The sequence below is a fragment of the Vibrio sp. 10N.261.55.A7 genome (assembly GCF_002877365.1).
Lineage (GTDB): Bacteria > Pseudomonadota > Gammaproteobacteria > Enterobacterales > Vibrionaceae > Vibrio.
The window spans coordinates 1-57,671 of record NZ_MCWZ01000316.1 but is presented as its reverse complement, the minus strand read 5'-3'; the positions used below and the strand labels follow the sequence as shown (position 1 = coordinate 57,671).

General features: G+C 44.9%; 47 protein-coding genes. 29 read left to right on the top strand and 18 right to left on the bottom strand.

What is annotated here, in order from left to right:
• Positions 1-43: 43 nt before the first annotated feature.
• Together phoR and BCU12_RS19485 are read left to right on the top strand one after the other, a co-directional pair.
• Positions 44-1,345 carry a phosphate regulon sensor histidine kinase PhoR gene (gene phoR, locus BCU12_RS19490; RefSeq protein ID WP_102405914.1) on the top strand — a complete coding sequence of 434 codons (1,302 nt, stop codon included), beginning with the start codon at positions 44-46 and terminating at the stop codon, positions 1,343-1,345.
• On the top strand, positions 1,345-2,331 hold the full coding sequence (locus BCU12_RS19485; protein WP_102405913.1) for a phosphate ABC transporter substrate-binding protein: 987 nt from the start codon (positions 1,345-1,347) through the stop codon (positions 2,329-2,331). The genes phoR and BCU12_RS19485 overlap by 1 nt, the downstream gene beginning before the upstream one ends.
• A 73-nt stretch (positions 2,332-2,404) precedes the next feature.
• Here BCU12_RS19485 and ppx read toward each other — a convergent pair whose 3' ends face one another.
• Positions 2,405-3,904, bottom strand: a complete 1,500-nt coding sequence (gene ppx, locus BCU12_RS19480; RefSeq protein ID WP_102405912.1) for an exopolyphosphatase — start codon at positions 3,902-3,904, stop codon at positions 2,405-2,407.
• A complete protein-coding gene (ppk1, locus tag BCU12_RS19475) occupies positions 3,891-5,990 on the bottom strand; it encodes a polyphosphate kinase 1 (protein WP_102405911.1) in 2,100 nt (699 codons plus the stop codon). The genes ppx and ppk1 overlap by 14 nt, the downstream gene beginning before the upstream one ends.
• Positions 5,991-6,280: 290 nt before the next feature.
• On the opposite strand from ppk1, the gene BCU12_RS19470 reads away from it, so the two are divergent.
• The 4 genes from BCU12_RS19470 to phoU are packed head-to-tail and all read left to right on the top strand — an operon-like array spanning position 6,281 to position 11,723.
• Positions 6,281-8,470 carry an ABC transporter permease subunit gene (locus BCU12_RS19470; protein WP_102405910.1) on the top strand — a complete coding sequence of 730 codons (2,190 nt, stop codon included), beginning with the start codon at positions 6,281-6,283 and terminating at the stop codon, positions 8,468-8,470.
• Between the two features lie 54 nt (positions 8,471-8,524).
• Complete coding sequence (gene pstA / locus BCU12_RS19465) at positions 8,525-10,171, top strand: phosphate ABC transporter permease PstA (protein WP_102405909.1); 1,647 nt, start codon at positions 8,525-8,527, stop codon at positions 10,169-10,171.
• 2 nt (positions 10,172-10,173) lie between these two features.
• Positions 10,174-10,992 (top strand): phosphate ABC transporter ATP-binding protein PstB, encoded by an 819-nt coding sequence (gene pstB, locus BCU12_RS19460; RefSeq protein ID WP_102405908.1) that lies wholly within the window; start codon positions 10,174-10,176, stop codon positions 10,990-10,992.
• Positions 10,993-11,024: 32 nt separating this feature from the next.
• Positions 11,025-11,723: a phosphate signaling complex protein PhoU gene (phoU, locus tag BCU12_RS19455; RefSeq protein WP_102405907.1), complete on the top strand. Its 699-nt coding sequence runs from the start codon at positions 11,025-11,027 to the stop codon at positions 11,721-11,723.
• A 72-nt stretch (positions 11,724-11,795) separates the two neighbouring features.
• On the opposite strand, the gene BCU12_RS19450 is transcribed toward phoU, so the two are convergent.
• The 6 genes from BCU12_RS19450 to BCU12_RS19425 form a co-directional block, all read right to left on the bottom strand.
• Positions 11,796-12,317, bottom strand: coding sequence for a hypothetical protein (locus tag BCU12_RS19450; protein WP_102405906.1), 522 nt, complete (start codon positions 12,315-12,317; stop codon positions 11,796-11,798).
• A 118-nt stretch (positions 12,318-12,435) separates the two neighbouring features.
• Entirely contained in the window at positions 12,436-13,368 is a 933-nt protein-coding gene (locus tag BCU12_RS19445; RefSeq protein WP_102405905.1) for a LysR family transcriptional regulator, read from the bottom strand.
• Between the two features lie 63 nt (positions 13,369-13,431).
• On the bottom strand, positions 13,432-14,169 hold the full coding sequence (locus tag BCU12_RS19440) for a copper homeostasis protein CutC (protein WP_102405904.1): 738 nt from the start codon (positions 14,167-14,169) through the stop codon (positions 13,432-13,434).
• A 178-nt stretch (positions 14,170-14,347) separates the two neighbouring features.
• Complete coding sequence (locus BCU12_RS19435) at positions 14,348-14,644, bottom strand: YebG family protein (protein WP_102405903.1); 297 nt, start codon at positions 14,642-14,644, stop codon at positions 14,348-14,350.
• Positions 14,645-14,744: 100 nt separating this feature from the next.
• On the bottom strand, positions 14,745-15,635 hold the full coding sequence (locus tag BCU12_RS19430; protein WP_102405902.1) for a LysR family transcriptional regulator: 891 nt from the start codon (positions 15,633-15,635) through the stop codon (positions 14,745-14,747).
• 89 nt (positions 15,636-15,724) lie between these two features.
• Positions 15,725-17,632: a sigma-54-dependent Fis family transcriptional regulator gene (locus BCU12_RS19425; protein WP_102405901.1), complete on the bottom strand. Its 1,908-nt coding sequence runs from the start codon at positions 17,630-17,632 to the stop codon at positions 15,725-15,727.
• A 365-nt stretch (positions 17,633-17,997) separates the two neighbouring features.
• Between BCU12_RS19425 and BCU12_RS19420 the strand changes: the two genes are divergently transcribed.
• From BCU12_RS19420 to recD, 9 genes are all read left to right on the top strand, one after another.
• Positions 17,998-19,086 carry an ABC transporter ATP-binding protein gene (locus BCU12_RS19420; RefSeq protein WP_102405900.1) on the top strand — a complete coding sequence of 363 codons (1,089 nt, stop codon included), beginning with the start codon at positions 17,998-18,000 and terminating at the stop codon, positions 19,084-19,086.
• A gap of 5 nt (positions 19,087-19,091) precedes the next feature.
• Entirely contained in the window at positions 19,092-20,192 is a 1,101-nt protein-coding gene (locus tag BCU12_RS19415) for an ABC transporter ATP-binding protein (protein WP_102405899.1), read from the top strand.
• Positions 20,192-21,055 (top strand): sugar ABC transporter permease, encoded by an 864-nt coding sequence (locus BCU12_RS19410; protein ID WP_102405898.1) that lies wholly within the window; start codon positions 20,192-20,194, stop codon positions 21,053-21,055. The genes BCU12_RS19415 and BCU12_RS19410 overlap by 1 nt, the downstream gene beginning before the upstream one ends.
• 16 nt (positions 21,056-21,071) lie before the next feature.
• Positions 21,072-21,890 carry a carbohydrate ABC transporter permease gene (locus BCU12_RS19405; RefSeq protein WP_102405921.1) on the top strand — a complete coding sequence of 273 codons (819 nt, stop codon included), beginning with the start codon at positions 21,072-21,074 and terminating at the stop codon, positions 21,888-21,890.
• 12 nt (positions 21,891-21,902) lie between these two features.
• Positions 21,903-22,175: a DUF2160 domain-containing protein gene (locus BCU12_RS19400; protein ID WP_102405897.1), complete on the top strand. Its 273-nt coding sequence runs from the start codon at positions 21,903-21,905 to the stop codon at positions 22,173-22,175.
• A 120-nt stretch (positions 22,176-22,295) separates the two neighbouring features.
• Complete coding sequence (locus BCU12_RS19395; protein WP_102405896.1) at positions 22,296-24,017, top strand: ABC transporter substrate-binding protein; 1,722 nt, start codon at positions 22,296-22,298, stop codon at positions 24,015-24,017.
• A 350-nt stretch (positions 24,018-24,367) separates the two neighbouring features.
• On the top strand, positions 24,368-27,856 hold the full coding sequence (recC, locus tag BCU12_RS19390) for an exodeoxyribonuclease V subunit gamma (protein WP_102405895.1): 3,489 nt from the start codon (positions 24,368-24,370) through the stop codon (positions 27,854-27,856).
• A gap of 379 nt (positions 27,857-28,235) precedes the next feature.
• Positions 28,236-31,847 (top strand): exodeoxyribonuclease V subunit beta, encoded by a 3,612-nt coding sequence (gene recB / locus BCU12_RS19385; RefSeq protein ID WP_102405894.1) that lies wholly within the window; start codon positions 28,236-28,238, stop codon positions 31,845-31,847.
• A complete protein-coding gene (gene recD / locus BCU12_RS19380) occupies positions 31,847-34,063 on the top strand; it encodes an exodeoxyribonuclease V subunit alpha (protein WP_102405893.1) in 2,217 nt (738 codons plus the stop codon). The genes recB and recD overlap by 1 nt, the downstream gene beginning before the upstream one ends.
• Positions 34,064-34,608: 545 nt before the next feature.
• On the opposite strand, the gene argA is transcribed toward recD, so the two are convergent.
• The gene (gene argA / locus BCU12_RS19370; RefSeq protein ID WP_102405891.1) at positions 34,609-35,979 is read right to left on the bottom strand and encodes an amino-acid N-acetyltransferase; all 1,371 of its coding nucleotides are present in this window, start codon (positions 35,977-35,979) and stop codon (positions 34,609-34,611) included.
• Between the two features lie 203 nt (positions 35,980-36,182).
• Here argA and BCU12_RS19365 point away from each other — a divergent pair, with 203 nt between their 5' ends.
• The 4 genes from BCU12_RS19365 (at position 36,183) to csdE (ending at position 39,252) form a co-directional block, all read left to right on the top strand.
• Complete coding sequence (locus tag BCU12_RS19365; protein ID WP_102405890.1) at positions 36,183-36,641, top strand: DUF2850 domain-containing protein; 459 nt, start codon at positions 36,183-36,185, stop codon at positions 36,639-36,641.
• Positions 36,642-36,771: 130 nt separating this feature from the next.
• Positions 36,772-37,887 carry a murein transglycosylase A gene (gene mltA / locus BCU12_RS19360; protein ID WP_198599389.1) on the top strand — a complete coding sequence of 372 codons (1,116 nt, stop codon included), beginning with the start codon at positions 36,772-36,774 and terminating at the stop codon, positions 37,885-37,887.
• A gap of 89 nt (positions 37,888-37,976) precedes the next feature.
• The gene (gene tcdA, locus BCU12_RS19355; RefSeq protein ID WP_102405888.1) at positions 37,977-38,786 is read left to right on the top strand and encodes a tRNA cyclic N6-threonylcarbamoyladenosine(37) synthase TcdA; all 810 of its coding nucleotides are present in this window, start codon (positions 37,977-37,979) and stop codon (positions 38,784-38,786) included.
• Between the two features lie 40 nt (positions 38,787-38,826).
• Positions 38,827-39,252: a cysteine desulfurase sulfur acceptor subunit CsdE gene (gene csdE, locus BCU12_RS19350; RefSeq protein WP_102405887.1), complete on the top strand. Its 426-nt coding sequence runs from the start codon at positions 38,827-38,829 to the stop codon at positions 39,250-39,252.
• A gap of 108 nt (positions 39,253-39,360) precedes the next feature.
• Here the strand turns inward: csdE and csdA are convergent, their stop codons facing one another.
• From csdA to BCU12_RS19310, 8 genes are all read right to left on the bottom strand, one after another.
• Positions 39,361-40,572, bottom strand: coding sequence for a cysteine desulfurase CsdA (gene csdA, locus BCU12_RS19345; protein ID WP_102405886.1), 1,212 nt, complete (start codon positions 40,570-40,572; stop codon positions 39,361-39,363).
• The gene (locus tag BCU12_RS19340) at positions 40,565-41,170 is read right to left on the bottom strand and encodes a DJ-1 family glyoxalase III (protein WP_102405885.1); all 606 of its coding nucleotides are present in this window, start codon (positions 41,168-41,170) and stop codon (positions 40,565-40,567) included. The genes csdA and BCU12_RS19340 overlap by 8 nt, the downstream gene beginning before the upstream one ends.
• Complete coding sequence (panE, locus tag BCU12_RS19335; RefSeq protein WP_102405884.1) at positions 41,163-42,056, bottom strand: 2-dehydropantoate 2-reductase; 894 nt, start codon at positions 42,054-42,056, stop codon at positions 41,163-41,165. Before panE ends, BCU12_RS19340 begins: the two co-directional genes overlap by 8 nt.
• A 129-nt stretch (positions 42,057-42,185) precedes the next feature.
• Positions 42,186-42,932 (bottom strand): outer membrane protein OmpK, encoded by a 747-nt coding sequence (locus BCU12_RS19330; protein ID WP_102405883.1) that lies wholly within the window; start codon positions 42,930-42,932, stop codon positions 42,186-42,188.
• A gap of 412 nt (positions 42,933-43,344) precedes the next feature.
• Positions 43,345-44,700, bottom strand: coding sequence for an MFS transporter (locus BCU12_RS19325; protein WP_102405882.1), 1,356 nt, complete (start codon positions 44,698-44,700; stop codon positions 43,345-43,347).
• 45 nt (positions 44,701-44,745) lie between these two features.
• Positions 44,746-45,291, bottom strand: a complete 546-nt coding sequence (locus BCU12_RS19320) for a peptidylprolyl isomerase (protein ID WP_102405881.1) — start codon at positions 45,289-45,291, stop codon at positions 44,746-44,748.
• Entirely contained in the window at positions 45,291-45,860 is a 570-nt protein-coding gene (locus tag BCU12_RS19315) for a YajG family lipoprotein (RefSeq protein ID WP_102405880.1), read from the bottom strand. Before BCU12_RS19315 ends, BCU12_RS19320 begins: the two co-directional genes overlap by 1 nt.
• A 60-nt stretch (positions 45,861-45,920) precedes the next feature.
• On the bottom strand, positions 45,921-47,051 hold the full coding sequence (locus BCU12_RS19310) for a methyltransferase (RefSeq protein ID WP_198599387.1): 1,131 nt from the start codon (positions 47,049-47,051) through the stop codon (positions 45,921-45,923).
• A gap of 191 nt (positions 47,052-47,242) precedes the next feature.
• On the opposite strand from BCU12_RS19310, the gene BCU12_RS19305 reads away from it, so the two are divergent.
• From BCU12_RS19305 to nqrM, 9 genes are all read left to right on the top strand, one after another.
• Positions 47,243-47,554, top strand: a complete 312-nt coding sequence (locus BCU12_RS19305; protein ID WP_102405878.1) for a BolA/IbaG family iron-sulfur metabolism protein — start codon at positions 47,243-47,245, stop codon at positions 47,552-47,554.
• Between the two features lie 425 nt (positions 47,555-47,979).
• Positions 47,980-49,320, top strand: a complete 1,341-nt coding sequence (locus tag BCU12_RS19300; protein ID WP_102405877.1) for a Na(+)-translocating NADH-quinone reductase subunit A — start codon at positions 47,980-47,982, stop codon at positions 49,318-49,320.
• Between the two features lie 4 nt (positions 49,321-49,324).
• Positions 49,325-50,566, top strand: a complete 1,242-nt coding sequence (locus BCU12_RS19295; RefSeq protein WP_102405876.1) for an NADH:ubiquinone reductase (Na(+)-transporting) subunit B — start codon at positions 49,325-49,327, stop codon at positions 50,564-50,566.
• Entirely contained in the window at positions 50,556-51,323 is a 768-nt protein-coding gene (locus BCU12_RS19290) for a Na(+)-translocating NADH-quinone reductase subunit C (RefSeq protein ID WP_102405875.1), read from the top strand. Before BCU12_RS19295 ends, BCU12_RS19290 begins: the two co-directional genes overlap by 11 nt.
• Positions 51,323-51,955, top strand: coding sequence for an NADH:ubiquinone reductase (Na(+)-transporting) subunit D (locus tag BCU12_RS19285; RefSeq protein WP_102405874.1), 633 nt, complete (start codon positions 51,323-51,325; stop codon positions 51,953-51,955). Before BCU12_RS19290 ends, BCU12_RS19285 begins: the two co-directional genes overlap by 1 nt.
• 7 nt (positions 51,956-51,962) lie before the next feature.
• Positions 51,963-52,559, top strand: a complete 597-nt coding sequence (gene nqrE, locus BCU12_RS19280; protein WP_102405873.1) for an NADH:ubiquinone reductase (Na(+)-transporting) subunit E — start codon at positions 51,963-51,965, stop codon at positions 52,557-52,559.
• A 35-nt stretch (positions 52,560-52,594) separates the two neighbouring features.
• Complete coding sequence (gene nqrF, locus BCU12_RS19275; protein WP_102405872.1) at positions 52,595-53,821, top strand: NADH:ubiquinone reductase (Na(+)-transporting) subunit F; 1,227 nt, start codon at positions 52,595-52,597, stop codon at positions 53,819-53,821.
• Between the two features lie 163 nt (positions 53,822-53,984).
• Positions 53,985-54,986, top strand: coding sequence for an FAD:protein FMN transferase (locus BCU12_RS19270; protein WP_102405871.1), 1,002 nt, complete (start codon positions 53,985-53,987; stop codon positions 54,984-54,986).
• 89 nt (positions 54,987-55,075) lie between these two features.
• The gene (gene nqrM / locus BCU12_RS19265; protein WP_102405870.1) at positions 55,076-55,309 is read left to right on the top strand and encodes a (Na+)-NQR maturation NqrM; all 234 of its coding nucleotides are present in this window, start codon (positions 55,076-55,078) and stop codon (positions 55,307-55,309) included.
• A gap of 102 nt (positions 55,310-55,411) precedes the next feature.
• Here nqrM and BCU12_RS19260 read toward each other — a convergent pair whose 3' ends face one another.
• Positions 55,412-56,623, bottom strand: a complete 1,212-nt coding sequence (locus tag BCU12_RS19260) for a response regulator (protein ID WP_102405920.1) — start codon at positions 56,621-56,623, stop codon at positions 55,412-55,414.
• 138 nt (positions 56,624-56,761) lie between these two features.
• On the opposite strand from BCU12_RS19260, the gene dinB reads away from it, so the two are divergent.
• On the top strand, positions 56,762-57,671 hold a 910-nt coding region (gene dinB, locus BCU12_RS19255; RefSeq protein ID WP_198599386.1), incomplete at its 3' end, for a DNA polymerase IV.

Here is a 57,671-nt window from a genome sequence, read left to right as displayed (position 1 = left end):
GGTAAAAAGATAAGTAGAAAGGACGTTTGTCCGAGGAATTAAATTGGTTGAAAAGTTAACCTGGAAAAAGCTGGCTTGGGAGCTGGCTTTTTTTTACACCCCATGGGTTATTGTTGGGTGGATATTTGGACACATGCCGTGGTTGCTTTTAGCTGCCACGGTTTTGCAGTTGTTATGGCACCTACATAATCAAATGAGGTTGTCGGCTTGGCTGTGGGATGAAAAGCGATTAACGCCACCTTCTGGTAGTGGAAACTGGGAATCGCTGTTTAACGGCATCTATCGCCTGCAACAGAGACAACGAAAAAAACGCAAAGAGCTGACCAATCTGATTCGTCGTTTCCGAAATGGTGCAGAATCTTTGCCAGATGCCGTGGTTGTATTTCGCGGTGAAGGCAACATCGTTTGGTGCAACAAACTGGCGCAACACCTCCTTGGTTTTAAATGGCCCGATGACTCTGGCCAGCCAGTATCGAATTTGATCCGCACGCCAGACTTCATTAAATACCTGAATAAGCAAGACTTCTCTGAACCGTTAGAAATGAGATCGCCGCTTAATGTCGAGAGAATGCTAGAGCTTCGTATTGTGCCGTACACGGAAGGTGAGCACCTGATGGTGGTGCGTGATGTGACTCAGGTGAAAAAGCTAGAAGGCATGCGCCGCAACTTTTTTGCCAATGTATCGCATGAACTAAGAACGCCTATGACGGTACTGCGCGGTTACCTAGAAATGACCGAAGATCCAGATATGCTCGTTGGGCCAATGTGGGGTAAAGCGCACGGTGTGATGACTGAGCAGCTCAATCGAATGAACAGTCTTGTCAGTCAGTTACTTACGCTCTCTAAGATCGAAGCGGCTCCAATGGATGACTTTGAAGACGTCGTCAATGTTCCCGCTATGCTCGAAGTGCTAGAAAAAGAGGCGCAAAGCTTAAGTGGTGATGATGGTCATCAGTTGACGTTTCATGTGGATGGCAGTCTCCGAGTATTGGCTGATGAGGATCAGCTCAGAAGCGCCATTTCTAATCTGGTGTACAACGCCGTGAAATATACCGAGCCGGGTGCCAAGATTGATGTGCGGTGGTTTAAAACCGTTCAAGGGGCTTGTCTTGAAGTTGAAGACAGTGGCGATGGCATTGAGCCGCAGCATTTACACCGTTTGACCGAACGTTTTTATCGCGTTGATAAAGCACGTTCTCGAGATACGGGAGGCAGTGGTTTAGGGCTTGCTATCGTTAAACACGCCTTGACGCACCATGATGCTCATTTAGAGATTCAAAGTGTCGTAGGCACGGGCAGTAAGTTTTCATTTGTTTTGCCTAGCCGCTTAATAGTGGAGGCATGATGCGATACGGCGCTTCTCTCTTGATTTGTGTTTCTTTCTTCTTTGCTACTAACGTGCACGCTGAAGGCTCTGATTTGGATGGCTTTACATCGGCTGAGCCCTTGCTGCCTTATGAAAAAGTGCCGAGCATTTCTGGCACCATTCTCTCTGTGGGCTCAGACACATTAGCGGGTATGACAACGCTGTGGGTGGAAGAGTTTGAACAGAAGTATCCAAGCATCAATGCACAGGTTCAAGCCTCTGGGTCATCGACAGCGCCGCCTGCATTAACAGAAGGCACAGCGCAATTTGGCCCCATGAGTCGCCCGATGCGCAACCGAGAAATGGAGGCTTTTGAGCGTGAGCATGGTTATAAACCAACGGAATTAAGAGTGGCGATTGACGCCATTGGTGTTTTCGTTCATCGCGACAATCCGATTGGCGGGCTGAACTTCTCTCAATTGGACAGTATTTTTTCCACAACGATGCGCTGTGGCGCTTTAGAAAAAGTCTCAACCTGGTCTCAATTGGGGTTGAAAGCCAATTGGGCCCACAGAAGTATGCAGTTGTTTGGCCGTAACTCTGTCTCGGGTACTTACGGGTACTTCAAGCAAAATGCGCTTTGCAGCGGCGACTTTAAGAACAACGTCAACGAGCAGCCGGGTTCTGCTTCCGTGGTGCAGTCGGTGGCGCTATCCATTAACACGATAGGGTATTCTGGTGTGGGTTATCAGATGTCTGGAGCGAAACTGATCCCTTTGGCAAGAGAAGGGGAAGATTACGTTTACCCTAGCCGAGAAAACATCCTATCTGGTGATTATCCTCTCTCCCGATTCCTTTATGTTTACGTCAATAAGCACCCCAATTATCCTTTGTCGCCGATCGAGAGGGAATTTATCCGGTTTATTTATTCTGCTGAAGGGCAAGAGTTGGTGGCAAAAGACGGTTACATTCCGATTAGCGCTGACATTGCAAAAGAGGAACTTGCGAACCTAGGCATCGATTGACCCATTGAACGATTGACCGACTATTCGCGATGCCATCAATAGACAGAGTGCTGGCTAGTGAGTGAAGAGATGCTTAAAACTGAAGTGTCCAGTCAGCGTTGTTCCAAAGCTCTTGCTCTGTTTCGAGATCGGCACTCAGTAACTTATTCTCTTTGAGCCATTGTTCGTTTGAACTCCCTACCGTCCACACTTCGCCTGACACTGAGAGCTTTAGTGACGCATTGTGTGTGTCGTTCCTTTGGCCATTGACCAAAATTGCAAGGCGCAAGATCTTGATGAGACTGAGGATGTGTTTGCGCTTATACAGCGTCAGATCGTCCATTTCATTGAGCTTTAGTCCCTTTCTTTGAAAGCGAGCCAATGTTGCAAGCACTTGTTGTTGTTCTTGATTAAAGCCTGGCATGTTGGTGTGTTTTAGAATGTACGCTGAGTGACGATGAAAGGCTTGCAGACTGATACTCAGCCCGACTTCATGCAATAAAGCACTCCATTCCAATAAAGAGAATAAAGGGCTACTTTTTTTGATGCCGAGTTCTCTGCGCACTTGTAGGAAAAACGCGTTTGCTTGTTGTTTGACGTTGTTTGCGTGGACGAGATCAACAAGATGCTTTTTGGCTAAATTTTCTGTCGTGCGCATTCGGATGTCGAGCCGCTTAAACTGATCTTCCATTTCATAAAGAAGCCCTTCACGCAATGCACCTTCCGAGTAATGAAGTTCATCAATATCGAGCGCGTTAATGATCCCGTGTAAAACCACGACGCCTCCGACAAAGACGGGTTGCCTTTCTGGAGCGAGCCCTTTCAACTGAATATCTTCAATGGTTGTCCATTGGCAAAGCGTTTCAATCAATTGCTCAATTCGCCTAGAAGTGATAATGCCATCGTCGTGCCCAAGCCCGATTAAAACCTCTCTTATTGCTTTAATGGTTCCTGAAGAGCCAATTGCGATATCCCATCCTTTGTTTTTGTACTTTGAGCGGATCCCCTGCAGGTGTTGACCCGTTGCAATTGACGCTTTAATGAAGTTTATCGAAGAGAGGTGCCCTTTTGGAAAATAGCGCTGAGTATAGCTGACACAGCCGAGCTGTTTACTTGTTACCAGAGAAGGTTCAAAGCCATGACCAATGATCATTTCGGTACTGCCGCCACCGATATCAATCACCAGTTTAGAATTTGATTCAGGCTGTGTGTGCGAGACACCGGCATAGATTAAACGGGCTTCTTCCGTTCCTGGGATGATCTCAATAGGAAAAGGGATCGCCGATTGGGCTCGAAAAAGAAATTCATGGGCGTTCGCCGCTTGGCGAAGGGTATGCGTTGCCGCGATCCGAACATTTGCGAGCTCGAAACCTTGCAGCCGCTCTGCAAACATCTCTAGACACTCTAGGCCTCTTAATATGGACGCCTCATCAAGCTTCTTGTCTTTATCTAACCCTGCCGCGAGTCGGACACGCTGTTTGTGGCGGCTAACGAGTTGTAAGTCTTGATCGACGACTTTAGCGACCACCATGTGAAAGCTATTCGAGCCGAGATCGATCGCGGCGATGTTGCGTGTCTCTTTAGAGTCCGTCATTTTTAGCAAGGCTTTTATTCTCAGATCTGACTTTCTTCTCTGTCTGTTTAAGATAGTTGTATATGGCGATCTGTGAACGGATTTTTTTACGGTTTCCACGAAGAACGTAGGAATTGCTCATCTCTTTATCAATGAGGCGCGCTTTTACCGTGTCTGTAAAATGGATATTGATGATGTCGATAATACGTCGCTTTAGTCGCTCAGACTTGATCGGTGTGGTGACTTCAATCCGGTGATCGATGTTTCGAGTCATCCAATCTGCCGAAGAAATATACACTAAAGGATCGCCGTTATTATGTGTGATGATGACGCGTGGATGTTCTAGAAATCGATCGACGATACTGATTATTGTGATGTTTTCACTGATGCCTTTTAGCCCAGGGATAAGTGAGCACATGCCGCGAATGATCATGCGAATCTTTACACCCGAGGTACTGGCGTTATACAGCTTGTTGATCAGTCCTTTGTCTACGAGGTTATTGACTTTCAGTGTGATCATTGCGCGATTGCCCGCAAGCGCATTCTCAGTTTCTTGATCGATCAGCTTATACAAGCTTTCTCGAGAATTTCGTGGCGAAACAATGAGTTCTTTGAAACGGACTGGTCGGTAAGGGTTCTCAATATAACCAAACACATGCCGTACTTCGTTGGTGATTTCTGGATCGGCCGTTAAGAGCGAGAAATCCGTATAAATTCGTGCCGTCTTTTCGTGAAAATTGCCAGTTCCTATGTGAGCGTAACGAACAATCTCATCGTTTTCTCGGCGGCTAATGAGCAGCAGCTTTGAGTGTATCTTCAAGCCCGGAGCGCCAAAAATAACATGAACGCCAGCCTCAGTAAGAACCTTTGACCAGCCGATATTCGCTTCTTCGTCGAACCTTGCTTGAAGCTCGACAACAACAGTGACGTTTTTTCCATTGTGCACCGCATCAATCAACGAGTTCATTAACCTTGAATCTTTAGCGACACGGTAAACGTTGATTTTGATGTTGATAACCCTTGGATCGAAGGAGGCCTGTCGAACAAGTTCTGAGATATGATCAAAGGTGTGGTAAGGGTAGTGGAGCAATATGTCTTTGGCTTTTATGGCATCAAAATGGTTATTGAAGGGTTCGAAATCGGCACATTCCATGGGTGGTAATGGCTTGTTTTCCAAATAGTCTCGGCCCACATTTGGGAAGCCAATAAAGTCTTTGAAATTTTGGTAACGCCCACCGACGATCAAGTTGTCATAGTTAGACAATTGAAGCTTTTCGCATAGAAAATCGAGCATATCTTTAGGCATATCATGTTCATAAACAAACCTGACCGGCATGGCGGTTAACCGCTGATTTACACCTTCGGACATCTGTTCAATCATGCTGTGCTCGACCTCATTACTCAGGTCGTACTCGGCATCTCGCGTCATTTTCATCGCGTATCCGCGAAGTTGCGTAGACTCAAAGAAGCCACTGAAGAGCTCGTCTAGGCAATATCGAATGATGTTATCGAGTAATATGATTGTTTTACGGCGTTTGCCTTTTGCTTCAGGCAACATTACAAAACGAGGAAGATGATCCGTTGGGATTTCGACAATGGCGTATTGGATTTTCTCATCACTTTTCAGCCCGACCGCAATGTAGGCACACTCATCTTTTAAAAACTGCAGCAAGTCTATTTCATTGGTGACGATAAGGGGTGTGACATGCAGCAGTACTTTTCGCTTAAAGTACTGAACAACCCACTTCTGTTGAGGCTCACTGAGCTGAGTTTCATTGACGAGGAAAATGCGTCGCCTTGCCATTTCTAAGATCAAGTCGTTGTACAATTCATCGAAGCTTTCATTTAGCTTCGCGGCTTTTGATTGCATCTTTGCGAGCAAGTGTTTGTATTTGTTCTTGTGACCTCGTTCCTGATTGATCAGTATCCGACGTTTAACATCTGAAAACCTAACTTTATAGAACTCATCTAAGTTGTTGGAAAATATACCCAAAAAACGAACCCTTTCAATAAGGGGAACGGTAGGGTCAGCGGCTTCTTGCAATACTCGCTCATTGAACGATAGCCAGCTCAACTCTTTTTCGATGTATAGTTTTTCCGCACTCATATTTTACCTTTATCAGGAGCCTAACCCGTTATGTGTTGGGTCTCATTTCTTTGGTAATGAACAATAGTGTTGTTTTATGAAGGATTTATTTCAACTTTTGTCATATTTACAAATTATTAGGGTCTATTCTAGAAATGCGACTGAAGAAGTTGATATAGGCCACTTATTGACCATTATTCACTCTTGAAACTGATTTTGCTTTAATGTTTTCAGTTATTTATTGTCGGTTGTAATATAATTGTCATCTTATCGAAATAATATCAATCCTCATTAATTAGACTGAGATAGCTATGCCCAGCGCCGATTTTTCATTGAAAGAACCCGACAGGAAGCGATTTGTTAAAGATCGACTTGTTCGCTTATTGGTTTCTTGCGGTGGAGTGAGTGTGTTAGCGGCGTTAGTCCTTATCTTTGTTTATCTTGCCATGGTTGTTTTGCCCCTCTTCTCTGACGCGGATATTGAGATTACTCAAACGCCAACTGAAATTAATACACCGCAGCCCATTTCCATCGGTGTTGATGAGTACGGTAAACACGCCTTTGTCCTTTCTAAGCTCGGCCGATTAGATTTTTGGACCCTAGATAATGCGACGACGGCGCACGCCTCATTTTCAGTCGCCAATGATATTGAACTGTTTGTAGACAGTAAAAAAGGCAACGGTTGGCAGGCGGTGATAGACCGAGCAGGGAAACTGGCTGTTTTTCGGCCTGACTTCTCTAGCAGCCGAAGTCGAAAGTGGGGTGTTTTTACTCCTAATATCGAAATTTTTGATAGTTCAATAGGACTCGACTTAGAGGATGGTTCTTCAAGGCTTGAGCAATTTGATTTTGTTGTCGATGATCTTAACCTGACTTTGGCTGGGCGGTATGACAATGGTCAGGTTGTCGTTCGGTGGAACGATCAGAGCGGGGCGTCAGAATTTCGTTTTCCGAGTCATTTACCCGATCTTGAACAGCTACTGCTGACGCCAAATGGCAACATGCTTTATATGCGTTCAGGGTCGGATCTCTATATTGCTCAAAAACAGCAGCAACAATATGTTGTTCGAGAGGTGGTGGATTTAACTCAAGGTGGTACCAAAGAACCCGTCTCAACAATCAATTTACTCTCGGGCGCTTATTCACTCTTGATCACCCATGAAGATGGGCTGGTTTCTCAGTGGTTTGATGTGCTTAAAGATCGTGAACGTAAACTGACACCCATCCGTGAATTTGATTTAGCGTTAGAGCTGGAGTTTTTGCTGCCTGATACCTATCGCAAAGGTTTCTACAGTTTTTACACCAATGGCACGTTGCAGAGTCACTATACAACGAGTGAAAAGTTGGTGATATTTGAGCGAGCGTATAAAAAGGTCCCCTCGTTGGCCGCAATGTCGAACAATGAACAGTACTTACTGGCGTTGGATGGCAATAGCTTAAAAGTGGGCAACGTCAATAATGATCACCCAGAGATTTCGTTTTCGTCACTATGGAAAAAAGTGTGGTACGAAAGCTATCCAGAGCCAGAGTTTACCTGGCAAACAACATCAGCTAATGATGATTTTGAAGAGAAATTCAGTTTAGTCCCTATCGCGTTCGGTACATTAAAAGCAGCCGCATTTGCGATGCTATTTGCTGTGCCTATTTCCGTATTAGGAGCAATTTACACCGCCTATTTCATGTCTGAAAAAATGCGCCGTGTTGTGAAGCCTTCCATTGAGTTGATGGAGGCTTTTCCTACCGTCATTATTGGTTTCTTGGCCGGCCTTTGGTTTGCGCCGATTGTTGAAACATACTTATCAGCGGTTGTTGCACTGCTGTTGCTCTTACCGATTTCCACCTTGGTTGTTGGGGCGATCTGGCATGTATTGCCTTCTCGATTCGTGTCTCTATTTCCTAACGGTTGGCATGGGCTGATATTGATGCCGGTGATTGTTGGCCTAGTTGTGCTTATCTTGTCACAAAGTGCGGCTATCGAAGTTTGGCTGTTTAATGGTGATGTTCGTATTTATCTCGCGGACCACGGGATTAACTTTGACCAACGTAACGCATTAGTGGTTGGTTTCGCGATGGGGTTTGCGGTGATCCCTACGATCTTCACCATCGCAGAAGACGCCATATTCTCTGTGCCAAAGCATTTGTCGGATGGCTCACTTGCTCTTGGTGCGACACCTTGGCAAACCTTAATTTATGTGGTTCTTCTTACCGCAAGCCCTGGGATTTTCTCTGCCATTATGATGGGGTTGGGAAGAGCGGTAGGCGAAACCATGATTGTGTTGATGGCGACGGGGAATACCCCAATATTGGATTGGAATATACTTGAGGGCATGCGAACCCTGTCGGCGACAATTGCGGTTGAAATGCCAGAATCTGAGGTTGCCAGTACGCATTATCGATTATTGTTTTTGGCTGCGTTACTGCTGCTCATTTTTACTTTTGCTGTCAATTCCATTGCTGAGTGGGTTAGGCAACGATTAAGGGATAGATACCGTGCGCTATAATCTAGCTGAAGTCGTTCTAGCGCTATTAGCGTTGAAAAGTGAGGAGCCGCGTTCATGTTAAAGTGGATGAAGTCGGGCTCACCTTGGATATGGCTAACGGGTGGAGCAGTGAGCATTAGCTTGCTTTCCGTCATGGGTTTAATGCTGCTTATTGGTTGGAAAGGACTGTCTTATTTCTGGCCCGCGCCCCTTTATCAATGGAAAACGCTCGACGGTGATACTTTGGTTGGGCAACTTTATGCTCAGGAGTTTGTGCCCGCGAGTCGACTGCAAGCCATGAACTTTGCCCTACCAAGTGAAAAGAGTGCGGATGATCTGGTGGCTCGTTACAGCATTAAAGTGGCGAATAGAGAACTCTACCCAGCCGATTTTGTTTCTATCTTGGATATTAATATCAAAGAACAAACCCTACCTAAGGGGTGGGCGGTGATAGAGCGTACCCGAAATGGCGACTTTTACGGGAAGCCTGTTGGTTATCAGAATGAAACTGACGTTATCTCAAAGGATCTGTCCGACGCGTTTTCTCTTGGTTTAGCTCAAACGGAGAAGCTCAGAGAGCAAATTAACCTTGTTATTGAAACGGAGTTTAAAGCGGCCAGTCGTGCTTTAGAGTCGATGCGTCTAGAAAAACGAAAGCGTGAGATCAATGGCAACCTCAATGGTACGTTCTTACAAGAGTATGATCTTCGTAAACAAGAACTTAATCAGCAATTGGTCGAGGCGGATGAACGTTTAGCCAAGCTCCGAGTGCAGCTCAATCAAGATAAGCTCATTGTTGAAGACATGTCTGGCCAACGCTCCGCTATCCCATTGAGTCAAATACTGGACATGTGGTATCCCAATGAAATGACGTTGGTGGAAAAAGTTTCCCATTGGGGGAAGCAAGCTTGGAAGTTCTTGTCAGAGAACCCGAGGGAATCAAATTCTGAAGGGGGCGTCTTTCCCGCCATATTTGGCACGGTGTTAATGGTGATCATCATGTCGATAGTGGTGATGCCGTTAGGTGTTGTCGCTGCTGTTTATCTGCATGAATACGCTTCTAATAACGCGTTTACAAGAGTGATTCGAGTTGCGGTTATCAACCTTGCCGGTGTACCGTCCATTGTTTATGGCGTATTTGGCTTAGGGTTCTTCGTGTATACACTGGGTGGCTCGATGGATTCGTTGTTTTATGCCGAGCGACTGCCCGCGCCAACGTTTGGTACACCGGGTTTACTTTGGTCTGCTTTGACTTTGGCTGTACTCACTTTGCCCGTTGTTATTGTGTCTGCCGAAGAAGGGTTAACTCGCATTCCAAGCTCTGTTAGACATGGTTCTTTGGCACTGGGTGCCACGCAATTTGAGACCTTGTGGCGAATCGTTTTACCGATGGCAAGCCCTGCTATTATTACTGGGCTTATACTGGCCGTTGCAAGAGCAGCAGGAGAGGTGGCGCCATTGATGTTGGTGGGTGTGGTTAAATTAGCCTCAAGTCTGCCGGTTGATGGAGAGTTCCCATTTTTGCACCTCGATCGCAAGTTCATGCACTTAGGTTTTCATATTTATGATGTTGGCTTTCAAACGACCAACATTGAAGCAGCAAGGCCGCTGGTGTACGCCACGTCTTTCTTGCTGATTACGGTGATTATCAGCTTGAACTTAACCGCAATCAGTATTCGTAATAACCTGCGCGAAAAATACCGCACTTTAGGACAGGATTAATCATGTTTTCTGTTGATCAAGCATTAGGGTATCAAGCTCCTTTAGACGTCGCCAATTTAACGGCAGAGCAGACGGCAATATCGATAGAAGGGCTTAATCTTTTTTATAAAGAGACGCAAGCGTTGAGCGATATTTCAATGCGCATTCCTAAAGGTCAGGTGACGGCTTTTATCGGTCCTTCTGGCTGCGGAAAGTCGACGCTATTACGCTGCATCAATCGAATGAATGATTTGGTTGAAGGGTGTAAGGTTGAAGGGAAGGTAAAACTGCATAGTAAGAACGTCTATCACCCTGAGGTCGATGTGGCGACTTTGAGGCGCCGTGTCGGTATGGTGTTTCAGCGGCCGAATCCGTTTCCTAAATCCATTTATGAGAACGTTGTTTACGGGCTGCGTTTACAAGGTATTCGAAACAGTCGAACTTTGGATGACGCGGTTGAACATTCATTGCGATCTGCCGCCTTGTGGGACGAGGTGAAACACCGTCTTCACGAGAATGCGTTTGGTTTATCAGGAGGTCAGCAACAGCGTTTGGTTATTGCTCGCGCCATCGCGATTGAACCAGAGGTATTGCTTCTAGATGAGCCGACATCGGCCCTTGATCCCATATCAACGTTGACGATTGAAGAGCTGATTAACGATCTCAAAGACAAATACACGGTTGTGATTGTTACGCACAACATGCAACAAGCCGCGCGAGTTAGTGATCACACCGCGTTTATTCATATGGGGAAACTGATAGAGTATTCAGACACTGACTCTATCTTCACTTCACCAAGAAAAACCCAAACAGAAGATTACATTACCGGTCGATACGGTTAACCATCATTTTCCCTTAGGAGACTTAATCAAGAATGAACTTTGGTCGTCATATTTCAGGTCAATTCAATGTCGAATTAGAATCGATTCGAACCCATGTTCTCACCATGGGGGGGCTAGTTGAACAACAACTCTCGTTTGCTATGCAGGCATTGCATAAAGATGATATTGATTTGGCTAAGAAAGTCGTAAAAGACGATCACAAAGTGAATTCTATGGAAGTCTCTATAGACGAGGCGTGTACTCGAATCATCGCGAAGCGTCAGCCGACGGCAAAAGATCTGCGTTTGATCATGGCGATTATCAAGACAATCACGGACTTGGAGCGGATTGGAGATGTCGCGACCAGTATCGCAAAAGTCGCGATTGAGACGCCCTCTTCTAAAGAGCAGTCCTTTTTTGTATCACTTGAGCCTTTGAGCCGTTTAGCGATTGGAATGCTGCACCAAGTCTTAGATTCTTTTGCCCGCATGGATGTCAATTCGGCCGCGGAAGTGTATAAGCTTGATGATAAAATTGATGAAGAATATGAAGCCGTTGTTCGTCAGTTGGTGTCCTACATGATGGAAGACCCGAAAAATATCCCGAGTATACTGCAAGTCATGTGGGCGGCGAGAGCGATTGAGCGCGTGGGTGATCGTTGTCAAAACATCTGTGAGTACATCATTTACTTTGTAAAAGGTAAAGATGTTCGCCATTTAGGCGAACAAAGTATTGATGATGCTCTGAAGTAAAGACCTAATCGAGAAATTAGTAGACAGTTTTTATGTCAGCTTGCTCACCATAAGCGTTGAGTTTCTCGACCATTAAAACTGAATGACAACACCTGTTGAAAACGTTGCAAAAAAGGTATTTGATCCCAAGGTCTTATTTCGGTCGATGAAGTTAAAGTCACCGCCGGCTCTAAAGCCTAAGTGGTGATTAATAAACATGACCCAAGAGGCGGAAATACTGACACCTTGACCCTCTGCATATCTAGGTTCATCCCATAACATCTGGCGACGCCCTTCATAGTCAAATAATCCAGCTTCTAATTGAAGTGACATTTTTTGCTTGGGCACCAATTGATACTGCCCACCTATGCGATAGGTTTTAAGGCGTTCTTTATCCGTCTTCAGAAATTCATAAGAGGTGTGGCTATAGGAAAGATATAGCGCGTCTAAACCAAGAGTATCTGCGAGTCCAAATTGAAGCCCTCCACCGGATATTCCAGAACCAAAATAAGGTCCAATTCTTATGTCTGGTGAGATATGTAAGGTGTTAGAAAAAGCATTAAATGCGCAAAGGTAAGTGGCTAGAAGGCATAGAAGGCAAGTGATTTTTTTCATAATACTACTCTCAGTAAGGTTTAGAAAACTCTTTCCGTGAGTCAGTAATTCCTGATGGGAGTAATATTATTACGGTGAATACGTTAGCTCTAATTATTAGCGTTTATATTTCTAATAATTAAATCTTATCAGACTGTTGTTGTTTTATAGACTGACGTATCAATTCGTGTAGCCAGAGCACTAATGCACTTTTTCTATTCCGTTTATGGTAATGACTTAAAATTTCAACGGTAAATGGCTTTCCTTCTATAGTCGGTGTGATTTGTCTCAGTCCTAGGTGACTTTCAATAGGGAATAAACTTGAGTTTGGCATGATCATATCTGAGTGTCGGGTGATATCAATGACGGCCATAATCAGTTCCGAACGAAATCCTACTTTTGGCGTTATTCCGTGTTCTTTCATTATATTCGCAGCATACCCAATATTGTCATTCCAACCGCGGCTAATGATAGAAGCATGCTCGTATTGACTAAACTCTTTAAAATCAACTACTTCATTTTTTATTGGATGCTCATCCCTCACTATGACACTCCCTTGAATCTCAGCGATATGCTCAGAATAAATGTCCTTGGAGGTTTCAATATCGTAATGAACACCAATCAGTGTATGTCCGTTTTTAATGTCTTCTGGTGTTGTACTTGACCAAGATAATAATTCTATTTCTGCATTAGGCGCTAGTTCTTTCATTTTCAGAAATAACGTAGTGGATATATTGGACAGTATGATAGGTGGGATAGCGATGGTGATTTTCTGGTTGATTTTCTCTGGGTCAAACTCATTTATTTGATTAAGAGCGGTAGAAAGTCCATCTAAATACGGTGTCACTGCGTTCGCTAAATCTTCAGCAAATGCCGTTGGTTTTAGACCACCATGTACCTTAACAAACAGTTCATCATCAAAGTGATTACGAAGTTTTTGTAGCGCTTGGCTAATCGCCGGTTGCGAGACAAAGAGGCGATCGGACGCTCTTCTCATGTTGAGCTCTTGAGAGAGGACTAGGAAAGTTCGCAGTAAGTTAAGGTCCAACTGATAAAAAAGATCTTTCGCCATAGGGTTTATTTCATATCCATATTTAAAACAATAACTTGATGAAATTGCCAATCATCCATCAAGCTAGTCTAATAGAGCCGTGACAAGTGATATCGCTTGGGCATCGGTTACAGGGACAATAAAATCATCACTGTTTCCCATTTTAGCTTGCTCAGCGACATAGGTCATTTTACTAGCGCGGCTGCTCTTACCGGACAAGTGAACCTCACTGATGTGTGTTTGTTCGACAATGCCTTGAACATTACTCACGTTAAGGCCTGCACCCGCCATAATGCCGATTCGACCATTGGCAATGTTAACCATATCCGCAATGACAGAGATACCTTTCTCTGCAGTAGATGCGAGCCCTGATGTTAAAACACGTTCACAACCAAGCTCACACACTTGTTCAATGGCGGTTTGGTAATCTTGACACTGATCGATCGCGCGATGAAAGGTGATGCCAAGATTGAGTGAGTGAGCTTTCTCGGCAAGCTGTCTCGCCGCCGTCATGTCAATATTCCCGTTAGCGTCCAAAAGGCCAAATACCACCCCATTTAGACCAGCTAGGCTTGCCGCTTCAATGTCAATCAACATGGATTCAATATCATCAGCATCATAAAGAAAATCCCCTTGACGTGGTCGAATCATGGCATACACAGGAATAGGGGATATCTGAGCGGCTTTTTTCATCATACCAAAGCTTGGAGTCAAGCCGCCAAGTGCAAGAGATGAACAAAGTTCAATGCGCGTAGCACCGCCTTCAATGGCGTTGTGAAGTGATTCTAGATTGTCGATACAAACTTCAATGTGGTAATTCATGGGGGCACCCTTGTGATGATTGGGTCTTTATCCTAACGGAAAGCCCTGCAATTATTAGGGTAAACATTATTGCGCATTATTTCCGTGTTATTTTGCGTTGTGATAACCGAGGACAGTAAATGATGAGCAATAAAAAACCCAGCGCTTAAGTCTGGGTTTTATCAATCGTTAAAGAGAGTTAAGCGGCGTCTTCTTCCGGCGCATCTTCTACTGCTTCAATCTTTTTTGCTTTCTTAGGCGCAGGTTTACGCTTAGCCCCTAGAGCAAAAAGAACCTCTTCTTTGTTCTTCGCTAGGAATAGAGCAAGCTCTTCTTGCTTCGCTTCATCTTCTAACACATCACTTTTTGCTAGCAGTTCAAACATCTCATCTGCCATATCCAGCATTTTGTCATAAGCGTCAGCTTCGGCTTTAGAGGTAAAAGTCATTTTCTCTTCTCCGTTGCGTTCCACCACGTACTTGACGATTACAGCCATGGTTAATCCTCTAATTTAATTGAATCTATTACTGGCTTTTTATACAGCTTTATCCTTTTTAAGTCTAGCGACAGGCGCAATTCTGGGAGCTGTGTGGTCGCTATTTACTCATTTGATGACAAAACTCAATAAAGCGCTTTAACAAGGGGCTTTGATATTTTTCTTTATGAACCAGTAGCCAAAAGCGTCTTTTCATATCGAGTGACACCTTCAGTTCTTTGACACGGCCATCTTTAATCGCAGGCTCTGCGGCCAGCCGTGATAAACAGGCGAGCCCAAGCCCGGAAGAAACGCTGTTGATCAGCGCTTCGGTTGTATTGAGCTCAAACGACTCATGCCAGGTTTCAATACGTGGTGCAATCACACGTAAGAAAAACTCACGTGATCCTGAGCCTGCCTCGCGAAGGATCCATTCACTGCTTTCTAGGCTGGCAAGTGAGACATTATCAAGGTCGGCATTTGCATAACTAGGCGCGCAGATGATGCACATTTCATCTTGCCCAAACTGAGTAGAGATGAGTTCAGGGTGCAGTGTCTTGCCTTCAATAAGCGCAAGATCGAGCTCATAATCAACCAGCTTCTGGCAGATCAAACTGGAGTTGGAAATGAACAAACTTTGAGAAAGATGCTGAGTGTCATTGCGAAAGCCGCTGAGTAGATTAGGCGCGACATGATTGCCTATCGTGTCACTGGCGCCAATTCTTAGCTTTCCAGAAAGGGTCTGGTTTTGATCAAACATCTCATCAATTGAGTTTGCGCGATGTAAGAGTTCGTCCGCCAGAGGAAGAAGCTTCAGCCCTTCTTGATTGATAATGAGCCGATTATTGACGCGATCAAAAAGGGAGTGACCAATATTCTTTTCAAGTTCAGAGAGCGCCATGCTCACCGCCGCTTTTGAGAGAAAAAGTGCCTCAGAGGCAGAGGTCAGTGTTCTATGTTGCGTAATGGTGGTGAACACCTTTATCTGTTTGAGCGAGATATTGCTAGGCATAGATGGATTCGTTTAGCTATTTTGAAGGCTATCTACAAATGATTAATGAAAATAGAACGAAGTGCAAGATAGCTGAGTGATGAAAGAGCCTATCTGAGTCCTTGCTCTCGCAATTTTTTGTACAGCGTATTTCGACTGATATTGAGCTGTTTGGCGGTCGCCGATACATTGCGGCCTTGCTGCTCATAGACTTGCAACCACTGTGTGTTATTCGCGTTAAGGTTAACGTTTATGGCTTCCAGACTGGTAGGTAAATCAATATTTTCTGACTTGTTTGATCTAGACATTCCTGATGGGGCAGATGTACTTATTGTTGTCTCTGGTTCACCTACCTCAAAAAGAAAGTCATCCGGTAAGTGCTCTGCACGTATTGTTTCGTTATCCGCCATCGCTATCGCGATTTGAATGACGCTCACCATTTGGCGAATGTTTCCTGGCCAGGAGTGAGATAAGAACATGGTGAGAACGTCGTGGCTCAGTGTTGGCGTTTCATCGGCTAAAGCAAACTTTCGCAACAGATGATTAATGAGTGTGACCTTGTCGGTGCGTTCTCTTAATGAAGGCAGCGTGATGTTTAATCCCGTGACTCGATAATACAAGTCTTGCCGGAAATTTCCTTGCTCGACCAGATCTTTCAAGTGGCAGTGAGTGGCTGAGACCAGTTTAAAGTTGACTGGATAAGAGGTGGTTGAGCCTAGCGGGGTCACCTTTCGTTCTTGCAAAACTCGAAGCAGTCTTGCTTGAACATTCATTGGCATGTCGCCCAGTTCATCTAAAAATAGCGTCCCTTTATCGGCCTTTCTAATCAGCCCAATGTAGCCTTTTTGATTCGCGCCCGTAAATGCGCCTTTTTCATAGCCAAATAGCTCAGACTCTACTAAATCAGCGGGAATCGCCGCACAATTCACCGCTATCATCGGCGCATGTTTGCGTTCGCTCGCAAGGTGCAGGGCATTTACAAATACCTCTTTACCGACCCCTGTTTCACCATGAATCAAGATTGGAATATCAGTGTTGAGTATGCGACTTGATTGAGAAATCGCTTTGGCTAATCGAGCGTCACCCATGTCGAGTTTTTCGAGTTCTGAGGACGCTTTAGGCGCTTTAATAGGCACTTTGATTTTCGTTTGTCGGTAATCGATTTTTCGGCCACTGGATAGTTTTGGCGGGGTAATGATGGCGAAGTAATTGAATTTTGAGTGTGTTGTCATCGACATCGGGTTGTAGTGCGGATGTGAGAGTATCTGCTGCATCTTGATATCGAATATTTGTTCAAGACGCTGCAGTGCAATGCCCTGACCTAATGTCACTTCGGCGCGTCGATTGGCTGAGATAATGACGCCATCTTCATTAAAAACTAAGAGCGATGACCATTGGCTATCGATGTTTTCTGGAGACGTGTTGAACCAAAGCAGGTAATGATCATCTTGAAACTGAGAAGCGATCAGCTGGTTTTCGATCGCTTGGGACATCAGTTTTACCATGCCAAGCGTGTGAGACGTCGGCATATAGGCATCACTGGAGATCGATAACACCCCCGTCATTTTCTGCTCGTGATCGAAAAGGGGCGCGGCTGACCCAGTCATAAAACGGTTTGAGGTTAAGAAGTGTTCATCACGAAAGACTTGAACAATCGATCCGGTTTCTATGGCGGTTCCGATGGCGTTGGTGCCAATTAAGCTCTCTCTCCAATGCACCCCATTTTGAAATACTTCAGGTTGATGTTGTGAGAAAAAGCGTTGCTCGCCCCAGTTGTTCAACACCAGCCCATTGGTGTCTGTCAACGTGATTAAGCAATTACTGTTCGCCAATAAGCTGTCGTAGAAAGGAAGCACCTTATTGTTGGTGGTGGTGATCAACCCTGCATGTTCATCTTGTGACTGCTTAAACACGTGACCCGTTTCTAGCTCAATACTCGGAGTACTGCTGTGTGAAAGCCCCGACTGACGACAGCGTTGCCATGATTGTTCAATAATCGATTGGTGTTTGTCGTCCATCTTGATCTCGAGGTCATCGTACTGTTCATGGTACAAAAATTAAGTGTACAAAAGTTAAATGCACAAAAGTTAAGTATTTATTCTAATTGTTCGTATTGGAACAAAAACGTTCACGAAGTGTTCAGTGAACATATCACCTTACTATTCTGTGTGAACACATTTTGTTAACAAATGTTACTTGGATCTCACATATGATTTATCCATTAAAAATCAAAATAATCAGGGGTTTTTAATGATTCCTATATAAACAAAGGCGTCTGGGCTTGTGATGTAAACAAAATGTAAAGACACGAATAATCTGGCATGACTCTAGCAATAACGAACAATATCGAAAGTAATTTTGTTCAGAGCTTAAGGAGTGTTAAGTGTCATTAAGATTGGATCAAGTGAACAAATTGGTGGATGGCGAGGCGCATATTTCTGATGTGAGTCTGACCTTCGAGCCGGGCTCATTCAACGTATTACTCGGCCGAACATTAGCGGGTAAAACGTCTCTGATGAGATTAATCGCGGGCCTCGATCGGCCAACATCAGGCAGTATTTGGGTTAATGGAATCGATGTAACAGGCGTGTCTGTACGTGAACGCAATATCTCAATGGTTTATCAGCAATTCATCAACTACCCAAACCTGACCGTCTTTGAGAATGTTGCGTCACCACTGCGACTCGCCAACATGGCGGAAAGTGAAATCAAGCAGCGCGTGCACGACACCGCCGCGATGCTGCAAATAACGGAGCACTTGAGCAAACACCCTTTAGAACTCTCAGGAGGTCAACAGCAGCGCACGGCCATGGCGAGAGCGCTAGTGAAAGATGCAGAGATTATTCTCTTTGACGAGCCTTTGGTGAATCTTGACTACAAGCTAAGAGAGGAACTAAGACAAGAGATGCGTGAGCTGTTTCAATCAAGAAACACCATTGCCATTTACGCGACAACCGAACCCAATGAAGCGCTAGCACTGGGCGGAACGACCACCATTCTGCATGAAGGGCGAGTGATTCAGTCTGGCGTCACGCCAACGGTGTACCACAAACCAGATAATGTAGACTCGGCCGTTTTGTTCAGCGAACCGCCGATCAACCTCATTCATGGCGAGATCACGGATAACGAGGTGACCTTCGATAAGACCTCTCATTTTCCGCTTAATCAATCGTTGAGCAAGCTCGATAAAGGCAATCACCTGTTTGGTATTCGCCCGAGTCACCTAAGCCTGCTGCCTAAAAATGACGACGATGTTGAACTGACCGTTCAGGTTGAAGTGGCGGAGATCAGTGGTTCAGAAACCTTCCTACACGTAAGAAATACCTTGCTCGACTTAGTGTTACACCTCCCTGGCGTGCACACCTACGACGTGGATGAAACCATTAAGATCTACATCCCGATTCATAAGTTTTACGTGTTTGGTATGGATGAGCAGCTTATCCATGCCCCAATTAATGACGTGAGAGGGTAATCGACATGGTTCAAATTACGTTAAATTCGCTAGCGCATACCTACGACAAAAAGCCAACGGCTTCGTCTGCGTACGCGATCAAAGAGATGAACCACGTATGGAAGCAGGGCGGCGCATACGCCTTGTTGGGTCCATCCGGTTGTGGCAAGTCGACCCTTTTGAACATTATTTCAGGGTTGATGAGCCCCTCTCAAGGAGAGGTAGTGTTTGATGAGTTGGTTGTGAATGACTTGCGACCACAAGATCGAAACATCGCGCAAGTTTTCCAGTTCCCCGTGATCTACGACACCATGACGGTGTACGACAATCTCGCATTTCCGCTTCGTAACATGAAGATCCACAAAACCAAAATCCATTCCAAGGTCACTGAGATCGCAGAGATCTTAGAGCTAACCGATGTACTCAGTAAAAAGGCGCAGCACCTAACGGCCGATGAGAAACAAAAGGTGTCGATGGGGCGCGGGCTCGTGCGTGATGATGTGTCTGCAATATTGTTCGATGAGCCATTGACGGTGATCGATCCCCAATTGAAGTGGAAACTGAGAAGAAAGCTGAAACAGATCCATCAGCAGTTCAATATCACCATGATCTACGTCACCCATGATCAGCTTGAAGCGTCGACGTTTGCCGATGAAATTGCCGTGATGTACAACGGCCAAATCGTTCAATTTGGCACGCCAAGAGAGCTATTTGAACGCCCCAATCACACCTTTGTTGGGTACTTTATTGGCAGCCCGGGCATGAATTTAATGGAAGTCACCCCGACGGAAAATGGAGTGAGCTTTGATGATGTTGAGATCCCTCTTTCTGAGTCTTATCGCCATGCCATTGCGCAAGCCAATAGCAGCAACATCAAAATTGGTATTCGCCCTGAATTTGTTCACATCTGGGAGAAAGCCAACGATACGGCGCTTAAATGCAAGGTTATGCACGTTGAAGATTTAGGCACGTACAAAATCGTCACACTGAAGCTTGGCAATTACGACATAAAAGCCCGCCTACAAGAAGACCAAGTTGTCCCGAAAGATGAAGCCTTTATCAGTATTCCTGAGCAATGGACGATGCTGTATGTCGATGAATTTCTAGTCAATGTGGGGGATGCGTAATGAACAAAGTAACGAATAACAAAGCGTGGTTCTTAGTATTACCCGTCTTCTTGCTGGTGGCGTTCAGTGCGATTGTTCCGCTGATGACGGTAGTGAACTACTCATTGCAAGATATTTTCGATGCCAACTCCGCCTACTTTGTTGGGACAGAGTGGTATCGCGATACCCTAAATGATGAACGCTTACACTCTGCATTGCTTCGACAATTTGGCTTCACCTTCACCATCTTACTGATTGAGGTGCCACTTGGCATTATGGTGGCATTAACGATGCCAACCAAAGGGAAGTGGTCGGTATTTTGTCTGATTGTGCTCGCGGTGCCGCTCCTTATTCCGCTCAACGTGGTGGGTACAATCTGGCAGATCTTTGGTCGTGCAGATATCGGCCTGTTTGGTTGGGCACTGAATGGAATGGGCATTGATTACAACTACGCCGGTGATCCGGTGGATGCGTGGCTCACGGTGATTCTGATGGATGTCTGGCACTGGACGTCGCTCATTGCGCTTTTGTCCTACTCTGGCCTTCGCGCTATTCCTGATGCGTACTATCAAGCTGCAAACATCGACCGAGCGTCTACTTGGTCAATCATTCGCTACATTCAGTTGCCGAAATTGAAAAGTGTTCTGCTCATCGGGGTGCTGATTCGATTTATGGACAGCTTCATGATCTACACCGAACCCTTTGTATTAACCGGCGGTGGCCCTGGTAACTCAACGACTTTCTTGAGCCAAACACTCACCAAGATGGCGATCGGCCAGTTCGATATCGGCCCTGCTGCGGCATTCTCAATCATCTACTTCCTCATCATTTTGCTGGTGAGCTGGGTCTTCTATACCGCAATGACGCACGGCGAAAGTAAATAAGGAAATAACCATGTCGATGACGAAATCTAAATACACGCGTTACACGCAAATTGTCGGGCTCGCGTTCTACATCATTTGTTTGATGCTGCCAATCTATTGGTTGTTGAACATGTCGTTCAAGGAGAACCAAGAGATCTTAGGCGGTCTCAGCTTCTTCCCTGAAAACTGGACGTTTAAGAACTACACCACCATTTTTTCTGACTCCAGTTGGTACATGGGGTACATCAACTCCATTACCTACGTGGTGATGAATATGGTGATCACTCTGACGGTTTCACTGCCTGCGGCTTATGCGTTTTCGCGTTATAAGTTCGTCGGTGATAAGCACCTGTTCTTTTGGTTGCTGACGAACCGAATGGCGCCACCCGCGGTATTCCTGCTGCCGTTCTTCCAGCTCTACTCCTCTGTGGGTTTGTTTGATACGCACATTGCCGTCGCACTTGCACACTGTCTGTTTAACGTTCCTCTTGCTGTGTGGATCTTAGAAGGCTTCATGTCGGGGGTGCCAAGAGAGATTGATGAAACGGCCTATATCGATGGCTACAGCTTTCCTAAGTTCTTTCTCAAGATCTTCTTACCAATGATTCGTTCTGGTATCGGCGTGTCGGCGTTCTTCTGTTTCATGTTCAGTTGGGTTGAACTCTTGCTCGCACGAACATTGACCTCTGTGGACGCCAAACCGATTTCCGCCGTTATGACCCGGACGGTCAGCGCCTCGGGTATCGATTGGGGCGTGTTGGCTGCGGCGGGTGTGTTAACTATTTTGCCGGGCATCTTGGTTGTTTGGTTTGTCAGAAACCACGTAGCGAAAGGCTTCGCACTGGGTCGAGTTTAAGGAGTAAAGATTATGGGTTGGATGGCATGGACCACACCTTCGGCATTGTTCTTTCTAGGTATCGCATTGATTTTATTGACTATGACCATTCTAGAGATCAAATCGCCGTGTATTGAACGCAAAGGTTTTTTACCGATCACGACCACACGTGGTGATCGACTGTTTATTGGGTTACTGAGCTCCGCATTTGTCCACTTAGGATTTGTTGGGTTTTCAGAGCTCTCTATCTGGGTGCCTTTTACCATTTGTGTAATTTGGCTTTGTACGGTTTTGAAATGGGGATAAACACAACGAACTGATGTGAGGTTGTTTTGGTGTCCGCTTGGTCGCCAGAAGTAACGTCGCCTCACACGAACGCAACGTATAACGTGAAACATAAATACTCATAATTGGAGTTTAATAATAATGAAAATGGATATTAAAAAGTCATACCTCTCTCGCTGCATGGCACTGTCAATTGCCTTTGCTGCTCTGTCGCCAAATGCATACGCAGACATGACTGCCGCGAAAAAATGGATGAGTGACGAGTTTACACCTTCAACACTCTCTGTCAGCGAGCAGCAACAAGAGATGCAGTGGTTCATTGACGCTGCAAAACCGTTTGCAGGTATGGAGATTAATGTAGCGTCTGAAACGATCACTACCCATGAATATGAAGCCAAAGTACTGGCTAAAGCGTTCTATGAAATCACGGGTATTAAGGTGAATCATGACCTTATTCAAGAAGGTGATGTTGTCGAAAAGCTGCAAACACAAATGCAGACGGGTCGAAATATCTATGACGGTTATATTAACGATTCTGATCTGATTGGTACTCACGTGCGTTACGGTAAAGTTGTGCCTATTTCAGACTTTATTAAAGGTGAAGGGAAAAGTGTGACGAACCCTTACCTTGATCTGCCAGATTTCATTGGCCTTGAGTTCACGACAGGCCCTGATGGCAAGATTTATCAGCTACCGGATCAGCAGTTTGCGAACCTGTATTGGTTCCGTGCCGACTGGTTTGAACGCGATGATCTTAAAGCGAAATTCAAAGAGATCTATGGCTATGAGTTAGGCGTGCCATTGAACTGGTCTGCTTATGAAGATATTGCCGAATTCTTTACTGATAAAGTGAAGATGATCGACGGCGAGCGCGTATACGGTCACATGGACTACGGTAAGAAAGATCCTTCTCTAGGTTGGCGTTTTACCGATTCATGGTTCTCAATGGCGGGTGCGGGTGATAAAGGCATTCCAAACGGGCTTCCTGTTGATGAGTGGGGCATTCGTATTGAAGGGTGTAGCCCTGTGGGATCTGACGTCGCTCGTGGCGGCGCAACCAATGGCCCAGCGGCTGTGTATGCAACCACCAAGTATGTGGATTGGTTGAAGCAATACGCGCCACCTGAAGCACAAGGTATGACCTTTGGTGAAGCTGGCCCTGTACCGGCTCAAGGTTCAATTGCTCAGCAAATTTTCTGGTACACCGCCTTTACGGCCGATATGACCAAGCCTGGTTTACCTGTGGTGAATGAAGATGGTTCGCCAAAATGGCGCATGGCACCTTCTCCACGTGGGCCTTACTGGGAAGACGGCATGAAGCTGGGTTATCAAGATGCGGGTTCATGGACGTTCCTCAACAGTACGCCACTGGATAGACGCCAAGCGGCGTGGTTATACGCTCAGTTCGTGGTCTCTAAATCCGTTAGCTTGAAGAAAACGTTGGTGGGCTTAACGCCGATTCGTGAATCTGACATTAACTCTCAAGCGATGACCGATGCGGCGCCAAACTTGGGTGGTTTGGTTGAGTTTTACCGCAGTGATGCGCGTAAGCAATGGACGCCAACAGGCACGAACGTCCCTGATTATCCAAAACTTGCACAGCTTTGGTGGCAATACGTGTCTGAAGCGGCGAGTGGTGAGAAAACTCCACAGCAAGCATTGGACGGCCTAGCGCAAGCGCAAGACAAAGTGATGCAGCGTCTGGAACGTAGTGGCGTTCAAGGCGAATGTGGGCCTAAGTTGAATCCGAAGAAAGACCCGAATTACTGGTTGTCTCAACCGGGCTCTCCAAAGATGAAGCTAGACAACGAGAAGCCGCAAGGTAAAACCATCGCTTATAAAGATCTTATTGCGAAAAGCTAATCGGCGTGACTGGCGAGGAGAGGTTGTCCTCGCCATGTTAAACGAGCGTGAGTGACTCTGATGGGATCGTTGTAGGGAGCCTTATCGGTCACTGATGTTCGTGCTTTTATTAGCGTTCCACGCCCACCTTACTGAAGGGCCAGTAAGGTGGGCATTTTTGTTTTTCGTCCTATTGTTTAGCCCATCGCTTTGCCATTTACTGTGGGAAAATGGGGGTGTTTATTCAGCATCTTACGCCTTCGCCGCTTGTTCTCTCATGTTTATGCTTATCATGGGCTTATATCGTTCTCGAAATACAAGTGCGTATGCTAATCTGAGCCTATCAACGGCAAGAATAGTATGAGCGCATTTTGTTTACCGTCTATCACTCCAATCAAATCGATATTCTGAAGTCTCTCCTGGTAGAGCTTGTTCGACATAACCCATTAGAAAACCCGTTTGAGAAAGAGCAGATTCTGGTTCAAAGCCCAGGTATGTCTCAATGGTTAAAGATGGAGTTAGCAAAAGAGTTTGGTATAGCCGCGAACCTTGAATTCCCATTGCCAGCTACCTTCATTTGGGATCTCTTCACGCAAATTCTGCCCGATGTGCCCAAGCGAAGCGCTTTTAATAAAGAAGCGATGACGTGGAAGTTGATGCACTTACTGCCATCTCAACTCTCTCAAGAAGAATTTCAGCCTTTGGCTCGCTACCTTGAAGACGATGAAGACCAATCCAAGCTCTATCAATTGGTTGAGAAAATCGCGGATATTTTTGATGGTTACTTGGTGTATCGACCTGAGTGGATAGCCAATTGGGAAGCCGGAAAAACCGTTGATGAGCTAGAAGGTGAGCACCCTTGGCAACCGTTATTGTGGCAAGCTCTTTATGATTACACCGTTGCGTTGGGTCAGTCTCCTTATCATAGGGCGAACCTTTACGAAGAGTTCATCGACACCCTCTCTCACTACCAAGGTTCTTTTGAAAACTTGCCAAAGCGCTTGTTTGTGTTTGGTATTTCGTCTTTGCCGCCGAGATACATGGACGCGCTAAAAGCGATTGGTGAGCACATTGATGTTCACCTGATGTTTGCTAACCCTTGTCGCTATTACTGGGGCGATGTACGTGACCAAAAATATCTGTCTCGATTAGCCGCTAAAAGTCGTCAGCATGTGGAATGGCAGATCGACCATTCAGAAATAGGCGGGCAAACCGAGCAGCTAAAAGGCAGCGTCGAAGAGAACATCATCGATGAGCTGCACACCGATGTGGTTGGCAATAACCTGCTGGCATCACTGGGTAAGCTTGGTCGCGACAACATGTTTTTGCTCTCACAGCTAGAATCGCACGAAATTGAAGCCTTTGTGGACATTCCTCGTGACTCACTGCTTCATCATCTTCAAGCAGATATTTTAAACCTAGAAGAGCATCAAGACGATGAACAGCTCGAGTCAAGTGATCACAAACAGGTCGTTATCGAAGGCGAACGCTCAATCACACTCCATGCCTGCCACAGTGCAATGCGCGAAGTGGAAGTGCTTTACGATCAGTTGCTGGGCATGTTTGAAACCAATGCGGATTTAAAGCCCCGCGATATCATCGTGATGGTGCCCGATATCAATGCTTACAGCCCTGCGATTCAGGCGGTGTTCGGTAACGCGCCGGGCGACCGTTACATTCCTTTCTCGATCTCTGATAGAACCGCCACGCAAGAGAGCCCACTTTTAGCCGCGTTCATGCAGTTGGTGGATTTACCCAATACGCGCTGCTTGGCATCTGAACTGCTTGAGCTACTCGAAACGCCAGCAATGATGGCCAAGTTTGGTTTGAACGACGAAGAGTTTGCTCAGGCCAAGCGCTGGATTGAAGAGACAGGCATTCGCTGGGGGCTTGATGGGTTAACGGGACAGGAGTTTGAACTGCCCGAAACGTCACAGAACACCTGGCAGTTTGGCATACAGCGAATGTTGCTGGGCTACGCCATGCCTGCCAGTGCCGGTTTGTTTGAAATGGGTGACTCTCAATTATCGCCTTACAATGAAGTTCAAGGTATGCAGGCGGAGCTGGCAGGAAAGCTGGCTCACTTTATTGATTTAATTAGCCATTACCGTAATAAGCTTGCTCAGACCCAACCGATTGAAGAGTGGCGAGCGACACTCAATCAGCTTCTTGATGACTTCTTCAAAGTGGAACTTGAAGGCGAAGTAGCGCTGAAATCCATTCGCGACACCTTAGCCTCGCTCAAAGATCAATTGGCGGAAGCGGGCTATCAACAAGCCATCGCGCCAAGTGTGGTGAGTTTGTACCTCAATAACAAACTCTCTGGCACCCGAATTAGCCAACGATTCCTCGCAGGACAAGTGAATTTCTGTACCTTGATGCCCATGCGTTCCATACCTTTTGATGTGGTTTGCTTACTAGGAATGAACGATGGTGTTTATCCCCCGAATGACATAACTGAAGGGTTTGATTATCTGCAAAAAAGCTTCAGAGCAGGCGACCGTTCTCGACGTGAAGACAGTCGCTATATGTTCTTAGAAGCAATGCTTTCTGCTAACCACAAGCTCTATGTCAGCTATGTGGGGCGTTCGATTCAAGATAACACTGAGAAAGTCCCTTCTGTGTTAGTGACCGAATTGATGGAGTACTGTCACCAAAATTATTGCCTGAGTGGAGATGAAGCGCTGCCAAGTGATGAGTCAGGAGACAATCTCGTTTCTTCATTGTTAACGCAGCACGCAATGGTGCCATTCAGCCCTAGCGAATTTACCAGTGAACACGGCAGCTACGCCAAAGAGTGGATGCCGGCAGTCAATAGATTAGGTGAGAAGAGCGGTGAATTTGAGCGTCAACTCAGTGACTTCCTACTGGGCGCAACGTTTCCAATCACACTCGATCTTGTTGAGTTGCAGCGATTCTGGCGCTTACCCGTTCAGTACTTCTTTAATCGCCGCTTGAAGGTGGTCTTTGAGCCGCCGTTACCCGTGATGGAAAACGATGAACCCTTTGTCCTTAATGGATTAGAAAGCTATCAAATGCGTGATCAACTATTAGACCATTTGTTGTCAGCGCGCTTAGCAGGCAACAATAATAGCCAAGACATCGTCGATACGTTCATTGCCGAGCAACGCGCACAAGGAAAGCTTCCTGTGGGGGCTTTTGGTGACATTGAGTTTGAAACCAATCGAGCACAAGCTGAAGAGTTGGTGGAGACACTTTCTTTCCTATGCGCCGCGCCACTGGACGATATCGATGTCAGCAGGACGGTGGATGTATTAGGCGAGGGCAAAAGTGTTCTTTTAGAGGGCTGGCTTACTCAGCATTATCAGTCAGGGTTAGTGCGATACCGAAGTGGAAAGATTCGCTCGCAAGATTACTTGTCTGCGTGGATTGATCATCTCTTGTTGGCGGTTCATGGGCACGCTAAGCCCACCCATATTGTTGGGTACGACCGCAAAGACGGGGTGGTGCATGAGATCTATCCACCGATAGCGGATGCAGACTATGCTCTCGATTTACTGAATGAACTCATTCGTCTTTACTATCAAGGGATGACAGAGCCCCTGTGTTATTTCCCTAAAACCGCGTTAGCGTCCGTGGAAGCCGGATTCAGTCGTGGAAAATGGGTTGATGACGAAGAGAAGTCGAACAAGAAAATGTCGGGCACCTTTAACGACAGCTACATGGCTTCTGGTGAAGGGGCGAACCACTATATTTCTCGAATCTGGCCACAGTGGAATGATGAACTGGCAGCACAGGTTAGAACGCTTTCCGCTTTGATTATTCAAGCGCCAAGACTGGCCGTCATGAGCGCAGAAGATTACGCCGCAGGCCATTCTGCAGTCGGTAATACGCACTAGATGGCGCAGTTAAGAGAGATAGAGTTAGGGGAAGTAAAATGGCCGCCAGTAAATCATTATAGTGTAGGGCGTTCGCTGTACGGCCATAGGTCAGAGGGACCATAGTTCATTCTGTTGGTTCTAAACGCTGTATTTATCCAGTCGTTTAGCCAGTGAGCGCATACTATCGGTTGGGCGCACTCTCTACCGTGAGTGAGATCGCACTGCTTGCGTCACGCAGGTTCCAACGCGTTAGTTTGTAAGAATTTTAATAACTGGATCACGTTATATCGTCACTTTAAAAAGAACGCGCATAAGAAGCTCAATAGCGTGAAGCGATTAATTGAATGATCAATGTGTATGACGTCACACAATTTGTTTTAAAAAGGGTTAGGGCACGATGACAACGCCACTCGATACAATGACATTTCCACTGCATGGCGCGCGATTAATAGAAGCCTCTGCGGGAACCGGTAAGACATTTACCATTGCGGGTTTATACCTGCGTCTATTGCTGGGTCACGGTGACGCACAAACACGTCATCAAACGCCGTTAACCGTCGACCAAATCCTTGTTGTGACGTTTACCGAAGCCGCGACGGCAGAGCTAAGGGATCGTATTCGAGAAAAAATTCATATTGCGCGAATATCATTTTCGCGAGGAAAATATTTTGGTAGCGATGCTTTCATTACTGATCTTTTAAAGGAAGTATCAAACCACAAAGATGCAGCTAAAATACTATTGCAAGCTGAGCGTCAAATGGATGAAGCGGCGGTTTATACCATCCACGGTTTTTGTCAGCGGATGTTGACGCAGAATGCCTTTGAGTCGGGCAGCCGATTTAACAACGAATTTGTGACGGATGAAAGTCATCTCAAAGCTCAGGTCATTGCAGATTATTGGCGTCGAAATTTCTATCCACTGACGATTAACCTTGCTGGTGAAATTCGACGCTTATGGGGATCGCCTTCAGAGCTGTTGTCGGATATTGGCGGATACCTTACCGGAGCGCCGTTGGCCCTTTCTGTCGAAGCGATGAGTGGCGATTTGTCTCAACTCCATCAGGCCAATTTAGCCAAGATTGATGCACTCAAACAGAAATGGTTAGCGCATCATGAAGACCTCCATGACCTGATATCGAATTCTGACATTAACAAGCGCAGCTACACCAAAAAGTCCCTGCCAGTGTGGTTAGACACCGTGACGAATTGGGCAAAGCACCCGTCAAATAGTTATGAACTGCCTGATAAACTCGAGCGCTTTTCTCAAAGTGCATTGATAGAAAAAACCGCGAAAGGCAGCCCACCAACGCATGAGATTTTTGAAGAGATAGACGCATTTCTTTCATCACCAATTAGCTTGAAAGCGCCGTTAATGGCCCACGCGATACAGCAATGTCGAGGGCAGCTAGCCAGTGCAAAAAAACGCAAACAGTGGCTCTCTTTTGACGATCTACTGACTCAGCTTTCGGCTGCCATTGATGCTGATGATGAGGCGCTGTTAACCGAGCGAATTCGCTCACTCTATCCCATTGCCATGATCGATGAATTCCAAGATACCGATCCACTGCAATACAACATTTTTAGCCGACTCTACCTAGACAATCCGGAGTGTGGTTTGTTTATGATCGGCGATCCAAAGCAGGCTATCTATGGGTTTCGTGGTGCAGACATATTCACCTACATTAAGGCTCGTAACCAAGTTAGCGCACACTACACGCTAGGAACTAACTGGCGCTCGAGTGCCAATATGGTGTTATCGGTTAATCAGCTATTCCAATCCTCATCGAGCCCGTTTATCTACGATGAGGATATTCCCTTTCTTCCCGTGAATTACAGCCCGGTTGCGGAGAAAAAACACTGGCTATTGAATGGCGAAGAGCAACCTGCCACCACTTACTGGTTGCAAGAAGCGGAAGATAAACCGAGAGCGAAGGGAGAATATCTCGACGAAATGGCGCTCGCCACTGCCGGTCAGATTGAAACGATTTTGACGGCCTCTCAAAATGGCAAAGCGGCGTTTGTCAGCGGGTCGAAATTGAGTGCGGTCAATGCAGGTGATATTGCGGTACTGGTTCGAACGGGTAATGAAGGTCGAATGATCAAACAGGCTCTGGCCGATAAAGGCATATCGAGTGTGTATCTGTCGAACAGAGAGAGTGTTTTCTCAAGCGGTGTTGCACAAGATGTTCAGCGTTTACTGCAAGCTACACTCACCCCAGAAAATGATCGTGCACTGCGCGCCTGTTTGGCATCCGAGCTGTTTGCGTTGAACGCGACTCAGTTGGATGCGCTCAACAATGATGAAATCATTTGGGATAACGCGGTTAACGAGTTCAAAGAGTATCGCAAGTTGTGGGTACAGCGTGGCGTGCTTCCTATGCTTCGTTCCGTGATGAGCAAACGCCATGTCGCAGAGCGGTTGCTGGAAGAGGAGAATGGTGACCGGACACTGACCGATTTAATGCACCTTGGTGAGTTATTGCAGCAAGCAAGGCAAGAGCTCGACAGTGACCATGGTTTGTTACGCTGGCTGGCTGAAGCGATTAGTGAGGCAGAGCAAGGATTGGGGGGCAGTGATGATCAAATTCAGCGGTTAGAGTCTGAGAGAAACTTAGTTCAAATCATCACAATCCATAAATCCAAGGGGCTCGAATACGACCTTGTTTTTCTTCCCTTCGTGATGAGCTATCGCGAAGCAAGTGAAGGCAAATACTATGACGAGCAAAGTGATCAAACGATTCTAGACATCATCAACAGCGGCGCAGCATTAGAGCAAGCGGATAAAGAACGCTTGGCGGAAGATTTACGGCTTATCTATGTGGCACTGACTCGGGCTGTCTACGGCTGTTTTATCGGCGCGTCGCCTATTCGAAATGGACGCTCAACCAAAGAGCCGACAGGCGTTGATAAAAGCGCGTTGGGTTATCTGCTTCAAGATGGTCAATCCGGTACGATTGCCGATTTGACCAACGCGATCGAATCTCAAACGAAAGCGTTACCAACGGTTGTCATGACCGAGCCACCGTCTGGCTTAGACAGTCATTATCAAGCAGCAGAAAAAGAGCCGATTGAAATATCGCCCAAGGAGCTAACCAAAGAGATCGACCGAAGCTGGCGCGTGACCAGTTATTCTGGTCTGGTTAAACAAGGCGGTCATCAATCGCATTATGATGCCAGCATTGAGATTCAAGGGTTTGATATCGATTCGGTTGATGAACACGCTGAAGACGAATTAATTGAACCCGAGCGTTCAATTTTTACCTTCCCGCGAGGGGCTCGTCCCGGGACATTTTTGCACACGCTATTCGAAGAGGTTGAGTTTACGCTGCCTGCTACAGATGAGAGCAATCAAGCGATCATTAGTGAATTGATGGAAAAGGAACAGCTAGAAGATCACTGGTTACCAATACTGCAGCAACTCGTTGATACCGTATTAAGTACACCGCTTGATGGTGATTCGCTCTGTTTGAATCAAAAGCAGCCGTCACAGCGCTTAGTTGAGATGGAGTTTTTGTTGCCGATAGAAGTGCTGACCGCAAATGGCTTAACTCAGGCGATCAGTCGTCACGATGAATTGTCTGCAAAGGCGGGGGCATTAGGGTTTCAAACGGTAAAAGGCATGCTGAAAGGCTTTATTGATTTGATATTTGAGCACCAAGGAAAGTATTACGTACTTGACTGGAAGTCGAACCATTTAGGAGACGATGTGACTTGTTATCATGGTGAAGCACTCAAGGCTGCGATGGCTGATCATCGGTACGATTTACAGTATCAGATATACGCACTTGCCTTGCATCGATTCTTACGTAGCCGCATGAGCCATTACGATTATGAACAGCACTTTGGTGGCGTTTACTACCTCTTTCTACGTGGCATGGATGGGCAGTCGGAACATGGTATATTCTCACAAAAACCAAGCCAAGAACTGCTGGATGAGATGGACAAACTCATCGATGGGGATGTCTCTACTGTGGGCATCAGCACTGACCAAATGGAGCTCGACTTTTAATGGCCATTTCTCTTCTTGATAGCTTAAAAACACTGTCTGAAAAAGGGGCACTTCGCCAGATCGATTATCAGTTTGCGCGCTTTATTGCCTCTCAAGAGCGTCAGTCTGGACAAGAGGTGGGTTTTCTTGCCGGACTTGTCAGTCATGAGCTGAGCAAAGGGAATATCTGTTTGGTTATGTCAGATTCTTCTTCGTCAAAACCAGATATCCCTGTTCCTCAAAAGCAAACTACTCCTCAAGAGAAAATCATAGAGCCCCATCAGTGGGCGATGCAGCTTGGCTTGTATGGCGAAGCGGCTGTGGCATTAAGTCATCAGTTGGCATCAATTGATTGGTTGGCTGTTATCAAGAACTCAAACTTGATTGGCACTCAAGGCGAATCAATTCCAATGATGTTTGATGGGCAACGTTTGTATTTGCATCGTTACTGGCAGTACGAAATGGGTTTGTCACAACGTTTGCTAAGCTTTGGGTCACCCATGATCTTTAAGCCTACAGAGATCCAAAAGCTCTCAGAACTGCTCGATGTGCTTTTTCAGCGCAGTTACCATTACCTCTATAATGCGTTGCAAAGAGGGAGTGTAGAGGGTGAAATGTCCACTTCGTTAACTCAAGTGTTAAGGCAGCAGCTTGTCTGTGATCACCTTGATGTGGTCAATGACACTTCATTGGACTGGACTGCGATTGATGAAGTGCTGATGTCGGCAACCAGATGTGAAGACTTATCCGCTCTAGATTCATTGATACCCCTTTCTGCGTGCATGAATTGGCAAAAAGTGGCAGCTGCAGTAGCTCTGACACGTCGATTCGCTGTGATATCGGGTGGGCCAGGAACGGGTAAAACCACCACCGTAACCAAACTGTTGGCAGCGTTGATCACCCAAGCTGAGCAGGATGAAAGAGTGCCAACGATTCGACTGGTTGCCCCGACAGGAAAAGCAGCAGCACGCCTGACGGAATCCATTGGTAAAGCTATTTCAGAGCTTTCGGTTTCCCCTGATCTAAAAGCCAAAATCCCTACTCAGGCGAGCACCATTCATCGCTTGTTAGGGGCCGTGCCGAACAGTGCTGAGTTTCGTCACAACCAGTCAAACCCGCTTCATTTGGACATATTGGTGATAGACGAAGCCTCGATGGTTGATCTTCCGATGATGTATAAGGTGGTTAATGCGTTGCCAGACAGTGCTCGTTTGATTCTTCTTGGTGATAAAGACCAATTGGCCTCGGTGGAAGCGGGATCTGTGCTGGGGGATATTTGTTCCTTCCAACAATTTGGGTACAGCGTAGAGCACACTAAGTTACTTCAAAGCCTGACGTCTTTTGAAACCTTTGATTCAGTTAATGCTGAAGCGAAAGCGATGAATTTGAATCGGGAACAAATGAGCGGTCAAGGGGTGGGAGACAGTCTGTGTATGCTCCAAAAAAGTTATCGGTTTGATGCGCGTTCTGGCATTGGACAATTGGCCAAGGCGATTAACTCGGGTCAAGCGAGTCGAGTCGATAAAGTGCTGGCTTTAGAGTTTGATGATATAGAGATGCGCTCGCTAAACAGTGAGCATTACAACCACATGCTTAACACGCTAGTCGAAGAGTATGGTCATTATTTGCAGAACATTCATGTCTCTAGATGTGACGTGGTGGAGTCACTGCAGGCGCAAATGGCTCGAGCTCAGGTGGCATTAAAGCAATTTTCGCAATGTCGATTACTCTGCGCGATTCGAGAGGGGGATTTTGGTGTAGCCGGTCTGAATCATCGAGTGGAGCGAGCATTAACCACAAAGCGCTTAATTAGACCGAATGACGAGCTTTGGTATCCTGGTCGCCCAGTCATGGTGACTCAAAATGACCATGGGCTAGAGCTGTACAATGGAGATATCGGCATTTGTATGGTTGACTATTCGGATGAGAGTCGGCGTCTAAAAGTGTTTTTCGAGTTACCTGACGGCAGTGTAAAGTCAGTGTTACCGAGCCGAGTTCCCAGTCATGAGACAGCTTACGCTATGACCATTCATAAATCTCAAGGCAGTGAGTTTTCTTTAACCATGATGATATTGCCGCCAGACTACAGCCCTGTTCTGACTAGAGAATTGATATACACCGGAATTACGCGTGCAAAAAATCGCTTGGCCTTGTACGGCAATTTGAATGTATTGAAACGCGGGATTAGAGTAAAAACGGAGCGGGCAAGTGGCTTGGTAGAGAGGCTTCAACAGTAGAGCGGCGTATTGTTTAATTGAGATCAAGGAGGTTGGGGGAGGAGATAATAAGCAACCATCCCTGGCTACTTGAGTTGTTCTTATTTTTTCAAAACAGATATTTCATTCGTTTAGATATTTATTGAAACACGGCAGCAACCAGTGTTTGCTTTAAACAGCGCTAGTAAAAGAGATACTGTTTATTCTGTATCGTTCCTGGTAATTCAAAATGAAGGCTTTCAAACCTTCATTGACAGGAAAAACACAATGTACATCTAAGCCTTCCAAAAAGTGGTTGTCAGCCATATCCCAAAAACTTTGGATAGAGTTACATATGACGGTCTTCATAGACAATTTGCTCTTAGTTACTTGTTTTAGTATTAAGGCATTCCATGCGGGCCCAACTGAGTTAGGCAAAGAGTCCAATGACCCCGAAAGGGAGATTCCCCATTTGAGGAGTGCGAATTTTAACCACATTTTCAAATTAAATAAAGCAAGTCTTTGTCAGGATTCCTATGAAATCGATTACTTATCGTCCTAATTATGAGACTTTGCTTTATTTATAGTCAAACACGTAAAGCGAGTATTTTTGAGCGGCGTTGATAGTTATAAAGGCTTTGTTTTGCCATGGGTAAAGACTCGACTTCCGTTTCATAGAAACCTTGCTCTCTGAACCAGTGAAGGCTGTGAGTGGTAAGAACGAAGATGGTATTAATGCCTTGAGACTTAGATTGAAGCTTCATGTGTTCGAGAAGTAAGAGTCCTCTGTTGCCATCACGATATTCTGGGTCGATGGCGACGCATGCCATTTCAGCCATGTTTTCATCTTTGTAGGGGTAGAGGGCCGCACAGCCAATGATGAGCCCATCTTTTTCGATAATGGTGAATTGGTGAATTTCTTGTTCCAGCTGCTCTCTAGAACGTCTAACAAGAACACCTTGTTCTTCGTGAGGGCGAATAAGATCGAGGATACCACCAATGTCATCAATCTGGGCATTACGAACCTGCTCCGCACTGGCCATCACGACTTGAGTACCGATACCATCAAGTGAAAATAGCTCCTGTATCAACGCTCCATCATCTTTATAACTGATTAAGTGACTCCGAGGTATGCCAGCGCGACAGGCTGCGGTGGCGGCTCGTAGGAATCGAGTCGTGCCAGAGGAGTCATCAAGCTTCACTGTATTATTGCTAACTGAGGTCGTGTTTTTTCCCTGTAGAGAAGACACCGTCTGCTCAAGGAGCTTATCGACATCCTTAGGAAACAGCTCGGCGATCGCATTGCCATTTTCGTCGATCACACCTTGTTCTGAGCAGAAACCGATTAACTTATCTGCCCCAAGTTTTATCGCAACTTGAGTCGCGACCTCTTCGGAAAGTAGGTTGAACGAGTCCCCCGTCACTGAGCTTGCGATCGGGCCTAGAAGTACAATTGAATTCTGAGCAAGCGCCCGATTAATGCCTTCTTTATCAATACGCCTGATCTTGCCGCTGTGGCAGTAATCGATCCCATCATCTATACCTAATGGTTGAGAGACAATAAAATTGCCACTCACGACATTCAATTGAGTGCCAGCCATAGGGGTATTATTGAGACTCATAGAAAGTCGAGCGGTTATCGCCAGTTGGAGTTGACCTGCCGCTTGCATGACGAAGTTTAGAGTTTGTTCATCCGTAACTCGAACCCCTTTGTGATATGGCGTTTCGATGTTATTTGATTGAAGAATTTGATTGATTTGTGGACGCGCTCCATGAACGAGCACAATCCTAACGCCTAAACTATGCAGTAAGGATAAATCGCTGATAATATTAGTGAAATTTTTATCGGCGACCGCTTCGCCACCAAGCATAATGACCATGGTTTTTCCACGGTGAGCATTGACGTAGGGGGCTGATTGACGAAACCCTTTTACTAAGGCTGTACTACGAATCTTCAATGTCGTTGTCCGATTGAATTTATATGTGAATATATTGTCTTTTTATTCACTGTTGAGCAAGTGTTTTTATTGTGAAAATGTAGATATAAACAAATTCAAAGAAGATTGAATGGAATATCAGTTAAGCAACACCGAGTCTGTTTATAGTCGGGTATGATCAAAGCGCAATGGAATTTGGTTTTGCATAAAATGAGCAGTTAACCATGGCAAATACTAAAAAGGCGCAACAGGCCTTATATAAACGAGCAGCACCAAAGAGTAATGCAAAGAAAGCCAAGCAGAAAAAATGGCGAGAGATCCTCGTGTTTGTTTCTATTGCTGTCGTTTCGATAGCCGCCATCATCAGTTACAGTTTTCTTTATGAGAAAATAAGCTATGCACTGGTAGATCAAAAAATGATACACGGAGTTTGGGTTGAGCAAAATGTTGCGGGTTACGCCACCAATGAAATCACGATTGGGGTTGACGGCATTAATCTTTCTCGAGGCGTGGTGACGACACAGTATCGATTCGATGGTGATATTTTAGAATATCAAGCCGGCGGGGTGCTTTATCAATATCGAATGCTGAATGAGGCTAACACTGAAATGATGCAGATCTCAGATGCACATTACAATCCGATATATCGATTAACTGAAAAGTACGGCAAGCAAATACGTTGATAATTATGTTGATGTATACGTTGATATTGTTAGCTTAAATAAATACAGGCGTTAATTTAACGCCAATTTACGATTAGGTAATTGAGTTCTTATCAAGAGTTTGTCATCCTCTTGTTACTGAATTTAAGGAATTATCCCTGTGCTCAACAAAACTCTCCCCCTCATAGTGACGACTTTTCTTTTTGGCTGTGCACAACCGACAGAACGTGCTCAGCAATACATCGACAGTGAATTTCCATCAACACTCAATCAAGTTCCCGTGGTTGAATCTAATGTTCCACGAGATTTCACTAAGTTTTCAAAGCAGGCTGAACAGGTTGTGCAAAACTCGCCTTCAATGGCTCAAACATTTGAACCCTTATATGAGAAGTTAAATGAATGGGCTCTGCAAAGTGGTGATCCTACGGAACTTACTAACTTTGATATTGAGTTCGCTCAATTGGGTGGCGGTGATGACAAAGGTAACGTTCTATTTACGGGTTATTTCTCACCGGTCATGGAACTTCGTCATGAAGCCGATGAGACGTACAAATACCCAGTCTACGGATTGCCGGAATGTGAAAGCGAGTGCCCAACACGAGCGCAAATCTATAGCGGTGCACTGGAAGGGCTAGGGCTTGAGCTTGGCTATGCTGCGAATCGTATTGACCCTTTTATTATGGAAGTGCAGGGCAGTGGTTTTGTCCATTTTGAGGATGATGATACGTTAGAATATTTTGCCTATGCAGGGAAAAACAACCGCGCGTATGTAAGCATTGGTCGTGTTCTGATTGATCAAGGCGAAGTGCCACGAGAAAAAATGTCACTGAAGGCGATTAAAGATTGGGTTCTCGCCAATGACGAACAAGTGGTTCAAGACCTTTTAGAGCAAAACCCATCATTTGTTTTCTTTGCACCTAAAGATGCCGCTCCTGTAACAGGGACAGCTGGAATTCCGTTATTACCGATGGCCTCAGTGGCGGGCGATCGCACCATATTACCGATGGGCACACCGATACTTGCTGAAGTTCCTTTGCTGAATGCCGACGGCACTTGGAGTGGTGCGCATCAATTAAGATTACTGATTGTTTTGGATACAGGTGGCGCGGTTAAAGAAAACCATTTGGATCTCTATCATGGTATGGGCCCAAGAGCGGGGACAGAGGCGGGTCATTACAAGCACTTTGGCCGCGTTTGGAAGTTAGGCTTGGAAGATTCAGAAACCCAAGCACCTTGGCTGATGCCAGAGGAAAAAGCCGAGGAATAGTGCTTCTTAAAACCGCTAGACTTTTTTTTCAAGAGTGCGTATAAATCGCACTCTTTCTTTTTGTAACTCGATAATTGTGGATGTTTGATATGCGAGAACTCGACACACCAGCCTCTGAAGATTACGACCAACGTTTTGGCGGCACGCGTCGCTTGTATGGTCACAGTGAGGTAGAGATTCTGCGCGCTGCTCATGTATGCGTGATTGGTATCGGTGGGGTGGGCTCTTGGGCTGTTGAAGCGCTTGCTCGTACTGGGGTTGGCGAATTAACATTGATCGACATGGACGACGTGTGCGTCACCAACATCAACCGACAGATCCATGCCATGAGCGGAACTGTTGGGCAAAGCAAAATCGAAGTCATGGCAGAGCGCGTTAAGCTGATCAACCCAGAATGTAAGATCAATCTTATTGACGACTTTATTGGTCCAGATAATCAGCAAGAGTATCTCAGCAAAGAGTTTGACTATGTTCTTGATGCTATTGATAGCTTAAAAGCCAAGGCATCGCTGCTTTCTTATTGCCGCAGTAATAAAATTAAAGTAATTACTATTGGTGGTGCGGGTGGTCAAACGGATCCCACGCAAATTAAAGTGGCCGACTTGACTAAGACGATTCAAGATCCTTTGGCGAAAAAGCTGAAAGACACGCTGCGTCGTTTACACAATTTTCCGAAGAACCCGCAACGTAAGTTTGGTATTGAATGCGTGTTCTCTACCGAGCAACTGAAGTATCCACAAGCCGATGGCTCAGTATGCGCGGCGAAATCGACGGCTGAAGGCCCCAAACGTATGGATTGTGCGACAGGGTTTGGCGCAGCAACGGTCGTGACAGCCACCTTTGGTTTCGTTGCCGTTTCAAAAATTGTAGAGAAAATCATCGCGAAGCACCTCAAGTAACTGTGCTTATGCATTTAAAAAGAAAGATGAAGAGACAGATATGACTGACTTTCCTAGTACACCCTTTGGCCACGATATTACGGTTGAAGAGATTGTATCAACCATGCAAGTCTTTAAAGGTTGGGAAGACAAATATCGTCAAGTGATAAAATGGGGCAAGCTTCTTCCTAAAATGCCAGATAGCCTCAAGAGCGATCAGGTCACAGTATCTGGTTGTGAGAGTAAAGTCTGGTTGGTGAGTCAGCAAGTGGATGATACTTGGTCTTTTTGTGCGGATTCCGATGCACGAATCGTTCGAGGTTTGATTGCGCTTGTGCTGGTGGCTTTTGATGGAAAAAGCGCTCAACAAATCCATGAGTTTGACGTGGATGGATATTTTGAATCGCTTGGGCTTCTTTCTCATTTAAGTGCTTCGCGAGGCAATGGCTTAAAAGCGATTGTTGAACAGATCAAATCGGTGAAGTAAGTCGTCAAAACATTTTTTGAGTAGCATCTGTTTTTGAGTAGCATCTGATAGAGAAAAGGTTCGCATGGCGAACCTTTTTCGTTTCAAGCTTTCACTCATTTTTGAGAGCTATAGAATATCGACCGCTTTTTCAATCGCACTGATCAGCCGCTCAACGTCTTCCGCGTTGTTGTAAATCCCGAAAGAGATTCGAACGCTCCCATCAATTCCTAGTGCATCCATTAGAGGGTGAGCGCAATGATGTCCGGATCTTACTGCTACGCCTTGTTGGTCGAGCAGTGTGGCAATGTCTTGGTGATGAACACCCTCAATGATAAAGGTAATCACACTGCTGCCTGCTTGGTATCCAAGGATTTGTACGTCTTCTATTTGGTTTAATGCTTGATAAGTCATATGCTGCAACTGAGCGATGTGATCTTCTATCTCTTGTAGAGCATGGCTTTGATACCAATCAATCGCTTGGCCTAATGCTATCGCCCCTGCCACGTTTGGCGTTCCGGCTTCAAACTTACCGGGAAGATCTGAAAACGTCGTTTTATCAAAAGACACTCGCTCAACCATTTTTCCACCACCGTGCCATGGCGGCATTGATTCAAGAAGATCGAGTCGCCCATACAGTACGCCTATCCCCGCTGGCGCGTAGAGTTTATGTCCTGAGAACACGTAGAAATCAGCGCCCAATTTGGCCATGTTCAGTTGCTCATGCACGATGCCTTGAGCGCCGTCGACCACGACAATAGCGCCAACCTGATGAGCTTTGTTGATGACGGATTCTATGGGCTGTCTTGATCCCGTGACATTAGTAATATGCGCTAAAGCCACTATTTTTGTTCGCTGAGATAGCAGAGAGTCAAAAGCCAACTCATCAAAATGACAGTCGTTTGTCATTGGCACTTTGACGACTTTAGCACCGGTTTGTTTCGCCACAATCTGCCACGGAACGATATTGGCGTGATGTTCCATCTCACTGATGAGGATTTCATCCCCTTCTTGTAAGTTGGAGCGAGCGTAAGTTTGAGCGATAAGGTTGAGCGCTTCTGTTGCCCCGCGTGTCCAAATGATTTCTTTGGTACTTTCTGCGCCTATTAACTTGGCCACGGTGTCTCTAGCATGTTCAAATTGATTGGTTGCGTGCGCGGTTAAGCTATGACTTCCACGGTGAACATTGGCATTTTGAGTACTGTAATACTGGCTAATGGCATCAATCACAATCTGTGGTTTTTGAGTGGTGGCTGCGCTATCGAGATAAACTAAAGGTTCCCCATTCACCTGCTGAGATAACGCTGGAAATTGTGCTCTAACCGTATTGATATCAAGCATGTTCATTTCCCAGCTTAAAGTAATGAAGCGTAGGCAGTGGCACTAACGGCTCTGCCACGCTCCAAGCAAATGCTTTTCCTGATAAGTGAATAATGATTTCAATCGCGAATTCAAGGGCTGTGCCTGGCCCTTGGCTTGTAATGAGGTTGTGATTGACGTCTATGGTGACGCGTTTCTGGCGTAAATACGGCTCTTCAATGAGGTCTTGAAAGCTAGGGTGACATGTCATTAGAGCGGTTGGGTAAAGTTCATGGTGCTGAAGAACGAGGGCAGGCGCAGCGCAAATCGCGGCAATAAGCTTATCATCGTACTTATGCTGCTTGACTATCTCCATCAAGATAGGGCTATCTCGGAAGACTTCGGCACCAGCGACACCGCCAGAAAGAATAACAGCATCAAACTCATCGTCAGCAATGTCGACTAAACGGCAGTCCGCGGTAAGAGTGACACCGCGTGAGGCTTTCATCGTCAACTTTCCGGCATAATCAGCACTCGCAACCACGACGTCATAACCCGCTCGAACCATAATATCAATGATTGTGACGGCTTCCATTTCTTCTGTGCCTGGCGCAATTGGTACCAGTATCTTCTTAGTCATGTGTATTCCAACTTGATTCGATCTGTTTAATGGCCTGATAAAGTGCTTCATTCTCAGGCGTGGCAATTTTGTGGTGTTTGGCGGTTTCTATTAAGTAGCCGGTAATAAAATCTATCTCTGACGGCCTTTGGTTGAAGATATCCTGGTGCATCGAAGAAAAATTTCTCGCAGTCGCGGTGATCACCTGATGAACCGTGAAAAGCAGTTCGTTCGCTAATGTATTGACCCCCTCGGCAACCATAACCAAGCAGACCTCTTTGATAATAGCATCGAGTTTTTGTTGATACTGCTTTTCGGCAAGATCACCATTTCTACATTGGTGCAGCGCTGTTAATGGATTAATAGCGCAGTTGATCGCAAGCTTTTGCCAAAGTGCTGTCTTGATATGCGGGTTCCAACTCACTTGCGGCAGCGAATGGCTAAGAACATCAACCATGAATTCACACTTTTCACCCTGGGCATTGTATGCACCAATTTGTGTCGTCCCTTTACCTGTGTGATGAAGCTTAGTTGAACCTGTTCTCAATGCCCCATGGGTGGTGGTGGCTAACAATACTGGGTAGGCCTGTAATCGATCGCGCAGTGGGTCAACAGCGCCCATGCCGTTGTGCATGAAAAGAAGAATGCAGTCGCTATTGATGGATGGGAGCAGAGGGGTTAAAGCGTTCTCAACTTGCCATGCTTTAACGGTAACAAGTAAGAGATCTGCTTGTTCGAGAGCATGCTTGTTTTGGTTGAGGAAGCTTTGCCCTTGGCCGTTATCCAATTGAATAGAGAGCGAAGCTTCGCTGCTTCTTGCCCACAAAGAAACATTATGTCCGGCGGTACTAAGGTGAGATGCCCAGAGAGAGCCGATTGCACCGGGACCAAGTACGACAATATTCACTTTAAAGCCTCTATTACATAGCGTGTTGCAAGGATAATAGGCCAGTGAAGGAAATCAATATAAATTATGGAGCGGGTATAAAAAATGGCGCTATAAAGCGCCATTTCATCATCTAAATTAGAGCAACTATTAGAAGTTGTACTTAACAGTGTAGATGATTGCGTTGTCAGTCTTAGCTTGACCTAGTTTGTTGTGCGCGTAACGGTATTGAACACCAGTACTTACTTCAGAAGTCACGTGCCACCATGCTGCTAAAGCACCATTGTAAGAAAGGTCGTCAGTTTCGCCGTTAGTTGCAAGGTACTCATCTTTACGACCAAACTCAGTCTCGTGCCAGTTAGAGATGCTGAACTTTTGCTCACCTAGGTTAAAGTTGTAGCCACCAACCCAACCAGCCATTCCACCGTTTAGGTCAGCAAAGCCAACTGTATTTGTGTAGTGAAGACCGATGAATGGGTTGAAGAACCATGCGTCACCAGATAGAGCGTAAGAAATACCACCTACTGTGTTACGAGCGTGGAAACCTTGGTTCTCTGTTGAGTATGTTTGTGCATAAAAACGCAGCTCTTTTAGGCCGGTTTTAACTGCGATAGTACCTTTAGTCGACATTGCCATGCCGCTGCTTGCGCCACCTGGGTTGCCGTCTTGGAATTCAAAATCAGCAAAGCCGTATAGTTCACCCCAAGTAAAGCCAGCACCGCCTTCAAGCTCTAGGAACGTGAAATCGTTTTTGAAGCCGCCATTGCGCTCTTCAGTACCTTTTGACCAGTCAAGGTAGTTAACACTAACGTCACCCCAACCGTATAGGTATTCTGCTTGTGCTGGTACAGCTGTAGCTGCTGCGATTACTGTAAGAGCTAAAAGTGATTTGCGCATGAAAAGTACTCTCTATGTTAGTTAATTCGAAGAAACAGACTTTGTGGAAGAATAGTCCTTCTTGCAAAGCTTGTTTCAATGCAGCGCATGATAGCGACTTAATTCAAAAATAAAAGAGAGACAAACGATTGCGTTGCAAATATTTAGTGATCAATGTCACATAAATAAGATGAGAAAATGAACTTATCAAATTTTTCATAATGTTTCATTTTTATGTGATCAGAGTCTATAAGTGATCGTTTGTGTATCGTTTTATTGTTCATCGATTAACCAACTTATTCGGTTAACATGGGTTTTCATGAAAGGTAAAGGAAATGTTACTTAATTTTTGTGATATTGATCGACTTGATTTGAGGGGTGTAAAAGAAAGGGCAGCTCCAAGAGTGCCCTTATTGTTCGATTTTTTATTGGATCAATGGTTCGTTTTGGCTTTTTCGAGTAGTCGATTAAAGTAATGGCGAAGAGAGTAAAGCATAATTAAGCTCGGTATGACCATTACCGCAGTGACAATGAAGAATGTTGACCAATCATTGAGGAAGTCAGCCAATTCGCCGCTAAAGGATGCCAGCGTAGTGCGGCCAAAGTTTCCTAGTGAAGCAAGCAGGGCATATTGTGTCGCTGAAAAGGCTTCGCCAGTCAGAATGGTCAAGAACGAAACAAAAGCGACCGTTGAGAATGCCGTTGTAAAGTTATCCACCAAAATGGTTGCTAAGAATAGATGCTCGTTTGGCCCCACTTTCGCTATCCATGCAAACATCAAATTACTGGCTGCCATTGCTATGCCACCAATCATCAAACCACGCACAATACCGAACTTAACGTTGAACATGCTGCCGACAAGCGTAAATACAATCGTTGCTCCCCAACCAATCAACTTGGAATAGTGGCCTATTTGTTCATTACTAAAACCGACTTCTTTATAGAAGGTGATGGACATTCGACCTAAGAATGCTTCACCAATTTTAAAGAGGAAAACGAACAGCAATAGCGTAATGGCAACTTGAACGCCATTGCGTTTGAAAAAATCTAAGAAGGGTTCTGCGACGGTGACACTAAACCACGCCGCAAATCTTGAACCAACCACTTTACTGTGCCGATCTTCGGCCTGTTTTTGTAAGGCTTCGCGTTGAGTGACTGGCTCACCGACAAGCAAGGTGAAGAGCATTAATAGGGCTACAAAGCCAGCCATCCCATAATAAACACCGTTCCACCCCATACTGTCTGCATTGATAAAGGCGACATAGCCGGGCAGTGAGTATCCAGTCCACCAACCGATAACAGCCATCGCTGAAGCCTGCGGCAGTTTACTCGATTCTGATTTCGGGAAAGTATCGATACGAAACGCATCAATCGCGATATCTTGCGTTGCGGACGCCGTCGCGATGCCCAGTGCGAGCATTGAGGTAAACATTAAGTCATCGGCTGGATTGACACCGGCGATAAAGAGAGTCAACACCAATACGATGGATTGACAGAAGAAGATCCAGCTTCGACGTTGGCCTAAAATGGCATGCAAAATAGGCAATTTAACGCGATCGACTAACGGTGCCCAAAGGAAGTTTATTGCGTAAACCGCGAAAACACTGCCGAAGTAGCCTATAGCTGCTCGAGTAAGCCCGGCATCTTTAAGCCAACCTGACATGTTTGAGCCAATCAATACCCAAGGAAACCCACTTGAACAACCCAGCATGAACACCCACATCAGCCTTTTATCTAAATAACTGCGTAGGGTCTCAAGCCAAGTGGGAGATTGGGTATTCAATGACATAAACGTATCCTTGTAAAAAGACCCTAGAATCTAGGGTCCCGAAAGCTATTTAAGAAGAGTGATATTGGTGATAATGATAGGGTCAGCGGGAACGTTTTGCATACCGCCCATTCTCTTTGTTGGTACGCTAGCCATCGCCTGTATGACTTCAAACCCTTGAGTCACTTCACCAAAAACGGCGTAACCTGCATCACGAGCACTCATGTTTAAGTGAGGGTTGTCTTGTAGGTTGATGAAGAATTGTCGTGTTGCTGAATCTGGGTTTGGCGTTCGTGCCATTGCAATGGTGGCTGTTTTGTTTTCTAAACCGTTTGAAGCTTCATTGCGTATTGCAGGAAGCGTATTCAAACGATTCATTTGTTCATCAAAGCCACCACCTTGCGCCATGAAATTTGGGATCACACGATGGAATATGCTGCCAATGTAGCTTCTATCTTCAACATACTTGAGGAAGTTCTCTACTGAGATTGGCGCTTGCTCTTGGTTCAACTCAATTGTAAAAGGGCCTAGGTTTGTTTCAACCAAAACCTTAGGTGATGCAAAGACGCTGCAGCTAAAAAGGATGAGAGAGACGAAAATTGCGCGAATCATTAGAAACGCTCCTGCATGTAATTTTTAAGCTCGCTGTCATTCGAAATCTCTTTAAGAACGAGATTCACGATGTCATTCAATACCATTTCAATTTCTTCATTTGACGCGCTGAGTAGGCCTGACTTAGAAGCATTACCCTTGTAGGTTTTTACAAGTTTTCCTTTTGGAGTCTCTGCTGTTACTTCAATAGTGACTCGACCGTCGATCTCATTTTCCATTACGGTATGCTTGATGGTCACGAGCGCTTCTTGTATCTCTACCTCAACGCTGTTTTCACTATTTACTGTATTCTGAAAACCTTGAGATGCGAACTGGTCTGCAAATACATTTTCCAATGCAATACGAACATTTTGCTTTGCGTGAATTGGTTCGATGTTAGAACGTCCACTATCAACGAGTGCAACATATTGCGCTGAACGAATATCTTTACTCGTTAGGGTATAGGTAGACCCTTGTACAAGATCGCTGCTACTAAGTGCTGCTTTAGGCATAAAGTTAATCTGTTCTTGCTGTGGAGCAGAACATGCTGAAAGTAGTGCCACTGAAGCTGCTAGAACCAGTTTTCTCATTATGTATTCCTTTATATATTCTCAACTCGAGTTGAAATAACGTTTAGTGATAATAGTGAACTATTTAGTCGCTTGTAAAATAACAAACTTCTTATTGGAAGCGATGCCCTTTACTTGGTTGTTACTAAACAATCTTGTTAATTTACCATCGTAGCCGAGGTGTCGGTTTCCGATAACTATTAATTGACCACCCTTGGCTAGAACTTGCTTTGCATCACAGAACATCTGCCAAGCGATATGATCTGTAATAGCTTGCTGCTGATGAAAAGGGGGATTGCACAAAATTAATGAAGCTTGCTGACCTTCAAAGTCATCTAAGCAGTTGTTAGCAACGCACTCAACATTGCTATCGTCATCGAGGTTGTTCCTAAGATTTTCTCGAGCTGACTTAACCGCCATATAGCTTTCGTCAACACACGTTATTTTTGCATTTGGGTTGAGTCGAGCAGCCTTTACAGAAAGTACACCGTTTCCGCAACCAAGATCGATGATGTGTTGGTAATCAGGATTGCTTGGAATATGTTCGAGCATTAGACGTGCACCTAAATCTAGAGATTCTCCTGAATAGACGTTGGCCAGGTTACCTAATGTCATGTTTTCTTTTTCAACATCCCAATGAGTTGTTGGCTCAACAGGGTAAATAGGTTGGCAGTCTGGCTGAGAAAAGATCAGCCTGTGTTTTTTCCATGCCAATGATGTTGTGGTGTTACCCAGGTACTTTTCGAAAATTTTGAGTGTTGAACTGTGTATCTCTTTAGCCTTATTGACGGCTATGATGGGGATACTAGGGGCCAAAGCATCACGCAGCTGAGCAAGTTGCCAAGTAAGGTAACGATTGCTCTTAGGCAATTGGATAAGTACTAAATCAATACTCGCTGGAATCGCTTCAGTACTTTTCAAGAGTGTAATGTCAGGGCTTCCATTTCTTTCTAGATTGAGGCGTGTTCCTTGAGTCGAGATAAACGAATCCGTCATCATGGTGACATGATGATTTTGACTGAACCAGCAAGATAGAGCACCAAAATGGTCGTTCAAGATTAGAATGTTCTTACCGTCTGGCAAGGCCATTTCTTCTACATGATTGATGAGGTACTCATCTCCTGCGTCCCAAGCTTGTAGTGTTTCACCACTTTTCTCTGGAAAGCGGAGTAGTTCTAGTGAACGGTCGTGCAGTATCAGTTCTGTTTTCATAGCCGGCATTAATATTGAAATCATTCTTTGGTTATTGTCGCAAATGGATCGCTAACAAGAAACTAAAACCTTTTACCCAACGCACGTGAGCGTTAATATGAGCGCAGTAAATCCTGATGTTGCGCTCTTTTCTAGTGGGAAATTATCACTTTAATGGATGTGGCTGAGTCATATTGATGTAAGGAATTAAAATGCTTAAAGAAATATTAGAGTCGAAAATACAAGAGACTTTTTCTCCTGTTTATATGGAAGTGGTCAACGAAAGTTACATGCACTACGTACCTAAAGGTTCAGAAAGTCACTTTAAAGTCACAATTGTAAGTGAAGAGTTCGAAAGTAAGCGTTTGATTGCAAGGCATAGGGCAGTCAATACACTTTTTGCTGAAGAGTTAGCCACCCAAATTCATGCTTTAGCTATTCACACCTACACGCCAGAGGAGTGGCAGCAAGAGCATAAAACTTCTCCTGATAGCCCGATGTGTATGGGCGGGAACAAAAAGTAGACAAAAAGTCACGCAAACAGCACAGAGAGGGCTAGAATTATGTTCAAGCTTAACACTGTGACAACAAATTGTAGATTGAGTTTAAATGTTTACATTTGTTAATAGATGTGAACGTTTGGAATACCTCCAAGGTAGTATCTGATTGAATATTGAGCGTTATTTCTTCGATTAAGCGACGAAGATCCCTTTGTGTACCAAAACCTCTGAAATAAAATCAGTAATCAAGTTATTGGTCATAGAATCAAGTTTCGAAAAAATGTTACACTAATGTACTTAGTAAACCTCATTACAGCTCTGTGATGAGTATATTAATAGGATGTTGCGATTCTGGTCTTTGGAATGTAGCCAGAACCGGACACATATGTCGTGTCTAAAAGTTACGCAATTAAAAGAATCTTTTTCCCGATAAAGTAGTGCAAGTGCGTATGATTACAATAAAAAAGGGTTTGGACCTGCCGATCGCAGGAGCTCCATCCCAGGTGATTAATGATGGCAAAACCATCAGTAAAGTCGCCTTGCTTGGCGAAGAGTATGTTGGTATGCGTCCTACGATGCATGTTCGTGTAGGCGATGAAGTAAAGAAAGCTCAAATTCTTTTTGAAGACAAAAAGAATCCAGGCGTGAAGTTTACTTCTCCAGCAAGCGGTAAAGTTATCGAAGTTAATCGTGGTGCAAAGCGTGTACTTCAATCTGTTGTGATTGAAGTGTCAGGCGATGAACAGGTTACTTTTGATAAGTTTGAAGCCAATCAACTAGCAGGTTTAGGTCGTGATGCGATTGAAACTCAGCTTGTAGATTCAGGTCTTTGGACAGCTTTACGTACTCGACCGTTTAGCAAGGTTCCAGCTATCAAGTCTAAAACACAGGCAATTTTTGTGACTGCAATGGATACAAATCCACTAGCAGCGCAGCCTGAAGTTATTATCAATGAACAATCAGATGCGTTCATTGCTGGTCTTGATATCCTTTCTAATCTGACAGATGGCAGTGTGTATGTTTGTAAAGCAGGAACAAGTCTTCCTCGCTCTTCACAAACAAACGTTACTGAGCATGTTTTTGATGGACCACACCCTTCTGGGTTAGTTGGTACTCACATGCATCATCTTTTCCCTGTGAACTCTGAAAATATTGCGTGGAGTATCAATTACCAAGACGTTATTGCGTTTGGTAAATTATTCCTAACTGGTGAGCTATACACAGATCGTGTTGTTTCTCTAGCTGGCCCAGTAGTGAATAACCCACGTCTTATTCGCACCATTCTCGGTGCTAGTGTTCAAGATATAGCGGATAACGAGTTAATTCCAGGTGAAGTTCGAGTGATTTCTGGCTCTGTTCTTACTGGTACGCACGCGACCGGCCCACACGCATATTTAGGACGTTATCACGTTCAAGTTTCTGCGTTGCGCGAAGGACGCGAGAAGGATTTATTTGGTTGGGCAATGCCTGGTAAAAATAAGTTCTCTGTAACTCGTACTTTCTTAGGTCACATATTCAAAGGTCAGTTGTTCAATATGACAACAACGACTAATGGTAGTGATCGTGCAATGGTTCCAATCGGCAACTATGAAAAAGTGCTGCCTTTAGATATGGAACCAACACTGCTACTTCGTGACCTGTGTGCAGGTGACATCGATAGCGCTCAGCGTCTTGGTGCGCTAGAGCTTGACGAAGAAGATTTAGCATTGTGTACCTTTGTATGTCCAGGCAAATATGAGTACGGTCAACTGCTCCGTGAGTGCCTAGATAAGATTGAGAAGGAAGGCTAATCCCATGCTTAAGAAGTTTCTTGAAGACATCGAGCATCATTTTGAGCCTGGTGGCAAACATGAAAAATGGTTTGCATTGTATGAAGCAGCGGCAACGCTATTCTACACTCCAGGTTTAGTAACAAAGCGTAGCTCGCATGTACGTGATAGCGTTGATTTAAAACGTATCATGATCATGGTTTGGTTCGCTGTATTCCCTGCAATGTTCTGGGGTATGTATAACGCAGGTGGTCAAGCGATCGCTGCTCTTAACCACATGTACTCTGGTGCTGAACTTGCAACAGTGATCAGTGGTAACTGGCATTATTGGCTAACCGAAATGGTTGGTGGCACCCTCGGTGCTGAGGCCGGTTGGGGCAGTAAGATGCTTCTCGGCGCCACTTACTTCCTACCAATCTATGCAACGGTCTTCATCGTTGGTGGTTTCTGGGAAGTGCTGTTCTGTATGGTGCGTAAACATGAAGTTAATGAAGGTTTCTTCGTGACTTCTATTTTATTTGCGCTCATCGTTCCGCCAACTCTTCCACTATGGCAAGCAGCACTAGGTATTACCTTTGGTGTTGTTGTCGCGAAAGAGATCTTTGGTGGTACAGGCCGTAATTTCCTTAACCCTGCGCTTGCTGGTCGTGCATTTTTGTTCTTTGCATACCCTGCTCAAATCTCTGGTGACGTTGTTTGGACAGCGGCCGATGGATTCTCTGGTGCAACAGCGTTAAGTCAATGGGCACAAGGTGGTGAAGGTTCATTAGTGAATACCATCACTGGTGAAGCGATTACTTGGATGGATGCGTTCATCGGTAATATCCCAGGCTCAATTGGTGAAGTTTCAACGCTTGCTCTGATGATTGGTGCAGCGATGATTGTTTACATGGGTATTGCGTCATGGCGTATCATTGCGGGTGTGATGATCGGTATGGTTGCTGTGTCTACGTTATTCAACGTCATCGGTTCTGATACTAATGTTCTATTCAGCATGCCGTGGCATTGGCACCTAGTCTTGGGTGGTTTTGCGTTTGGTATGTTCTTCATGGCAACAGACCCAGTATCAGCTTCGTTTACCGATAACGGTAAATGGGCATACGGTATTTTGATTGGTGCTATGTGTGTGATGATTAGGGTTGTAAACCCAGCTTATCCTGAAGGGATGATGTTGGCGATTCTATTTGCAAACCTATTTGCTCCACTGTTTGACCATGTTGTTATTGAGAAGAACATTAAGCGGAGGCTAGCGCGTTATGGCAAGTAATAACGATAGTATTAAGAAGACGCTGTTTGTTGTTATCGCATTAAGCTTGGTGTGTTCAATCATAGTATCTATTGCCGCTGTTGGTTTAAAAGACAAACAGCAAGCAAATGCACTTTTAGATAAGCAGACCAAAATAGTTGATGTCTCTGGTATTACTGGTGATGGTTCTATCCCTGAGTTGTTTGCGCAAAATATTGAACCTCGACTGGTTGATTTCGCTACTGGGGAATACATTGAAGGTGATGCGGGGTCTTATGATCAACGTAAAGCGTCTAAAAACCCAGAAGAGTCTATTCGATTAGCGTCTGATGATGACAAAGCGAAGATTATTCGTCGTGCGAATACAGGTGTTGTTTACTTAGTGAAAGATGGAAGTGATTTTTCTAAAGTCATCATTCCTGTTCATGGTAAAGGCTTGTGGTCTACGATGTACGCATTAGTTGCAATTGAGACTGATGGCAACACTGTTGCGGGTATTACTTACTATGAGCAAGGTGAAACTGCTGGGCTTGGTGGTGAAGTAGAAAACCCAACTTGGCGTGCTCAATTCGAAGGTAAGAAACTTTTCGATGAAAACAATCAACCTGCAATTAAAGTGATTAAAGGTGGAGCTCCTGCTGGGTCTGAACACGGTGTTGATGGCCTTTCTGGTGCGACGTTAACGAGTATTGGCGTACAAAACACATTTGACTTCTGGTTGGGTGACATGGGCTTTGGTCCATATCTAGCTAAAGTTCGTGATGGAGGCCTAAACTAATGTCTGATATTAAAGATGTTAAAAAGAGTATTTTAGCGCCGGTATTGGATAACAATCCTATTGCGCTTCAAGTTCTAGGTGTGTGTTCAGCTCTCGCAGTGACCACTAAGTTAGAAACAGCTTTTGTTATGACAATCGCTGTAATGTTTGTAACAGCATTTTCTAACTTCTTTGTTTCTGTGATCCGTAACCATATTCCCAATAGTGTACGTATCATCGTTCAAATGGCGATTATTGCTTCATTAGTTATTCTTGTAGACCAAGTTTTAAAAGCTTACCTCTATGATATTTCTAAACAGCTATCGGTGTTTGTAGGTCTAATCATTACGAACTGTATCGTAATGGGGCGTGCTGAAGCATTTGCGATGAAATCAGAGCCAATCCCTTCATTCATCGATGGTATTGGTAATGGCTTAGGCTATGGTTTCGTTCTGCTTACGGTGGCTTTCTTCAGAGAGTTGCTAGGCTCTGGCAAACTATTTGGTATGGAAATTCTTCCTCTCGTCAGCAATGGTGGTTGGTATCAGCCAAATGGCATGATGCTATTAGCACCATCTGCATTCTTCCTGATTGGTTTTATGATTTGGGCTATACGCATCATTCGACCTGATCAAATAGAAGCGAAGGAGTAAGGTAGCTATGGAACATTATATAAGTCTTCTCGTTAAATCGATTTTTGTCGAGAATATGGCGCTTTCTTTTTTCCTTGGGATGTGTACTTTCTTGGCTGTATCAAAGAAGGTGAAAACTTCCTTTGGTCTAGGTGTTGCTGTGGTCGTGGTATTGACTATCGCAGTACCTGTAAACAACCTTGTCTACACGAATATCCTTAAAGAAAATGCGTTAGTTGAGGGTGTCGACCTTAGTTTTCTTAACTATATAGCATTCATCGGTGTTATTGCGGCGCTTGTACAGATCTTAGAGATGGTACTAGACCGATTTTTTCCACCGTTGTACAACGCCCTTGGTATTTTCCTACCACTGATCACCGTTAACTGTGCGATCTTTGGTGGTGTATCTTTCATGGTAACTCGTGACTACAACTTTGCAGAATCTGTCGTTTATGGCTTCGGTTCAGGTATTGGTTGGATGCTGGCAATTGTCGCATTAGCTGGTCTTCGAGAGAAAATGAAGTACTCGGATGTCCCACCAGGATTACGTGGTTTAGGTATTACCTTTATCTCTGTAGGTCTTATGGCGCTAGGCTTTATGTCTTTCTCTGGTGTTCAACTGTAAGTCGGGTAAACGACACAATTTTAAAGGAATAGTCAATGCAAGTTATTATCCTTGGTGTAGTGATGTTTACCCTGATTGTATTAGCTTTGGTTTTAATTATCTTATTTGCCAAATCGAAGCTAGTACCAACAGGTGACGTTACTATTTCCGTTAATGGTGATCCTGAGAAGAGCTTTATTACTTCCCCGGGTGACAAATTATTAAGCGCAATGGCAGGTTCGGGGATCTTCGTATCTTCAGCTTGTGGTGGCGGTGGCTCTTGTGGTCAGTGTCGCGTAAAAGTGAAAGCTGGTGGTGGTGATATTCTACCGACTGAACTTGATCACATATCTAAAGGTGAAGCCCGTGAAGGCGAGCGTTTAGCGTGTCAAGTTGCAGTGAAAACTGATATGGATATTGAGCTACCTGAAGAGATCTTCGGTGTTAAGAAGTGGGAATGTGAAGTTCTTACTAACGACAACGAAGCGACTTTCATTAAAGAACTGGTACTTAAGATCCCTGATGGTGAAGAAGTACCGTTCCGTGCTGGTGGTTATATTCAGATTGAAGCTGAACCGCATCACATTAAATACGCTGACTTCGATATTCCTGAAGAGTATCGTGGTGACTGGGACAAGTTTAACCTGTTCCGCTACGAGTCAATCGTAAAAGAGCCGTCAATCCGTGCATACTCTATGGCTTCATATCCAGAAGAGGAAGGCTTGATTAAGCTGAACGTACGTGTTGCTACGCCTCCACCAAACAATCCAGACGTGCCACCAGGTGTGATGTCATCATACATCTGGTCTCTTAAGCCTGGTGATAAGTGTACAATCTCGGGTCCATTTGGTGAGTTTTTCGCTAAAGAGACTGACAACGAGATGGTATTTATCGGTGGTGGTGCAGGTATGGCGCCTATGCGTTCTCATATCTTTGACCAATTACTTCGTTTGAACTCTAAGCGTAAGATGTCTTACTGGTATGGTGCTCGTTCTAAGCGTGAAATGTTCTATATTGAAGATTTCGATAAGCTACAAGAAGATAACGAGAACTTTGTATGGCACTGTGCACTGTCTGATCCATTACCAGAAGATAACTGGGATGGTTACACGGGCTTCATTCATAACGTAATTTATGAAAATTACCTGAAAGATCATGAAGCGCCAGAAGACTGTGAGTACTACATGTGTGGTCCACCTATGATGAATGCTGCCGTAATTGGTATGCTTAAAGACCTAGGTGTTGAGGATGAAAACATCCTACTTGATGACTTTGGTGGTTAATCCCGCTTAAGGTGTTAAGCAATGGCTGACTCTATTGAGTCAGCCATTATTTTTCGTGTATACATTTAGATAATGTGAGTCTCTAGTAAAAAGAATATGTAGACCGTTTTCTTTTTTCTATTTTCTTTCAGCCGCAATTCTCAATTAAAACAGGAGTAAACAGGTGAAATATTGGCTTGTTGCATTCGCTTTTTTATTTGTACTTACAGGGTGTGATAAACCCTTAGAGCAAGTGCATATCAAAGGCCCAACGATGGGCACGACTTATAATATTAAGTATATAAATTCTGATTCACTGCTGGATTCTGGTGAGATTCAAGTTGAAGTTGATCGCTTGCTAGAGCAAGTCAACGATCAAATGTCGACTTATCGTAAAGACTCGGAGTTAAGCCGCTTTAACCAGTACACGGGTAATGAAGCATTTGAAGTGTCAGCTGACACCGCTTTGGTGGTTCAAGAGGCTATACGCCTTAACAAGCTCACGCTAGGCGCTTTGGATGTGACGGTTGGCCCTTTGGTTAACTTGTGGGGTTTTGGCCCAGAAGCGCGCCCTGAGACGATTCCAAGCGATGAAGAACTTCAAGAACGAAAGGCAATGATCGGCATTCATCACCTATCAACCACTGCAACCTCAATTAGCAAAACATTACCCTCGCTGTATGTCGACCTGTCAACAATTGCGAAAGGGTGGGGAGTTGATGTTGTGGCCGAATACATGAACGCCATTGGTGCTGAAAACTACATGGTAGAAATAGGCGGTGAGATGCGCCTGAAAGGCCACAATCGTGAAGGTGTGCGTTGGCGTATCGCTATTGAAAAACCGAGCGTAGATGAGCGTGCAATTCAGCTGGTTGTTGAACCTGGTGACATGGCGATTGCCACTTCTGGTGACTATAGGAATTATTATGAGCGAGACGGCATCCGCTACTCGCACATTATTAATCCTACAACAGGTAAACCAATGGATAACAAGGTTGTTTCTGTCACGGTTATTGATTCATCTTCTATGACTGCCGACGGTCTCGCAACGGGACTTATGGTTCTGGGTGAGGAAGTGGGCATGGACGTGGCAGAAGAGCACAATATTCCAACTTACATGATAGTGAAAACTGATACAGGTTTTGAAGAGTTTACTTCGTCTGCGTTTGAGTCATACTTAAAGTGAACCGAGTAAATCGATAATCCAATTTCAAACATGTTGGCCACTAGAGCCTTAACATGAAATATAACCAAAATTATAGTGAGCAATAGATAATGACTACATTCCTAGTGACCTTTGCCGTATTTCTATCGGTTATTGCAGCAATGGCTGTTGGTTTCATATTCCAACGTAAAGTGGTTAAAGGCAGTTGTGGCGGCTTAGATGCGATGGGTATTGATAAAGTGTGCAATTGCCCTGAACCCTGTGATGCTAGAAAGAAACGTGAAGAGCGAGCCGCTATCCGTGCGGAAAAGCTTGCAGCTTGGGAAAAGAATCGTATTGCTTAATATATAGCAGTCGACCCAAATGTATGCTTAACATCGGCCTATAGTTCAATAGCACCAATCAATTACAAAGCCCACCAGATAGTGGGCTTTGTTGTTTCAAAATTAAGATACTATTCGGTTTCTACCGTTTTCTTTTGCTTGATAAAGCCTGTCATCCGCGAGCTTTATCTGCTCTTCTAAGCTGGCCTCTATATTTGATACACCAATACTCACGGTTATAGTGATCTGGTGATCCAAGTGAGGGATAATGGTCGTTTCAATTCGTTTCCTCATGTGCTCCAGTCGTGTGATGAATTCTTCCGTTGAGGAATTAGACTGAATGCAAAATTCCTCCCCACCAAATCGAACCACGACATCATCTGAAAAATAGAGCTTTAGAATCTGAGACAATGTCACTAGGGCTGCATCGCCGCCGTCATGGCCATAGTTGTCGTTGACCTTTTTAAAGAAATCGATATCCAGCATGGCAATATTCTGAAATTCAGATTTATTATCGAAATGTTGGAATAAATAACGACGATTCCAAAGCCCTGTAAGAGCGTCTTCGTTCGCGAGGCGGTAGAGTTTCCCTGTGGCTTCTTTCATGTCGAGTATCTGGTGAACTCGACAAAAAAACTCTTCTTGATTGAATGGCTTATGAAGAAAATCGTTAGCACCCGCTTTAAGGTAGCGTGCGGTCATGGTGCGATCATCGCTTCCTGATAGGCCGAGTATCGCGAGATCGTTTTTATCGTGCTGAATTCGAATTTCTCGAATCATTGAAATACCATCTTTAATAGGCATATCATGGTCGGTAATAACGAATGTGATATCAGGGTTTTGTTTCAATACATCAATAGCCTGTTGGCCATCTTCAGCTTGAATGACATTGATGTATTGTCCTTCCAGCAACTGGCCAATATGCCTGCGGACGACTTTAGAGTCATCGACAACCAAGGCTCTATGATCTCGATTATTGGTCAAACGGTTAACCAAAGGCAGCAAATAAGAGACCGATGACATGCTGTCTTTTAGTATGTAGTCGAGCACCCCTTTAGCAATAACTCGTTCGCGAATCTCTTCTTGGAACATAGCCGTCAGGACAATCACTTTGTATTGATAATCTAGAACGAGATCGATTATCTCACCATCTTGGCCATCTGGTAGGCAGTAGTCTAAAACAGCGCACAAGAAATCGTGTTTTTGATTTAAGAGGGTTCTTGCATCTTCAATCGACTCCGCGGTATAGACATCGTAACCCGCATCACTGAGCAGTGAGTACAAGTAATTTCTGAAGGCACGACTGTCTTCAACAATAAGTATTTTGCTACTCAATGAATGCTCCATTATTAATCCCTATATTAATAATAATCAACAATTGATACTTCGCTAACTATTTTTGTTCCTTATCTAGAATGCACGCAAAAGATCGCTTAAACTGTTTTTATATACAGTGATTGGGTGGGGCGATTGATGAGAAAAATTATCCATATCGACATGGATTGTTTTTACGCTGCAGTAGAAATGCGCGATAACCCTCATTACCGAGGCCGTCCTTTAGCGGTCGGCGGGCATGAAAAGCAAAGAGGCGTGCTTAGTACCTGCAATTATGAAGCGAGGAAGTTTGGCCTTCACAGCGCAATGCCAACAGCTCGAGCTCTTAAATTGTGCCCAGACTTACTCGTTGTGCCTGGGCGTATGCAGGTATACAAAGAGGTATCCGCTCATATACGCGAGATTTTTTCACGTTATACCTCTTTAATAGAGCCTCTGTCGCTAGATGAGGCGTACCTAGATGTGACTGATTGCAAACAATGCAAAGGTTCAGCCACCTTAATTGCGGAAGCGATCCGTAAGGACATTTGGGACGAGTTAGAACTTACCGCATCGGCTGGTGTGGCCCCGATTAAGTTTCTTGCTAAAGTCGCCTCTGATCTGAACAAACCCAATGGACAATGCGTCATCCCGCCTCACAAAGTACAAGAGGTTGTGGATGGGCTGCCTTTGGGGAAATTGCCTGGTGTCGGAAAGGTCACGCTAGAAAAACTGAATAAAGCAGGGTTGTTTTACTGTAGAGATGTCCGATCTAGAGATCATCGTGATCTATTGCGTCAGTTTGGTCGATTGGGTGACTCATTATGGAAACGAAGTCAGGGAATCGATAATCGAGAGATTGTTGTCGAGCGGGAGAGAAAGAGCGTCGGCGTTGAGCGCACCTTTAGTGAGAATATTCTGTCTTACGAAGAGTGCTGGCAAGTTATTGAAACGCGGCTTTTTCCAGAGTTAGAGATCAGGCTTGAAAAAGCGATGCCAAGCAAAGCGATCATCAAGCAAGGCATAAAGCTGAAGTTTGCCGATTTCCAACAAACGACCATTGAACATG

Coding starts and splice junctions, on each gene's coding strand:
- BCU12_RS19450 (WP_102405906.1), bottom strand. CDS start 12,317: ATGAAAAAAATCACTTGCCTTCTATGCCTTCTAGCCACTTACCTTTGC.
- BCU12_RS19290 (WP_102405875.1), top strand. CDS start 50,556: ATGGCAAGTAATAACGATAGTATTAAGAAGACGCTGTTTGTTGTTATC.
- tcdA (WP_102405888.1), top strand. CDS start 37,977: ATGCGAGAACTCGACACACCAGCCTCTGAAGATTACGACCAACGTTTT.
- BCU12_RS19470 (WP_102405910.1), top strand. CDS start 6,281: ATGCCCAGCGCCGATTTTTCATTGAAAGAACCCGACAGGAAGCGATTT.
- BCU12_RS19410 (WP_102405898.1), top strand. CDS start 20,192: ATGAACAAAGTAACGAATAACAAAGCGTGGTTCTTAGTATTACCCGTC.
- recB (WP_102405894.1), top strand. CDS start 28,236: ATGACAACGCCACTCGATACAATGACATTTCCACTGCATGGCGCGCGA.
- pstA (WP_102405909.1), top strand. CDS start 8,525: ATGTTAAAGTGGATGAAGTCGGGCTCACCTTGGATATGGCTAACGGGT.
- BCU12_RS19365 (WP_102405890.1), top strand. CDS start 36,183: ATGGCAAATACTAAAAAGGCGCAACAGGCCTTATATAAACGAGCAGCA.
- ppk1 (WP_102405911.1), bottom strand. CDS start 5,990: ATGAGTGCGGAAAAACTATACATCGAAAAAGAGTTGAGCTGGCTATCG.
- BCU12_RS19310 (WP_198599387.1), bottom strand. CDS start 47,051: ATGAAAACAGAACTGATACTGCACGACCGTTCACTAGAACTACTCCGC.
- nqrM (WP_102405870.1), top strand. CDS start 55,076: ATGACTACATTCCTAGTGACCTTTGCCGTATTTCTATCGGTTATTGCA.
- BCU12_RS19440 (WP_102405904.1), bottom strand. CDS start 14,169: ATGAATTACCACATTGAAGTTTGTATCGACAATCTAGAATCACTTCAC.
- BCU12_RS19405 (WP_102405921.1), top strand. CDS start 21,072: ATGACGAAATCTAAATACACGCGTTACACGCAAATTGTCGGGCTCGCG.
- BCU12_RS19330 (WP_102405883.1), bottom strand. CDS start 42,932: ATGCGCAAATCACTTTTAGCTCTTACAGTAATCGCAGCAGCTACAGCT.
- BCU12_RS19425 (WP_102405901.1), bottom strand. CDS start 17,632: ATGGACGACAAACACCAATCGATTATTGAACAATCATGGCAACGCTGT.
- BCU12_RS19320 (WP_102405881.1), bottom strand. CDS start 45,291: ATGATTCGCGCAATTTTCGTCTCTCTCATCCTTTTTAGCTGCAGCGTC.
- BCU12_RS19430 (WP_102405902.1), bottom strand. CDS start 15,635: ATGCCTAGCAATATCTCGCTCAAACAGATAAAGGTGTTCACCACCATT.
- pstB (WP_102405908.1), top strand. CDS start 10,174: ATGTTTTCTGTTGATCAAGCATTAGGGTATCAAGCTCCTTTAGACGTC.
- BCU12_RS19295 (WP_102405876.1), top strand. CDS start 49,325: ATGCTTAAGAAGTTTCTTGAAGACATCGAGCATCATTTTGAGCCTGGT.
- csdA (WP_102405886.1), bottom strand. CDS start 40,572: ATGCTTGATATCAATACGGTTAGAGCACAATTTCCAGCGTTATCTCAG.
- csdE (WP_102405887.1), top strand. CDS start 38,827: ATGACTGACTTTCCTAGTACACCCTTTGGCCACGATATTACGGTTGAA.
- BCU12_RS19395 (WP_102405896.1), top strand. CDS start 22,296: ATGAAAATGGATATTAAAAAGTCATACCTCTCTCGCTGCATGGCACTG.
- nqrE (WP_102405873.1), top strand. CDS start 51,963: ATGGAACATTATATAAGTCTTCTCGTTAAATCGATTTTTGTCGAGAAT.
- recD (WP_102405893.1), top strand. CDS start 31,847: ATGGCCATTTCTCTTCTTGATAGCTTAAAAACACTGTCTGAAAAAGGG.
- BCU12_RS19400 (WP_102405897.1), top strand. CDS start 21,903: ATGGGTTGGATGGCATGGACCACACCTTCGGCATTGTTCTTTCTAGGT.
- BCU12_RS19485 (WP_102405913.1), top strand. CDS start 1,345: ATGCGATACGGCGCTTCTCTCTTGATTTGTGTTTCTTTCTTCTTTGCT.
- BCU12_RS19340 (WP_102405885.1), bottom strand. CDS start 41,170: ATGACTAAGAAGATACTGGTACCAATTGCGCCAGGCACAGAAGAAATG.
- ppx (WP_102405912.1), bottom strand. CDS start 3,904: ATGACGGACTCTAAAGAGACACGCAACATCGCCGCGATCGATCTCGGC.
- phoU (WP_102405907.1), top strand. CDS start 11,025: ATGAACTTTGGTCGTCATATTTCAGGTCAATTCAATGTCGAATTAGAA.
- BCU12_RS19325 (WP_102405882.1), bottom strand. CDS start 44,700: ATGTCATTGAATACCCAATCTCCCACTTGGCTTGAGACCCTACGCAGT.
- BCU12_RS19305 (WP_102405878.1), top strand. CDS start 47,243: ATGCTTAAAGAAATATTAGAGTCGAAAATACAAGAGACTTTTTCTCCT.
- BCU12_RS19415 (WP_102405899.1), top strand. CDS start 19,092: ATGGTTCAAATTACGTTAAATTCGCTAGCGCATACCTACGACAAAAAG.
- BCU12_RS19285 (WP_102405874.1), top strand. CDS start 51,323: ATGTCTGATATTAAAGATGTTAAAAAGAGTATTTTAGCGCCGGTATTG.
- BCU12_RS19300 (WP_102405877.1), top strand. CDS start 47,980: ATGATTACAATAAAAAAGGGTTTGGACCTGCCGATCGCAGGAGCTCCA.
- BCU12_RS19445 (WP_102405905.1), bottom strand. CDS start 13,368: ATGGCGAAAGATCTTTTTTATCAGTTGGACCTTAACTTACTGCGAACT.
- BCU12_RS19435 (WP_102405903.1), bottom strand. CDS start 14,644: ATGGCTGTAATCGTCAAGTACGTGGTGGAACGCAACGGAGAAGAGAAA.
- nqrF (WP_102405872.1), top strand. CDS start 52,595: ATGCAAGTTATTATCCTTGGTGTAGTGATGTTTACCCTGATTGTATTA.
- BCU12_RS19315 (WP_102405880.1), bottom strand. CDS start 45,860: ATGAGAAAACTGGTTCTAGCAGCTTCAGTGGCACTACTTTCAGCATGT.